Consider the following 51,975-nt stretch of genomic DNA (forward strand, 5'->3'; position numbering starts at 1 on the left):
TCTGTAAATCATCAACTCCCCAGGAGGATATGAATAAACCCGCCCCACCCTTTCGGCTGAGAAACGAGAAACCGGGTTTTTTGACCTCCGCCTGAGAAACCCGGTTTCTTTGAGAAACCGGGTTTCTTGACTTCTTGACCTCTGTAAATCATCAACTCCCCAGGAGGATATGAATAAACCCGCCCCACCCTTTCGGCTGAGAAACGAGAAACCGGGTTTTTTGACCTCCGCCTGAGAAACCCGGTTTCTTTGAGAAACCGGGTTTCTTGACCTCGGCGATAATAATTAATTATTAATTATTAATTATTAATTATTAATTGTAGAGGTTGGTCGTGATTGACAGAAATATCGAATTATGTTATGGCTATAGGGAGATAGATGTATAACCTCATAGCAATACCAGCTAAAGACATTCACTTATGTCAAGCCCCACCGTCAGCCGGAACTGGAAACCGATAATCAAAGAATTTGCCGCCGTTGTAGGTAAGCGGGGGGTGATTCAGCGACGGGAAGAACTCCTAGTTTATGAATGTGATGGACTAACCAGTTATCGCCAACGTCCCGCTTTGGTGGTCCTTCCCCGCACTACAGAAGAAGTCGCAGCAGCAGTGAAAATATGCGATCGCCATAATATACCCTGGGTAGCGCGAGGGGCGGGAACTGGACTATCAGGAGGTGCATTACCTGTAACTGATTGCGTGATGATTGTCACCGCCTTAATGCGCCAAATTCTGAAAGTAGACCTGGAAAACCAGCAGGTCGTCGTACAACCTGGCGTGATTAATAACTGGGTAACTCAAACCGTCAGCGGTTCAGGATTTTACTACGCCCCCGACCCCTCCAGCCAGATTATCTGTTCCATTGGTGGTAATGTCGCTGAAAATTCCGGTGGTGTTCACTGCTTGAAATATGGAGTCACCACTAACCACGTCCTCGGCTTAAAAATCGTTACCCCTGACGGGTCTATCGTCGATATAGGCGGTTCAATTCCCGAAATGCCAGGATATGACCTGACGGGTTTATTTGTGGGGTCAGAAGGGACCCTAGGCGTGGCTACCGAAATCACCCTCAGAATTCTTAAAGCCCCCGAATCGATTTGTGTGCTGTTGGCAGACTTTGCTACCATTGAAGAAGCTGGGCAATCGGTATCTGATATTATCGGGGCGGGGATTATTCCTGGTGGTATGGAAATTATGGATAATCTCAGTATTAATGCCGTGGAAGATGTCGTTAATACCGGATTATATCCCCGAGATGCTGGGGCGATTTTATTGGTGGAATTAGATGGTTTGCAGGTGGAGGTAGACCGCAATAAACAGCGGGTGGCAGAGATTTGTAAACAAAATGGCGCGCGGAATATTACTACCGCCAATGAACCCGAAAAACGCTTGAAAATGTGGAAGGGTCGGAAGGCGGCATTTGCGGCGGCGGGTCATATTAGCCCCGATTATTATGTCCAAGATGGGGTGATTCCTCGGACTCAGATGGCTTATGTATTGAAAGAAATTGCCGCTTTGAGCGAAAAGTATGGCTATCGCATTGCCAATGTCTTTCATGCGGGAGATGGGAATTTACATCCTTTGATTCTCTATGATAATTCGGTGGAAGGTGCGTTAGAAACCGTCGAAGAAATTGGCGGCGAAATTTTGAAAATCTGTGTTGATGTGGGGGGGAGTTTGTCCGGGGAACACGGTATTGGGGAAGATAAAAAGTGTTATATGAATCAGATGTTTAATGAACAGGATTTGGAAACTATGCAATGGGTGCGATCGGTTTTTAATTCTAAGGGTTTGGCTAATCCTGGTAAAATGTTCCCTACACCTCGCACCTGTGGAGAATCCGCTAAAGTTCAGAATGTTAAGAAGTTTGATGGGGCTGAGGTTTTTTAAGACCTAACACAATTTGGTTACTGTGTCAAGGCAACTTAACAAATCTTAACTATCGGCAAGGGTGGGACTCAACCGACCCGGATAATCATCTTCCCACCTATAGCTAATCTGGGAGGTTGCGCGATCGCCTGATCTGACCTAGGATAAAATCAGAATGCCCAACCTAGATAATCTCAATTAATTGCCTTTACCATGACTCATTCTGCCCCTGATGCTGATATCTGGCCGCAACTTCTCCAACAACTCCTAGATCATCAGTCCCTTTCCACCGACCAAGCCTCAATGTTAATGGAAGGATGGCTGAGTGAGTCTATCCCCCCTGTCTTATCCGGGGCGATTTTAGTGGCTCTGCAAACCAAAGGAGTATCTGGGGAAGAATTGGCGGGAATGGCGAAAGTATTACAAGCGCAGTCCCAATCAGGAAATTTACCCACCCCCAGCGCAGATGGTTTGAAATCTAAATTTTCCCTAATCGATACCTGTGGAACCGGGGGAGATGGGGCATCGACGTTTAATATTTCTACTGCTGTGGCGTTTGTGTGCGCCGCCGCTGGGGTTCCGGTAGCTAAACATGGGAATCGTTCGGCTTCGAGTAAAGTTGGCTCTGCGGACGTATTAGAGGGGTTAGGAGTGAATTTAGGAGCGCCCCTAGAAAAGGTGAGGGCGGCGGTTGAACAGGTGGGGATTACTTTCCTATTTGCACCGGGTTGGCATCCGGCTATGAAGGCGGTAGCGCCGTTACGTCGAACTCTGAAGGTGCGGACGGTATTTAATCTTTTGGGACCTTTGGTTAATCCTCTGCGTCCGGTAGGGCAAGTTATTGGGGTGTTTGATCCGAGTGTTTTGGATGCGATCGCCCAAGCCCTAGGACATCTTAACATAGAAAGGGCTATTGTCCTCCATGGACGGGAGGGTTTAGACGAGGCGGGTTTAGCGGATGGTACGGATTTAGCTATTCTATCTGAGGGTAAGGTAATGCGATCGCTCCTGAACCCAGAAGATTTAGGCATCAACGCCGCCCCTATTAGCGCCCTGAAGGGGGGAGAACTTGCCGACAATATGGAAATTTTAACCCAGGTGCTACAAGGGAAAGGAACGACCCCCCAACAAGATGCTGTGGCGCTCAATAGTTCCCTAGCTTTACAGGTGGCTGGAGTAGTTCCACTCCAGGAACATCACCAAGGCTATAGCCTGGCGCTGGATATCCTCCAAAGTGGGGCGGCGTGGTCGAAATTACAGGAGTTGATCAAGTTCCTGAACTAGCTTTAAATAAGGCGATCGCTCCTAAATGGTAGGTTTAAATGGTGCGATCGCTCCTAAATGGTAGGTTTAAATGGTGCGATCGCTTTGGGCAGGTTATCACCGAGAATTATCAGGATCCGACAGGCGTTTATAGACCTCCGACAGTAACCATTCCGAAACGACATTTTGAAAAGCATTGTCATTCATATAACGAGCGAAAATATTTTCATTTTGATCTACACGCTCCACAAAAAGAGACTCCACAATTTTCTCAAACAGTAAACCAAATTTATTCACCGAATTGACTTGGGCTGCTTGTTGCAGTGCTTCCGTGTTGACAGCCGCTTCAACAATTTGGTCAAAGAATAGTTGGTCAGCTTGATTAAAGTCAGTACCAAAGCGGTTATTCAAAACATCAATTAACTGTGACAGCTTCACAGAATTTTCCCGCAAAATTCCTGTGCCAACTGCTGGGTAGCCATCTTGAGGAATTGTCTCTCCTTTTTTTAGTTGAATTGAGCCTTCACTGTCATCCAGACTTCTTCCGTATAAACCGTAAAATGAACCAAAGTTCTCCGTTTAAACTCAAAAATAATCTCGTGAGGATCGCGATCTTGGCGATATTGTTGTTTCCCCTGTTCTACCGTTTGTCCGGTTAGGGGATTTTTCAGTTCTATGGTGACAATGGGGATACCATTGAGACTGAGGGTAATATCGAGTTTATTTCGATTTCTCGTGCTATATTGAAGTTGACGGGTAATCCCAAGTTGATTGGCTTGGTAGCAGCGTTCTAAGTCAGAATTGAGGCTGTGGGCAGCTTTAAAATAGGCAATTCGCAGCGTGCGACCATAGCATTTAAAACCGTGACGCAGGGTGTGCAGTGAACCGTAGGTATCCATCCATTTACACAGGTCGGTAATGATTTGATTACCCGTGTTTTCTCCGTGTAACGCTTCTAATTTTGCCCATGCTTTCGGTTGGGTTTGACGGATAAAGTTAAGGGCAATATCTGGGAAAATGGCTAGATTTTTGTCAAATGGGGTTATGGGTTTGATATAACCGTATGTTAGAAAATAGTCTTCTATCACTTCCTCGAAGGCTAGTTCTTTTTTTGGATCAACAAAATTGCTAGAGTTCATAGGTGAATTGCCTTTTAGATATAGGGCAAGATTTTTTGAACTTAATTGATTAAAAGATAAACGGGTTATACCAGTTGTTTGGCAATTTGTTCAATCACGAAGCAAAACTGAGCAAATTTTCCCTCTGCATTCTTTTGGGAATATAAGCCATTAGCAATTTCCTTGATGTCTGATTCATCTAATTCAGTATCGGGAGGGAATATGGCTTCATCAATAGCTGCCCTTCTTAAATCTATCAATCGCTCATGATTTAACACTAATTTTTCAATCGTTATTTGTGCCGCCGTGTCTTGATGATTTGTAGCTTCGACTTTCCCAGAATTATCAAACTTGAATCTGTCTTCACAATCCGACTCTAACGGTGTTACAAAATTGTCCAGTTCATACCAATTGTCTTTAGCGTGCGCTCCAAAAGGACATTTCTTGCTATTCTTCTTGCTTTTTTTGCTAGGTTGATTAACTTCATCATCTTGAGACTTATAATTTCTACCGGGATAAGCCGTTACAAGATTCAAATAGTTGACATCTTCATAATTTTTCTCGTCCCGACATATAGAATAAGGCTTGAGGTGTTCAATGTGGGAAGTATCTGTATCAATCAAGATACCTGTATAACAACATAGAAAGCCTTGCTCTCCCAGTAGATGATCTTTTAAATCCCTTTTGACATCGCTTGGCACGTCATTATAGTAGTCGCAACCCAGGCGATTTCCTTCTTGATCATATTGATTGTTAAACCAGGAACGTAATTTTTCAGGTTCTTGTTCTTTTTTGATGTATTTCATCTATTTACCTAATCGGCTGATCCGATCAATGCGAGTTTGCAGGCGTACCAATTCGGGAAATTCTCCTAATTGGCGGAGACTATTTATTTTTTCAGTTGCTTCTGAAAAATTCTTGTCAGCAATCAATGATTCAACGTCCTCTAATTTTTTCTGGGTGTCCATATCACGCTCAGGAGTTTCCATAAGAAAGCGTAAAATCCAATTACTATCCATACCCAAGGATTGGTCGGGAATATAGGGTTGTTTATCTTGGTCTAAAATAATAATATTTTCTGGTTTGACTTCTCCAATCATTTGCGGTGAATGAGTGGTGGCAATAAATTGGCAGTTGGGAAAGATTTCTGTCAGCTTATGGACAACCATGCGTTGCCACTGTGGATGTAAATGCAAGTCCAATTCGTCAATTAAGACAACGGCTTTTCCATCCTGTACAGGATTTTCGAGTTCGGGATTTGCCTGCAACAGCCGTTGTACTAGGTCAAGTATCAATGCTAAAATACCCCGTTCGCCGTCTGAAAGCTGATTAATATTTAGTGTTACCCCGTTTTTGTCAAGTAGCAAGGTTGGTTTTTTGTAGGTGTCCGAGGCTGGAACAGCACGAACATTATTACACCAATCTAAAAAGCAGGTGACGGCATCGTTTAAAGCATCAATGCGACCCTGGGTTAACTGAGGTTTTTCGTCTAAAAGTTCCTCTTGGACTAACCACCAATCTATAAATTCCCGAAGACGTAGCATTCTAGGAATGAGTGCGTCAACAAAAGCCGCAGATTGATTACCTAAACTTCGATTAGGATTTAAGTCTTGTTCTGTAACTATTGAGCGCCGGGTTGCACAATATACAACGAGGGGTTGATTTGGATCATCTTTTATAAGTCCTAAAATTTGGTAACCGTCAGGTTTAAGTTCCTGTTCATGGCGTTTTCCCCGGCTAACTTTACATCGAAAAGGGATTCCTGATATATCCACATTTATTTCAACCTTTAATTCAGTTTTGCCAATCATAATATCATCGATATTAAAATTAATCCGTCTCTCTTGACAATCTGTCAATTCAGGGAGGATTCTTGAGAAGGCAATCCGCAAGGCATCCAAGACACTAGATTTGCCGACTCCATTAATACCAACAATCAAGTTCATTCCTGGCTGAAATTCAAATTCTGCCTGTTCAAAGCCCCGAAAATTAGTGATTTTAAGATGGTTGATTTGCATAAGTTACTCCTTGAGTTTAACTAATTTTAAGTTGTCCGGTGACTGCTGCTGTTATCAATGAGGTGCGACGTTCTTGCAACAAATCCATCGTTTTTTTTGTAGCTATGCTAAGATTATCTAATTTTTTAGTTTTTTCCATCAAGTATTTACCGATTTTGTATTGTTCTTCTAATGGAGGAACAGGCAATAAAATTTGGAAAAATTCTTCAGGGTAAAGGCGTAAACGAGATATCCAAACACCTTTTGAATAACGAATTGCTTCTTCAGCAAAAATAGGAATCCTTACTAAATAATCTAAATAAACTGGATGATATTCTCCCTGTGGGCGATAAACATGATAAGAAGGACTGACAATACCAGGTTGAAAAGATACTCCCATTGCACCCATCCACGCCCACAGAGTATTAATTATTAAATCACCTGATTGGCAGACCTTATACCCTTCCATACTTTCAGCCTTAAACATATTTACATCTTTTTCTGACCGAGGTGTGATACCTGTTATATGAGAAACTGTTAGTAATTCTTCTTGTCCTGTAGTTGAACGATCATCTATTTCTTTAAATAACCATTTAGCAAACTCTACTTTCCAATGTTTAGGAATTTCTCCTATCCACTCAACACCAGAATCACGCATCGGAACATCAGGATTTAACCCACGAGTGACAGCATGGGTGATGAGGGCGCGACGTTTTTCGTCTAATAATTCCAATAATCGTTTTTTGGCTTCAATGAGTTGGTCGATTTTAGCCGTTTCTTTATCGAGATAATGTGCGATCGCTTTTTGTTCAGGCATGGGTGGAAGTAGAACAGGAAAATTGCCAAAAGCATTCCATGTAAGATGTTGCATGGTCGAGCCATGAGCTTTGTGTTCTAACTCTTTAATAAACCAACTAGCTAACCATACGAAATATTCCTCAAATACTAACTTTGTATTAATTTCTACCTTAAAAATATGTTGATTCAGCCAAGCATCTTCGCCCAACCATTTATAGACTCCTAGGGAAGCAGACCAAGAAATCAAAATATCTCCTTTATGAACTAAATATGCTTCTGAAATTTCTCCTTCATAGCGATTAAAATCAGCATTAGGATTAGATAAATTTTGAATTCTTAAAATAGGTTTTCCTTGAAAACTCCAATTATCAGGCTTAAAGGGATAACCATTAATATAATTACCTAAATATTTTACATAGCTCTTTTTCCATCCTAATGGCATAGAGCTGAGATCATGATAGTTAGTTGCAGTTTTAATAAAATTCATTTTTATACAGTAACCTCTCTCAACAACTTAATAATCTCCTGTTCCATCTGTTTAATGTCTGCATCGATTTCGGCTAATGGACGAGGCGGCGTGTACTTGTAAAAATAGCGATTGAAATTAATTTCATAAGCACTTTTAATTTTAGTGCCATCTGCCCAAGCATCAGAAACATGGGGTTCAACTTCCTCCAGAAAATAACGGGTCACTTCATCTTGTAGATTAACATTTTCAAAATCCCGCAGCGTTGAGTCTGGCTCATACATCCGTTCAATTTTTTTACCAGCCACTGGGAACCAACCCCAAACCCGGGCATAAGGTTCATCCTTAGCCTTCTGCTCTTTTAAAATCACGGGTTCTGCCTCCGGTTCTCGTTCCGTAAAAACATCTCGAAATAGCTTTTTTTCCGCCTTTTTCCAACGACTACCCCGCTGTTTTAATAAATCCTTCATTAACCGATCAAACTCATTCCAATCAGGACGAGGTTCGCGCCCTAATTGTTTGTCTATCGCTTTTACATCATCTAATAAATGGGGAACCGCATCGAGAAAACGAAGTTTCCGGTCTACATCCATTTGATACAGTAAACGCAGGGGGCGCTCAATGGGAACTCGGTGATAACCAAAATCCTCATTGGCAAAAATTTTGCTGGTTTCTGTCTCTATAAAATGCCCATATTCCTGCACGACAATGGCGATATCTTCCTCACCCATATAACGGCGTTTATCCCCTAAACTCCGTCGCATCGGTTGCCAGCGTTGACGGGCATCAATCAGTTGAATTTTGCCTTTACGGTGTTTCTGCTTTCGGTTGGTGACAATCCAAAGATAAGTTCCAATACCCGTATTATAAAACATCTGTTCCGGTAAGGCGACGATCGCCTCTAACCAATCGCTTTCAATAATCCATTTGCGGATTTCACTTTCACCGCTTCCCGCACCCCCGGTAAATAAAGGAGAACCATTAAAGACGATCGCCAGACGAGAACCCTTTTTATCACTGTCTGGTTGATAGGGTTCAAATTTGCTAATCTGATGCTGTAAAAACAACAGGGAACCGTCATTAACCCTGGGCAAACCGGCCCCAAAACGTCCCGCAAAACCTAACTTTTCATGCTCTCGTTTTACCTCCTTTTGCTGTTTCTTCCAATACACACGAAAGGGAGGATTTGCCAAAAAATAATCAAAGGTTTCGCCGGAGTATTGATCGTCAGTTAGGGAGTCTCCAAACTGAATCGCGCTTTGTTCGTTGTCTTTGATCAATAAATCCGAAGCGGCGATCGCATAGGCACGGGGATTAAAATCCTGCCCAAAAACATAGAGTTGTGCATCTTTGTTATTTTTTCGTAGGTAGTTTTGGGCTTCCGATAACATCCCCCCCGTACCACAAGCGGGGTCGAGCAATTTACGAATAACGGGTTGGGTCAAAATATCATCATCCGGGTCGAATAAAATATCAACCATTAAGCCGATGACTTCCCGTGGCGTAAAGTGATCTCCTGCGGTTTCATTGGCCAGTTCATTGAAACGGCGGATTAAATCTTCAAAAATCGACCCCATTGCAATGTTATCCACCTGGTTCGGGTGTAAATTAACATCACAAAACTTGGAGACGACTAAATAAAGGATATTCGCCTCATTCATTTTTTCAATTTCGGCGGTGAACTCGAAGCGTTCAAAAATCTCCCGGATATTTTGGGAAAAACTATTGATATAGCTCACCAAATGTTGATCAAGGTTATTAGGATCGCCCTTGAGCTTTTCAAAGGTAAATTCAGAACGATTGTGAAAGCGTTGCCCTGCTGCTGTATCAAGCATGGAGTCAAGGGCTTTATCTTGGAGTCGATCCTTATATTGCTGATATTTATCTAAAACATTCTGTTTGGTGGGTGCAAGTACACAGTCAAAACGACGCAAAACTGTCATGGGTAACATGACCCGCTCATATTGTGGCGGTCGATAGGGTCCCCGCAACAGATCGGCAATTTGCCAAATGAAGTTAGAAAGTTGGTGATGATCTACGGTTGTGTTTTTGGGCTGGATCATCACTGTCTCCTCTGCGATCTTATGAATAACTCAATCTCTAATCTTTAAATAAAATTCAAACTCTAAACCTTAAAATTGTATAAAGGACATTTTATAAAACCCAGAGGGCGATTAACTCGGGCAGCGGGCCACCCATTGAGTCCGCCAGACTGAGAGCGATCGCCTTGAGTTTTTAGATATGATGATGGCAGATCACATAATCTGAAAAGCAATAGGGGATATCCTGAACTAGGTTAAATAGTAGCTTTAAATGGTGCGATCGCTCCAATTTACCGACTAACAGTTTATCATCGCATCCCTCTCCCCCCCTGAGATTCGGATTTAGGGAGAGGGTAATGTTTTAAGTCACTTCCCGGCTGTATCTACCACAGCAAATTATTATTATTAGAAAGCGATTCAACCTCCCGTTGAAGTTCATCAACAGATTGCTGAAGAAAATCAAAATTTTCTAGAGATATACCTCCTCCAGTCAGACTTTTAGAAGCCACTTCTTTTAAGCCATTCATACAGCGATTGATATCCACGACAAATTCACCACGAGTAGCCACACGACGGGGTCTAAAGGTGCCGTCCTGAAAGGCTCCCATGCAGCCATATTGACTCACGAATTGAATAGCTTTATAAGCTGGGTCATTAGGGCTAATCTCAAAGAATTGTTGATAGTCTACTCCTCTCAAAGTATCAGCATTTGGATAAGTAACCGCACTGGCAAATTCTGAGGGGTTGGCGGGAGGAAAACGCAGGTCATTTTTTAATCTATATTGTCCTTTCTGTTCCTGTGCATCGATAAAATCATTGATTTTAATTCCCAAACGTACATCAAAACATTGAGGGCGCTGATTATCCTTGCCTTCTCCATGCACGCCGATCACTTCTCCGCGATCATTGAAGACAGGACCACCACTCATACCCCTGGCTGTCTCAGCCGTATAACATAAATTATAATTGCCATTCGGATCAGCAGGGTCAAGAATTTGTTGAAGTTCTCCAGCTCTCAAAACACGGGTTCGATCTTGGGATGGGTTGCTTGGTAAAGGCCAACCTGAAACAAACACAGGTGTTCCAACTTTAGTTGTGTTGGCATCTCCAACTACTGCAACGGGATAATTTGTATTGCTTTCAAAACTCATTAAAGCTAAATCATAACCATCCACCGTTTGTTTCTGATGATTATATTTCCCAAAGTGGGTTACTGCATCCTTTGTGGTATCCTGTTGACCCAAATCAAGATAGGGGGGCAGCATATTTTCAACTTGATGTAAATCGCCATCGTGAGTCCGAATAAAATAATTATTACGATCTCGCACAACATGTTCATTGGTCAAAACATAGTAAGTTGCATTTCTGCGGGCTACAATTACGCCGGAACCAGCATACCTGAACTGTGCACCCTCTGCAGCACGTTGTTCCAATTTTTGACGATTTTCGATTTGCCCACCCACAAAAACTGTGACCGCCCTAGCAATTGAGTTAATGTCATTTTCGGAATAATTAGCTGCTAGGATTATCGGTTCTCTCTGGTTTTCCAAGATAGGGGAAGGGGTACTGGCATCGCTGCGAATGGTACTGATAGCAAGACAAATACAGAGGCTGGCGATCGCAGCTATTACCATGGTTGGCAAATTTTTTAGATTCAGTTTAAACATGATGTTTTCCGTAATGTTTAAATCAGTTTATCCCCAGCAAATATTAAAAAACGTCTGGCTAATTAACTGGGGTAGAGCTTCGCCGTTGATTGACTTGTTGTTGTAAGGCATCAATCCTATTTTGCAAAGCAGCCACTTGGGATTTAGTTATCCCATGCGTTCCGCTGGTTGTTAGATTTTGCTCCAATGAATTCATGCAGGAACTCAGATAGACTGCTAGTTCAAAGCGAGTTAAGGCTCTATTGCCTCTAAAGGTTCCATCCGGGAAGGTGCTAAAGCAATCATAACGCTCAATTAGAGATTGTAAGGATTGAAAGAAGAAATCCGTAGGTTGAACATCAACAGGCAAATTTTGAGCCTGGGCTGGGGGGTTTGATGGTACAATTAGCAGCCCAAATACCGCTAGTACAACTACAAAAATTGCACCAAAGACAGCTAGTTTAAACTTGGATAATTGCGATCGCAGCATAATAGACAAGCCAAATAAGAACAGCAAAAAATCTGGATCAGCTCACATGGGAGCAAGATTCGGTTAAGGACTTCCCTGCTGTAATTCTCGTATAGACTCTTGGAGAGCTCTAACAGATTGTGCAAGTCGGTCTAAATCCTCTGGTGTGGCTAAATCGGACTGTGTACTATCTAGCTCTGATGTTTCTAATACCCTTTTGATAAAGCCTTCAAACCATTGAGCTACTTCACCTCGTCTGATTGCTCGATTACCACGAAATGTCAAATCAGGATAAGCGATCGGCATTCCTCGATCCGCTAAAGATTGAATCGCCATAAATGCCGAATCCGTGGGCTGAACATCCGATAATTGACTCACCGATGTAACATAAATTTGATCAGTGGTATGAAATTGAGTGTCCGGCTCGACCTCAGACTGTAGAGCTGAGATTGGGGCTATTGTGGCGAGAATAATTACCAACAAACTGGTCAGAACCGCTAAAAGTCCCAACCTAATATTCCAGTTGTTTTTAACCATAATTCCTGGGATGATGAATGGCTAACAGAAACTTAAATTTTCTCTGGTCATTGATTCTGAGGCATGGGTGTCGCAGGTAAAGAGGGCTGAGTCGGATCGGTGGAAAAGGGGCGACCAGTCGGCCTAGGTTCCAAGGGTCTCTGAAAGGCAGAAATTGGCACAGCCCAGCTCAAGGGCGACATATACTCATAGAGTTCCAGTGAGGGCAAAGTTCCATCGGTGAAACGAAATGTCTCAATTCCATGAATCGTGACCCTCCCACGTCCGTGAATCCCAATCAGTTCACCATCAGCATTCAAGACCGGCCCACCACTCATGCCTTCACTGGTGGCATTAGTATAGGCAAGCTGATAGCCACGTTGCAAGGTCGGACCCGATAACCGCATGGATAGATTTCCAGTTGTGAATTGAAAAGCTCTTAGTCCCCAATCATGGGTAATATGCAGACCACCATCATCTCGGGGTTGATAGTTGGGGAATCCTGCCACATAAATTGGTTTTCCAATCGAAATCTCTTCAGAATTCCCCAAAACTGCAACTTGATAATGGTTTGAGCTTGTAAACTCCACCACCGCCAAATCTAAGCCCTGCAAACCCGACATTGGCCGACGTCGCCCCAAATGGGTTTTACCATCGGGAGTCAAGATTTGATAGGTCTGATCTTGACTCCCGCTAACAACAACATGGTCGCAGGTGAGAACTTTATAGGTTCCCCCTTGGCGGTCAATGATTACCCCAGACCCACCTCCCTGATTTTTCAAAATTCTGACCGTCACCTGTTTGGCTACCTGGAGGACAGAACTTTCGACAGATGGTGATGCGGGGCGTAAAGGATTTTGAACCATAGACTCAGCTATCTGGTGGTCAAAGGCTCTCAACCCGGAAGTGTTTGCTAGGACCAGTCCTGCTGCAAGCAAGAACCCGACCCAAAATTGCCAAGATTGACGGTTAGATTTAGGCATCACAATCTTAAAAAATTAAGGGGATTTGGAGTTGATAAATTGACTAAAAAACTACGGGCGGATCATTGGGAGGACGCACAGGATCGGGAGTGGTTCCAGGGTTACTATGACCCCCACCTTGCCTTCTGGCTTCCTCTAACTCCCGCTCAACCAGTTCACCAAATCTGACAGTGGTTCGACGCACGCTTTCTTGACCCGGTGTTCCTTCGCCCATAGGATTAGCCCCCATCTTGAGAAAGTTACCCAGAAACTCACCCGCACTGCGACCAGGAGAAATAGTTACTAAGAGGTTATTCGGGTTGCAAATGGAACTGCTATTATTTACCCAACAGACGACATCATAGCCATTAACGTTTCCAGTCGTTAACAACAAATCTCTCAAAAGCCCTCCATTCTGAGCCACAGCACTGGTTAAACGTTGACTGACTATCTCACAGCGATTTTGGGGTGTATAGCCACCTGCTATAAAGGCTTGACTATTCCAGGTGATCAGAGGTTTACTTTCGTGTCCGGTACTAGCTACAGCAATGGTGGCATAACCGTTTCCGACTGGAATACATCGAAAGGTGGTATTGGCAACAGCCGGTTGACTGGTGAGAGCCACGGCTGCTGAGACGGTTACACCAGCCATTGATAAGTTTAGCAATATTTTGGCTTTAGACATTATCGTTTACTCCACAACGCAACTTCCCAATCCGATGGGTTTTCCTTCAGAGTCGGGAATTAATTTTTAGGTAGAATGCAATAGTCTATAAGAATCACACCATGCAAAAAAGTTCGCCTGAATACATAATTGGATTTGGATAGAGTTCCAAATCTCTATACCTGACTACACCTCATATCCTAGCATGACATAGCTTGAATACAATAGTCCTGATCAGTAAATTTATAAAATGTTACAAACCTTCATAGTTCTTGATAAGATTATCACATTCATTAAGAATCGTTGAATCAGCTTGTATGAACAGAAATATATTTAATCACAATTTGTGTTAATGTCTTCAACTGGGTTGTGGAGGTTCCCCCCCCAGTTGATCATCCTTATAAAAATGTCTTTACAGCAGGGAAATCACTTACTTAAAACATTACCCGCACCATAAACCCTTCTTCCCCCCGGGATAGGGACGAGGGAAATTATATTGCATGATGACTGAAAGGGTTGTAAGTTTATAATCATCTGATGTAATCGCTCACATCGACATACTAAAAAATCATAAATTGTAGCTTGGGAAACCCAACCTCAGCCTACAGATAATCACCCCACAGATAATCTGAAAAGCAATAGGGGATGTGTTTAACTAGGTTGAAATGGTGCGATCGCTCAAATTCACCCACTCCCAACTACTCCCCGCCGCCTCCCACCTCAACAACTTAGGCGTATTTACAACTCACCACAGCCAAAGTCGTCACCCTCCCAGACCGCCAAAAAAGTCAGGCGGTATCAGAAGATGCTACCTGAAATCGATAAACAGACAGAACTATTGGGAAAGGTTGGCCATAATCCGGTAAGGGTGTGGGCTTTACAAAATTTTGGATATCATTTTATAAGTTTCTTATATTTTGCTGTTACTATGACACATAGACCCTGATATGCAGCCCAGTCTACCCATATAGAACTGGTATCTATAGTTTAGGGAACCAAAAGCTCTCAAGGGTTCATGCCCTTTCTGGGTGAGTAGGAGACCTAAATATCTAGTCCCTAGTGGGCTGGAAGTGGGGGCTGGGTTTTTCTTTCTGACAATCTCGGTCAGTAGCTGCGGCTATGATGGATAACTCACCTAGACTGTTTTCGGATCTGTTTAACTTTTCTTCTCAGTTGCGATCGCTCAATACGAGCCATAACGCGGGTGACTAATTCCGGGCCAATAATTGGTTTAGTAATAAAATCATCTGCGCCAGCTTCAAAAACCCTTTGGATCATATCAGAACTTTGATGTCCAGTGACCACCAAAATTGGTAACTCTTCCCAAGCCGGGTCTTGTCGGACGACCTGACACAAATCCAAACCCGTATAGGTAGGCATTTGTACGTCTAAAATTAATAAATCCGGGAGAGTTTGGGTTAGGACTTGCCAAAATTGGTTAGGTTCTCTCAAGCAAATCAGATCAAATCCCCAGGGTTTGAGGATATTTCGCAAAACTTGCAAACAGATAGGATCATCTTCTACAATCAGAATCCGAGCATCTCGGCTGGGGGGTTTGGGGAGAACTTGGGCGATCGCTTCAAAAATGTATTGAGGCGTAACGGGTTTGTGCAAAAATCGTCTAGCCCCCAAACGCGCCGACATAATACGTTCCGACAGGTTATCCTCATAAGTAAAAATCAAAATAGGAATTTCCGGGAAACGTTGTCCGATGTTCTTGAGGAAATCAAATCCTGTCAAATCTTCCTCTGACAAATGGGGGTCTAATAAAATCGCATCAGGGAGAGTTTTGGTCAGCCACTGTCTAGCATTAGTCAAAGTGGAAACCGCTTCTATATTTAAGTTCCAAGCGCCAGCTTGACCTTGTAATTGTTCCGCTAAACTTCGATCAGCATCAATCAGCAAAATTTGATTAGATGAAGCACAAATGTGGCAATATATCGGTTGAGGAGACTGGTTAATTTCATTACATAATTCCCGGATTTTGTCTTGAATTATACTGATATTTTTATGTATAAAACATAAGCCATCATCATTTCTCAAGCAGTTTTCGATATCACGGGCTAATTCCGAACCTCGTTGATAGCCAAAAGAACCCAAACTTCCTGCCAAATTATGAGCAATTTCCTGAGCCTTTTTTTGGGAAATTTCCGAGATAGAATCATCCGAATAATTAATTAAAAACAGGTTTTCTAAAAAACTTACCTCTTCGCCAAAAGAATTTTGATATTTAGCCAAAACTTCCTCAAGATTATGGGTGGATTTCGGCATTAAGGATGTTGAATTATCCAGATATTTCCCCGAATAATCTTCCGTTTCTGGGGGGGGATTTAAGCGATATCCCAAGCCATAGACAGTGGCGATAATATCTCCCATCATCCCCGCATCTTTCAGGGTTCGGCGCAGGTCTTTAATTAAATTAGTGACCGCATATTCGCTAGGTTCATTATCAAAAGACCAGAGTTGGTCGATAATATCCTGACGGCTAAAAATCCGCTGTGGATTTTTCAGAAATAGCAAAAGTAAATTATAGGCTTTGGGCTTAATATCAACGGGTTGGTTATCATAATAAACCTGTGCAGAAGTTTCATTTACCTGCAACTTTTCCCAGGTCAATTGTAATGCTGATTGTGGTAAACTTTGCCTTCTTAATAAAGCCCTAATTCTCGCCAAAAGCTGAGACGGACTGCAAGGTTTAGAAACAAAATCATCAGCGCCAGCATCTAATCCGGTAATGATATCCTCATTAAGATTGCGTACAGTTAAAAGCAAAATCGGTTTGAGAAAACCTTGCTCGCGCAATTGACGACAAATTGCTGGTCCATTGATTCCGGGAAGCATCCAGTCAAGGATAATTAAATCATAATTCCATTCTAAAGCGAGTTCCAATCCGGTATGACCATCAACCGCCAAGTCAACAATATAGTGATAGGCTTTTAACTCGTCAATCAGAGGAATAATTGCATTTCTATCATCCTCAACAATTAAAATTTTCATGAACATCTCCTACTGATGCTATCAGAAACTCTCTAACCCTGACTAACAAGATAGGAAACCGGATAGAAAACAGAAATAACTGTCTACTATTAAGTTTCTCAACTCCTGACAAGTTTTACACAACTCGACAGACAAAGTTAAAGGTTCCCCAAGCATTAACATCTAGTGCGAGATTATCAGTAGAAATCCCGGAACGTTCAACTCCTAGTTTACTAGCTTTTGCCAAATCTTCCAAGACAGCGCGGGAAACTTCCAAAGGATTAGATAGCAATTGCAGCCCATTTGGTGAACTTATGGAAGTTGGCTTTAAACCACGACTAATAGCTGGTAAAGTCTGAGTAAAAGGGAAATGACTAATAATTAGATAGGTTTCAATCAATCCAGCCGGACCCCGCACCAGTTCTCCTAGGGTTTCGGTGTTGCTAGTTCCGCCATTAACATTAGCTGGGGGGATACTCATGGTTTTACCAGCCTCTACCCGTAAAACCTGGGGTAAAATCATAGAACTGTCTTCAGTCTCAACTATGGGAGGTCTAGTAGCATCATAAACGTATGTTTGACCACGACTGTCGAACAAAAACATGATGAAATATAGGGGGAGTTCACCATTATTCTGCAATTGCATCTGAATGCGACTTTCCTTTGGTATAGTCGGTATACCAAAAGTTTCGGAACGGTGCGCTAACCCTGGGGTAGAATTACTATGATTCGAGGCATTTAGGATGAGTTGTTCGGTTCCCTGATGGGATAAATCAGGGGTTTCTCGTTTAGCGATCGCCCTTGACTGGGGAGTTAACATAGCCAGGGTAACTTTGGCTTTGAGTAAGTCGGAACGTTCATTTTCGGTCAGACGCAGCAACTTAGCGGCTAATCGAGTTTTCAATTGGGGAACTAATCGCTGTACGGCGACTTTTACGGCTTCTCCTCCTTCTCCGGCCGTATCAGGAAGCACCACTTGACCGGGGGAAAATAGACCATAATGCCCTTGGAATAATGAATTCAGGGGAGCAGTCGAATTTTGAGCAATAGTAGTATCCCGAACGCGACTCAGTAGATAATCCATGGGTTGGTCGTTGCTGGTGATAGAGACATCAGCAACACTAGACAAAGCACTGGTCGCATCGACCCTTTCAATGCGATCGAGTTTAGGGTCAAGACCAATTTTTAAGTCAATGTGGCGAGGTAAAACCCGAATAGTCTCTTTAATAAATTGGCCAGATTCAACGGCAGGTGACTTGATACCACCAACTTCTAATGTGAGTACCTCAGCGGTAGCGTGCAATGAGTTATATCCGCGAATTTGAAGTTTTGGCAGCACCTTAGATTCTGTACTCTCAGTGTTTGGTACAATGGCAAATAGGGAATTAACATCTCCCGATTCCAGTACACAGCCAGGTAAACCCGCTAGTAGCAATTCCGTACTTTTTCCATCCCCCGTCACGGTCGTAACAATTCCATCGACTGGGGGTGATTTTAGTGGTAGCTTAATCATGGGTGAAGGCGAGTCTTCAGTCATTCTCCCTTGACGCTGAAGCTGAGGTTGCTGGTTCGGTCCGGTGATACGTTCTACGGCTCCGGCTACACGACCTAGACTTTCTTTCAGGTCGGAGGTGGCTGTCGCATTCCAGAGAGTTTGAGTCAGGCTATAGGTAAATAATCCGGCCCTGAGTCCAGACCAATTGGTTTCTGTGGCTATTTGGGTGGGTGTGCTGGCTGCTAATACTATACCAGGCAATTCACCGCGACGACGCTGTTCTAGTTCTTTGGGGTCGATTTGGTGGCGCTGTAGTAATTCTTGTTGTCGGGTAATGGTGCGATCGCTAATTTGGCGAGAATTGGGACTGGCGGCTGTCCGGATTCTCAGGACTCCCTGTTGAGAATAACCAGGATAAACATAACTGGTATCCAGAATTGTGACTACTTGTTGAGTCCTCAGCGATCGCAGTAATAACCACAGGGTATCCTCCATAATATCGTTAATTGGTTCCCCCATGCGGTCTTGGGTAACATCAACCGGAATTAGGGAGTGCTTGATAGTCGGTTCATCGGGGTTTTGATTAGTATCAGCTACATGGCTGCCATAGCCGCTATAATGAAAGACTACCAAATCCCCTGGTTGCGCTTGGTTAATCAGATGTTCTATAAAGCTAGTTTCGATATTTTCCCTCGTCGCTTCCTTATCAGTCAAGGCGAGGATATCTGAGGGGTTAAACCCAAATCTACCGATTAATAGTTCCCGCTGTAATTCTACATCCGTGACACATCCCGATAACGGTTCTATATGACGTTGGGAGACTTTCGGATATTGATTGATACCCACTAGCAGAGCCAGTTTCCGATGGTTGGGTTGTGCGATCGCCTGCTGGTAGCGATCGCCTAGTTGCCACCAAGCCACCTCACTTAGTCCCAACCCTGCCAGTAGCATACCCGATCTGTTTAGAAATTGCCGTCGCTTTAATGCCATGATCTATTATTCCTAATCCATCTATACCCTGAAACTTAAATCCATCAAGGCTGACCAAATTCTCTAAATCTAGTCACGCGTTTTTGTTGTAATGGGATTAAATGCCGTAAATTAACTTTTATTCCCATCAACATTATTATCTAAAATAGGATATTTTTTTTCTGAAAATTAGACCCCTGATATTGCAAAACAAAATCTGCCACTAATTACCCTCCTGATAGTCCTTGTGTCTCACTCCTATAACTAGATAATATCGCACCCAACAAAGTGATAATTTCCCAGACACGGGGAGGTGAATGTTTTTTGTGTTCATAACCAGAGAGCTGAGAACCTGCGCCTGAGATAGTTGTACAATAGCCTGGGGGCTTTCCCGCCGATGAAATTCGGTTGAACCCGATCCCTACATTTTTATCCTAGCGCGTACTCTGCCATTGTCGAGAATTTTCTACTCCCCCCTCCCAGAGACGGGGATAGGGGGGTTTGGTGAAATTATGCTTCTGAGGGAACCCTCATGGCCTTAATTAGTTCCGCCGCCACTTCTGGACGAGAAAACTCTGGGGGTGGCATTTCCCCCCGTCGCAGCATTTCCCGAACCTTGGTTCCTGATAAGTGAATCCGTTGTTCTGGGTTACTGGGGCTAGTTTTACTGGTAGCCATACCCTTAGTCAATGTGCAATAGAAGGCGTGTTCAAACTTCATGGGAGTAATACCCAATTCTGCTGGTTCAAACTCATCAAAGATGTGCTGGGCATCATAGGTTCCATAATAGTCCCCCACTCCCGCATGATCACGCCCGACAATAAAGTGGGTACAGCCGTAATTTTTGCGGACCATAGCATGAAAAATCGCTTCCCTCGGTCCAGCATAACGCATAGCAGCCGGATTAATCGCTAAAATCACCCGATTTTGAGGATAGTAGCGTTCCATCAAGATTTCATAACAACGCATCCGCACATCAGCCGGAATATCATCAGACTTAGTAGCGCCAACCAGAGGATGGAGAAATAGACCATCAACAGTTTCTAGGGCGCATTTTTGAATATACTCGTGGGCGCGGTGAATAGGGTTGCGAGTCTGAAACCCGACGATGGTTTTCCATTCCCTTTCTCGGAAGAGTGAACGACTATCAGCGGGGTCAATTTGATAGTTGGGAAACAAAGGGTGCGCTTCTCGTTTGAGTAACCATACAGGACCGGCGAGATTGACCGGACCTTGCTCATAAACTACCTTTACTCCCGGATGTTTGTTATCATTAGTGCGATAGACGTGGATGGCTTCCTGTTCTTTATCATAGGTGTATTTTTGGGTGAGTTCCAGAACTCCTACAAATTTACCCTCTGGTGAGTCCAGACGAATTAGGCTGCCTTCGGACAAATGCGCCGCTTCCTCTTCGGTAACCGATAGGGTGATGGGAACAGACCAGGGTAGTCCGTTACTCAGTCGCATATTATGGACGACATTGGTATAGTCCTCCTGTTCCATAAACCCGGTTAGGGGACTGAAACCACCGATCGCAATTAGTTCTAAATCGGACTGCGATCGCTCGTCAAGTTGTACTCTGGGGAGAGTATCCGCTTTGTCTAGGAGTTCGGCCCGTTGTTCGGCACTAGCCATGCGATTAATTAGCTTTCCACCGTGGGGCGCGATAGCATCTTGATGATGAGCCAAGGTAACCTCTAATAGTTAACTACAGATTGAACTAAATCGATTCATTTTTATTCAATCTCCTATTTTACCCCTTGCTGTGAACTTAAATATGGGGGGCTGTACCTTATACGGCTCATGGTCCTCCCTGGGAACTTGATTGGGAACTTTGTGATCACCAATATCGACTATAAACTTGGTCAATCCTATTGACAAAATGGTAGTATATATGTATGGGTAAATGAACCAGGATTTTCGTTAGTCTGAAACCGTAATCATTTCCCATGGGGCTGTCAATTAATCTGAAAATTATGGAGAATTGAGCAATGAAAGGTATTTTGGTTCTGACAACGTTTCTACTAGCCGGAGGATTACAACTCCCGGCTAACTCTATGATTTCCTATGGTAATTCTACTCAACAAGCTACCAGAGGAGAAGCGGGATTGACGATCGCTAATCGGAATGCTAATCGGAATGCTAATCGGAATGCTAATCGGAATAATGATGATTGGCGGCGACAATTTGAGCGAGATTTTGAAGAATATAGCCGGCGGCGACATGAGCAGCTAGAATCGGAAATGCGAGATGAGATGAACAAGCCCCACAATCAGCGTTTGTCTCAAAGCCAAAAAGAACGGGTGATTAGAGAAGCTCACCAGGAATTAGAACGCACCCTCAGTCGTGAGAAACAGGAATGGGAAAAGCGCTATCGCGACAACTTTGAAAGAATGCGCGATCGCCAAGACCGCTATAATCGCGGTGACCGTCATAATCGCCATGACCGTTATAATCGCTATGACCGTTATAATCGCTAATACCTAGGTAATTGATGGATAATGAAACCCTCTAAATCTGGCTCTCCCGAACTCTGGGAGAGGGCTGGTCCGGGTAGTTGCTGATGTGGTAGCCTTGAAAAAATAGGTCGCCCCTACTGTGGGTGTAGGGCGGGTTGGGCAATCTTTTCTGTGGGAATTGAGGATTGACAGCAGAACCCGCCCCGACATCATGGTTAATGTGATGTTCAATTGTCCATGGTCTAGTATATACTGGGTGGGATGGTGGAAACTTGTAATTGATTGAGAATGGAACGTTCTAAAGTAGTTGCCTATATTACCGGAGCCATTTCGATTATTTTAGCGATCGCTTATTTGTTATTGGTGAGCATCCTAGACTTCCGTGGAGAAATGCTCCCCGCCCCCCAAAGCCAAGTCACCGGGGAGATATCAATAGCCTCCGTTTCGATTTCTGGTGAAGCAATGCACCCAGGGGGCGGAAGTCAAACCGGCTTCTATGGGTAGCCACAAGGCTGGCTGGGGCTTTTTTTGTCAGACCGAGACATTAGGGCGCGGACATTGGGCCTCAATGTAATTCTAAGCATATTCATCGCGCCTCTAGCCGCCGATTCCTTTTGACAGCCCCCTGGGGTGGTTTAGCTGCTGATTGGTTCCCTCTTTGGCGGCGGACTGTTAACCCGTTCAATTTTCTGTTAAGTTTTATAAAGTAGGTGTGAGTTAACCCGAAATTGGGACTTTTTCAGGGCCGAGAATGGATATACAGCAGTTAAAAGACCAGCAGATCTTGATTTTAAACCAGATTGATCAGGCGATCGCCCTATTTGACAGCAGCGATCGCCTAATCCTATTCAATCCCCAACTCGCCGCCATTTGGGGAATTTCTGTTGACCAACTCGCCGCCCAACCCTCCCTCGATGACATTTGTGCTGAAATCACCTCCAAAAAACTTTGGTTAAAGCCAGACTGGGAACACCTGAGACAAACCCTGCGCGACTGCGTGAGAGGCGAAATCTCATTTTGCATCCAACAACATAATCAAATCTATCTCGAAGTCCACAGCCAGACCACAGCATCAGGGGGACGTTTACTCACCTTTAGAGATATCACAGACCATCGCAACACCCAACTGAGCCTCAATACCGAAGTGCGACGACTAAGATTTCTGTTGGGACTAAACGAACGCCTCCAAGACTCCGATAACCTCGATAACATCGCCCAATTTGCGCTCAACTATCTAGTAAACACCACCAATGCAGCCTTTGGGGATGTCAAAGTAATTTTAGGAGAGGGAGAGAATCGCATCACTGGGATGCTAGGAAACCAAATTTCCGGTCATTTTGTGGCCACCTATGGAGAACCCGCCGTCGCCGAAATGAAAGCCGCATTAAGCCAAGGAATCCCCTACGGCGAGGGTCTACTGTGGGATGTAGTTAGAACAGGTGAACCGAGATTTGTCAGAGACTACGCCAACCATCCCAAAGCCTTCTCCCCCTTTCGTCATCCCGGAATTGGTCAACTAGGAATTTTTCCCATTCCCGCTACCAACGGAGAAATCATCGGCGTGTTGACCCTCGAATCACGGGATCTCACCAAAATGCAGGAATATCCGCAATTAGATATGTTATTTGCCGCCTGTCGAACCCTGGGAACCGCCATAGAACGCGCCGAAGCCCAAGAACGCTTGCGTCAAAGCAACGAAAAATTAGAACGCGCCTCTCAACTGAAATCCGAATTTTTAGCCTCCATGTCTCACGAATTACGCACCCCCCTTAACAGCGTTTTAGGCTTTGCGGATTTACTCAAACGCCAAAACTCTGGAACTCTCAACTCTCGCCAGCTTAACCAAGTCCAATTTATCGAAAAAAGTGGTTGGCACTTGTTGCATTTGATCAACGACATTCTGGATCTATCCAAAATAGAATCTGGCAAAACCGAGTTAAATCTGGAATCCGTTGACATCCACGAACTCTGTAGCGAGTGTCTGAAAATGGTTCAACCTCGGGCTGATAAAAAATGTCTAGCCCTGTCTTTAGAATCAGATTACCGCATCACTCAAGTCTGGCTAGATAGGCGACGGGTCAGACAAATTATGATTAATTTGCTCTCCAATGCCATTAAATTTACCCCAGAAGGTGGTAGAGTGCGACTAAGCGGACACCTAGCTTATGGCTCTCAGATAGAAGGAGATTATCGCCCTGACTGTTCTCCCATTAATGACAGTACCCCTTATTTATGTTTGGAAGTACAGGACTCTGGTATTGGCATTCCCCAGGACAGATGGCATTTATTATTTCAGCCTTTCCAACAGATAGATTCTTCCCTAACTCGTCGCCATGAAGGTACGGGATTGGGGTTGCTTCTAACTAAGCGTTTGGCAGAATTGCACGGCGGCACGGTATCTTTGCAGTCTCAGGTTAATCAAGGCAGTCGCTTCCGGGTATGGCTACCCCTAACTGAGATGCGACAGGAATTAGCCAAAAATTATAATCCTGAACCGGAAAGCCGGGAGGTAATTACACCAGAACCGGAAACCCCTAAGTTACATCAGGTAGACTGCCCTCGGATTTTGGTGGTGGAAGACCAGATTTTTAATCAGTTATTAATTACTGAAGTTTTGGAATTGGAAGGGTATGAGGTCGAGTTGATTGCTGATGGTTATACAATGTTGGATATGATTAACTCGACTCTGGCAAAACCCGAACTGCTGCCTGATCTGATTTTAATGGATATTCAACTACCGGAAGTTGATGGCTTTGAACTGATACGCCGACTCAAGCAAAGCAGTTTATGGAAAGTCGTTCCGGTGGTCGCAGTTACGGCTATGGTTATGTCGGGCGATCGTGAACGCTGTCTGGCTGCTGGGGCTGATGGTTATTTGAGTAAACCCCTTGATGTTGACCAGGTATTGGCAACTGTCAAAAAGTTCGTCGAGTCTTAGGACAACAGCCCTAAGTGAGTATAGCTACCTAATGACTTATTTTAATACGGGTTGGTAGGGGCATCTACTGAAAGATACAATTATCAATGTTTATACAGCCATGTTGGCATATCTATCAGTCGATTTTGTGAATTTACTCTGTATTAAACAGTTACCCCCACCGTTTTACCTATGTCTGAAACTAAATTACATATTCTTTGGGTTGATGATGAACCGGCTAACCTGGTTTTATTAGAAGATTTATTGATGGCGGAAGGTTATGACACTACCTTAGCAGAATCGGGACCTAGGGCGATTGAACTAGCTACAAATAACCCGCCAGATTTGGTGCTTTTGGATATTATGATGCCGGATATGAATGGCTTTGAAGTTTGCGATCGCCTCCGAGAACATGACATTTTGCAAACTACTCCTATCATTTTTTTGACAGCCTTAGATGATGAGGAATCCCGCTTAAAAGGTTTGGAAAAAATGGGGGATGATTATATCACTAAACCTATTAATATCAAACTTTTGTTAGCCAAAATTCATAATATCATCAAATTACATAAAATGCGGAATGATACTGCTAAGGTGAAGTTACAGCGACAAGTTCAGGAACAAAATCAACGCCAGTTTTCGGCTGCTTGGCAGATTAATGAAAATTTATCAAACAAATTTCAGCTATTTGTACCCCAACAATTTTTAAAGCGGATTGCTCCCCAGGGGGTGGGATCTATTCAACTGGGAAATGTCACGGAAGAACACTTGACTGTCTTGTTTTGTGATATTCGCGGTTTTACTTCGATCGCTGAATCTCAACAAGCTAGAGAAACCTTTGAGTGGTTAAATGCCTTTTTTAACCAGATGAGTCATTGTATATCCTCCCATAATGGCTTTATTGATAAATATTTGGGTGATGCAATTATGGCGGTTTTTGATATGACAAATTCCCATGCTATTGATGCCTTAAATTCGGCTTTGCTGATGCAGGATAGTTTACGCAAATTTAATCGCGATCGCCATCTTTTTAGTATCAAAGACCCTATCAGAATTGGCATTGGCATTGATACCGGAATCGGCATGATTGGCACTTTGGGGTCAAATAGCCGCATGGATTCTACCGTTATCGGTAATGTGGTTAATACCGCCTCCCGATTAGAAGGATTGACTAAAATTTATGGCTGTCAAATTATTGCCAGCAAATCCGCTATTGATACGGCTGAATTAATGACGCAATCCCCGGAAAATAACGAATCTTTCCAAACTCGCTGGATTGATTGTGTCACCCCCAGAGGCAAAAAAGAACCCTTAGAAATTTATGAGGTTTTAGCTAGTCAAACCTATGCGGTGTCACCCCAAAAAATTCTCACCCGTCCGGTGTTCGATCGCGGTACTCGTTGCTGGAGAAATGGCAACATTCAAGAAGCCTTAAAATGCTTTCAAGCGATTCTCACCCAAGACCCCAGCGATACAGTCGCTCAATACTATCTGGAGAAATGCCAATAAATAATCTTCTCCGACTTCCCACCCGCCGGAATTAGTGTAGATCTGAAGGCGATCGTCTCAATTCCCCCATTCAATCATAGCCTGGGATTTTGGTGGGGCTGCACCTGATCACAAATCCCCATCCTATCTAGGGATTTCACACAGCATAATTTGGGATAAATTGGGTTAAGAAAAGGTTAAATTTTTGCGCCCCCCATCTGTCCAGAATTTATCGCATTTTCAGCCACCCACAGCCATTTATTCCTATTCTCAGAAACCTGGTGAACACCTCGCTACTATACACTGGGGAAATGGGGATATCATCTACACAAATGATTCTGTTATAGTGAAAAGTATCTCAAAATTTTAGTTGGACAGATAAAAATGACTATTGATACCTCACCTCAAACCAACACCCTGGGGGAATGGGCCAGTTTGGGGATTCAGAAATATCTAAACAAAGTCCTCAGCCATGAAGCCGCCGTGTTACAAGATGAAGATCCAGAAGAATTACATCAAATGCGGGTGGGAATGAGAAGACTGCGATCGGCTGTCACTGGTTTTGCACCCGTTTTAGATTTACCCAAAGCCGCCAGCGATGACAACATAGGGAAAATCGCACGTTGTCTGGGAGAACTCCGAGATATTGATGTTATGATCGAAGCCTTGAATAATCAATATTATCCCACCTTAACCGAAGCCGAAAAACCCACCTTAGACAAGGTATTAATTCGCCTAGTTAAGCAACGGGGTAAAGCCTTGAAAAAAGTTCAGGCTACTTTGGCACATCAAACATATAAAAACCTTAAACAAGACCTGCAAAACTGGCTAGATTTTCCCGTTTATACCCCCATAGAAAAGCTGCCGATTATGGGGGTATTACCAGATTTATTACTCCCGCAAGTCAGTCAGCTATTATTACATCAAGGTTGGTTGTTTGGTATTGACAAACTAGAAACCGAGTCCGAGTCCACAGAAAACAGTTCCCAGGAAACTACCCCTAAAAAAACCATTACCAAGAAAAAACTTGAGAAACTCCTGACCACTCACGGGGATGTCTTACACAGTTTACGCAAGCAAGCCAAACGAGTCCGTTACCTCATGGCCCTATTTACCGACTTTTACGGGTCTACCTATCAAGCCTATCTCCAGGATATGAAAGATCTGCAAGAATGCCTGGGTGATATTCAAGATACCATGGTACTCGAAGCCGTTTTGGTGGCGATCGTGCGTTCCGATCTCAAGAAAAGTCTACCCACCCTCTCAAATCAGATGAGCCAAAAGCGCTATGAATCATGGCAGAGCTGGACTCAGCTACAGCGTCGATATCTAAATCCTGTAGTCCGCCAAGATTTTCACTTGACCCTTTTGCGTCCTCCAGTAGACTCTGATTCTTAACCCACAGTTAACCATTATAGCCCTGACAGACCCATTTAAGCTATATTGATCCGAGAAAACCGCAGTACCTTATAAATAGGGGAGGAAAGATAACTCCTCCGTTCCTCCTCTCCATGCTTTGATCATTTTTGGCCTTTTGTATGAATAGATACATTTATTTGGGTCTCATATCCCGATATAATATTTCCTAGACTTATGTATGGTGGAAATCTCACTGTTTAAGAGCCTAACCCAAGAAAGTGAATTTAACCTTTGGTAAATATTTGACTAGGGAAGTAAGTTTCATTTTTTATCAAGATTTAATTAATGGTTAACTGCTATACAATCTTCTGTTAACTTATGAATCATAATCGATAGCGTAAGTTCCCTAGCCAAGTATTGAATTCAACAATTTTTTAAGATTTGCAGTTAGGGTTTGTGAACTATAACTGCTATTCTTGAGAATGAGAGTCTAAGGTTTTCGGTGTTCACTTTGTCATATCTTCAAAAACAGGGTCTGTTAAGTCAATTTTGGTAAATTTAGAATGGAAATCTTAGGCATCTTGGCAAATTTCTTATACATTGTCTGTATAAGTAAGGGGTTCGTGCAAGGGTCTGGTTATATGGCGATCGCTAGAGATGATTCAACCTGTACAAACTAATTGGTCTTTCTGAGATTTCTGGGAAAGTACCAATGTCCATCCCATGAGGCAATTAAAATGGACAGCAACAATTTTTCACACCCTCCAAATAACTGGGGAAACTGGCAAAATTCCCCAGCAGTCTCTATCCCATCAAGTAATTTGCTGTGGGGGGGTGGAAATCGGCAAGTTGAGCCAACGGGAAGAGCATGGCAAGCATTAAGTGCAGTAGCTATAAATGCTCAGGATTTTCTAAGTATTGCCATTTATAATTTCCAGCCAGTCGTACCCAGAATAACATTTGTTAACCCGCTATTTACAGGTAACACCGGGTATACAGCCGATGAATTTTTCAGTAAAAACCCAAGTCTTATGCAAATTACCAAAACTCTTCGTGAAGGCTCTCATCAAGAAAATCCCGCGTTGGTCAATAGATTCAAAGATGTTTCAGAAGACCAACATCTACCCGGTGGATCATCCCTAAATACCTCTGATAACGAAGGTGAATTGTCTGGTATATGGCAGTGCGAGCCATCAAGACATAAGGAAATTGTCAAAAGTCAACGGCCAGTTTTAGACGCTGACAAAAAACGACGGAGACGTGAGGAAGCTAGATTACTGATATATAAATCAACCCACGACGGGTTAACTGATTTATATAACAGATCCTACTTTATGAGGGAACTGGACGAAGTAGTAGAACGGGCAAAAGAAGATCCCGAATACCAATTTGTGGTACTACTTTTGGATGTAGATCGGTTCAAAATAATTAATGACAGTCTCGGTCATCAAGTCGGGGATCGCCTATTAGAGGGGGTAGGAGAACGATTAAGGGAGTGCATCCCACCTTGGCATACTGTAGCGCGTCTGGGGGGAGATGAATTTGCTATTTTGTTTGATGACCTCAACAATTTAACCCAAATATCCCAGACGGCACAAAACATCCAATATCATCTACAACAACCTATTATTTTAGGGGAACAGGAAGTCTTTAGCACTGTTAGCATTGGTATTGCGATCAGTAATGTCAGCTATAGCAACGGCAAAGAAATTCTCCGAGATGCAGATACGGCGTTATCCCAAGCGAAAAGTAAAGGCAAAGCCTGTCATGTAATATTTAACCCTACGATGCACCGCGAGGCTTGGGATCGTATGCAGCTTGAAAATGATCTGCGTCATGCCATTGAACGTCAGGAATTGCAACTACACTATCAACCGATTATTTCCCTGGAGACCCTAGAGATTATCGGCTGCGAGGCTTTAATACGTTGGGAACATCCCAAACGAGGTTGGGTGTCTCCTAGTCAATTTATCCCCATTGCGGAAGAAACTGGACTGATCCAACCGATTGGAGAGTGGGTGCTGCGGTCCGCGTGCGAAACATTGCACCGTTGGCAGTTAATGTTTCCCCAGGGAAAACAGCCATTTATGAGTGTGAACCTATCGACGTATCAATTAACTAACCCCCAATTAGTTAATAAGGTTCAGACAATTTTGGAAGAAACTGGCTGTGATCCCTGTAGGTTAAAACTGGAATTGACGGAAAGCACTATTGCTGAATATGCAGAGGTGGTGGTTCCCCAAATGAGAGAACTTAGCGAATTGGGGATCAAATTATGTATTGATGACTTTGGAACTGGGTATTCTTCGCTCAGTCGCCTATATCACTTTCCGATTCATACGCTGAAGATTGATCGCTCTTTCATTGAGGGGATCGATGAATCTCAGGATCAACTAAAAATTGCTTATGCCATTGTCAATTTAGCCCATACCCTGGGACTAGAGGTGATTGCAGAGGGTGTGGAAACTCCGGAACAAATGGCTGTATTGCAAGCCTGGGGATGCCAACTGTGCCAGGGATATTTATTCTCTAAGGCTGTTGATGACCAGAAAATGGAACAATTCCTGAGCCAAGGCAGGATCATGCTTTCGGCTACGGAAACCTTACGAGAATGGCAGCGGTTTGCTGAAGAAATTGAAAGGCTCATCAAACCTCTAGAAAAAGGATGCCCCGGAAAAGTCAATCCTAACATTCATATTGCTTGAGGTAGCTAGGCTACAGAAACTTTTGTGAATGTCCTAGCTAACTGAAATCGACTATTGGGAGAATTAATTATGAGTGCAGAACTTTTAGGGATCCTGTTCCCCGAACCTTTGGTAGCAGCTTATCAGAGAGCAGTGGCTGATTTGACGAAAACCAAACAACAATTACATGAAAGTCAACAGGAACTTTGGGATCTTGGTCAGGTGGTCAACCGGACCACCCCAGGAGCATGGGTAGACGAAAATGGCACACTTGTGGAAATTAACGAGGGATTTATTGAGGTTTTCGGTTACGGTGCAGAACAGTTAATCGGTAAACTGCATCCGTTGCTCAATTCTAAATGCTATAATGCGGATTTTTGGGAAGAGAAGGTCTGGTCTGTGGTTAGATCTGGCGGTGTCTGGCGCGGTGAACTGCAAAACTGTACTTTGACGGGACGAGAGGTTTGGCTGGAAACGACTATTGTACCTTTGATGAAAACAGGTGCTACCCCAGATAAGTATTGGGTACTTACCCAGGATATTACGGAACGCAAGGAAATTGAGTTGGAACTGACCCAACTTTCCTGGGTGGCGAGTCAAACTGATAATGCGGTGATTATCTGCGATCGCCATGGGAAGATTGAATGGGTTAATGAGGCATTTACTTGGATTACCGGCTACACTCTCGAAGAGGTGAAAGGTTTAACGCCAGGTTCTTTTCTCCAGGGGCCTTTGAGTGATACGGAAACTATACATCAAATTCGCGCCTGTCTGAAGGAACACAAACCCTATCGTGGGGAGTTGATCAACTATAAACGCCATGGGAGTCCCTACTGGCTGTCTATTAGCATTACTCCGATTTTTGACCATCAGGGGGATCTGACTAAGTTTATTGCGATTGAAACTGATATTAGCGATCGCAAAAAGATGGAGGAAGCCTTACGACAAAGTGAGGTGAGAAATCGCAGCCTGATTGAAGCGATCCCCGATTTAATGTTTCGTCTGAACCGAGATGGGATGTTTCTTGACTATTTCCCGTCTAAGGATGATCGGGTGACAGAATCTAAAGAAGTTCTGGGAAAAACGGTTGAGCAAGTCTTTTCGGAGGACCTAGCCTGGTGGACACGCCACTATTTAGAATTAACTTTAACTAGCGGACAGTCTCAGTCTGGGGAATATATGCTGCCTTTTGAGGAAGGATGGCGCACCTATGAGGCTCGCTATGTTAAAAGTGGGGATGATGTGGTTTTGGCGATCGTGCGCGATATTACGGATCGCAAGGCTATAGAGGCGGCTTTATTAGTTGAACAGCAATTGGAAAAACAAAAAGCGGCTCAACTGGAAAAAGCGTTAGACAAACTACAACGCACCCAAACCCAACTAATTCAAGCTGAAAAGCTATCGAGTTTGGGTCAAATGGTGGCGGGAGTGGCTCATGAGATTAATAATCCTCTGGCTTTCATTCATGGGAACTTAATATATTTGGATACCTGTATTAAGGATATTCAATATATGCTGTGTATGTACCATAAATATTACCCTGAGCCACTGCCAGAACTTAAAGAGGCTGTAGCTGATATTGATGTGGATTTTATGCTATATGACTTACCCAAGGCTTTGGAATCAATGAAGTTGGGAACCCATCGCATTCAGGAAATTGTTACGTCCCTACGCAATTTTTCGCGACTAGATGAGGCGAAAATGAAGGCGGTTGATTTGCATGAGGGAATTGAAAGCACTTTGCTGATTTTACAAAATCGCCTGAAGGCAAAGGCGGAACAAGGGGAGACAAATATTATCCGCGATTATGGGGAACTGCCTAGGGTAGAGTGCCATGCTTCCCAGATTAATCAGGTGTTCATGAATTTAATATCAAATGCGATCGATGCTTTGGGAAATCAACCCGCACCTAGGGAAATCAAGATTAGCACCAGGTTAGAATTGGCTGAATATGAGGAAAACATGGATATGGTTGTTGTGGAGATTTCCGACAACGGCCCCGGAATCCCGGAGTTAGTCAGACAACAGATATTTAACCCATTTTTTACTACTAAACCTGTGGGAAAAGGGACGGGATTAGGTTTGGCTATATCTCATCAAATTGTAGTAGAAAAACATGGGGGAAAAATAGAATGTATTTCTGAACTAGGAGAAGGAACTAAGTTTATCGTTTCTCTGCCTTTGAATTGCACGAAGATTGATAGGGAACAATTAGTCTAATGCTTGCTAAAGCTAAGGCCTCTGTAATCTCAGTCAATCAATTATTGATTATCCAGATGATTCCTAGAGATAGGTAAAGGACGCATCCGACTCAGTTTATCGACGGCCCATTGCGCGGTTTCTCTGACATCGGCTTCGGGATCATCCATTGCTCTTTGGAGAATCTGGCTAGTTTGGTACATTAAATCATAAATTCGGGTTAGATCCCGAATGGCATTTTGTCGTACCTCTGGGTTTTCATCCTGCAAGGAAAAAACCAGGGCCTTACTCATGGGCTTGATACAGCGGGTGCTAATTTCTGCTAAGGCTGCCAATATTTTGCTACGCTGCTTGGAGTCTGATGTAAATAGCAAGTTTACCAGAGGTTCGATCGCTCTGGAATCCCCCTGTTGGGCTAACTCCCAAATGGCTTTGCTGCGATGATTGGGGTTAGGATACTGTAGTTGTAAAATTAGTTCCTCAATGCGATCGATTTTGACAGGCTGGGGACTCTCGGCTACTAAGGTGGGTTCAGTGGGGACTGAAGGGGGAGGCGGCGCTTCTGTAGTAGATTCGGTGACGGGGGTAGGGGGAAGATTAATTAAACCATTCTCGGAAATGGGGGGGTCTGCTTCGGGGGGCGCTTCTATGGCTGGAAACTGTATTAAGGTCTGAGGGGAGGCGGCGGAAATTTCGGGCGCGGGTTGTGGTTGGGTAGTCTGTTGGGTTTCCTGGGACTCTTCCTCTAAGTCGGGGGTAGCCAGAAGCCGAATTAGAATAAATACAGCCCCACCGGTGACAACTACTCCACCAACTCCTAAAAGAATCAGGGCTTTTGGGAAACCTGAAAGGAATTTTACCTGATTGTTGCCATTGCTGTTACTGTTTTCCTGTGCTAAAAGCAGACTTTCAGAAGTTGTAGCGGCTAGGAAGGGAGATGGGGAGATCATCCCAGCAGTTTCCCTCAGCTGTTGCGCTACGGTTAAACTCTGGCTAGGACTAGCGGCAACTAATCCTGACCCAGTTAAACTTAGCCACAAAAATAAAATTAAATGATCCAAAGCCATGAAACTTAAAGGGGGTGATAACTAAGGGCTACTTGAAAACGCGCTTTGGCTGGTTAGAGGAATGCGATCGCCAATCTGGGCTTCATGGTAACATTTTTGTTGCGCCTTGCGGTTGATGCACCCTACGCCATATTAGCGAATTATGGGGGCGATCGCCAATCAATGGGAATCGATAAGGGTCCCCCTGGTATAAGTCGGGTTTAGTCGGGGCTAGTTTTGGGCTATGCTTCCCTAGATCAGACAAATCTACACCAAACCAGGTTATATAATACTAATCTTAAAGCTGCTGATTTAGCGAAAGCCAAGCCAACAGACCTAACACGGCTTTATTTAAGTCAGTCACGCTATCCTAAAGGGGTGTCAACTGCGAGGAGCTAATTGGAATCATGCTAATCTCAAGGGAGTTAATCTCGTGGGTGCTGATTTGACGGAAACTGGGCTGATGATAACTTATCTCAAAAAGGCTATGATGCCCAATAGTGAAATTCCGAGATTACCCACCATAACCTGTAAGTGCTTTTCTGGTCAACTTTCCAGCTTTTCCCATTACCTGAAAGTAGCGGCTATTTTATCGGTTTACTAATTCAGGGTTAAAAGCGATAATAGATATCCTTGTCTATCAAATGGTTATTAATCAACTAGGGAACGGCTTACAGCTTGTTCACCAGTCGCTTAATACATTCCCCTCACCCTAAATCCCTCTCCCCAAGAGGTAGAGGGACTTTGAGAGGTGATCAGATGATTTATGAACAGGCTGTAACGGGGAAAACGGGAAAGATAGCAGCATGAATTTACAGGCTAATTTGCAGGTTGAGATGGTCACTAACTCTACCAGTCGGAAGGTCAGCCTAAATCAGATGGAAGCCTCCAAACCAACAGTCCAAATACCAGGGTATGAAATTCTCGATCTCATCTACAATGGCTCGAGTACGTCTGTTTATCGTGCTTTGAGTAGTAGCGATCGCCAACCTGTGGTAATTAAATTATTACACGATCGCTATCCTACCGCCAATGAATTGGAGAAATTTCGCCACCAATATACTATCGCCGAATACCTCAAAGGACTACCAGGAATTGTTAATATATTAACTCTGCAACCATATAGTAATGGGTTAGCCTTAATTATGGTTGATGATGGGTTGATATCTTTGGCTGAATATATCTATGAGTATCCCCTTGATGTTCCCAAATTTTTGACGGTCGCCACCGCTATTGTTCAAATTATTGACGGTCTACACCGTCGCCAAATTATTCACCGGGATATTAAGCCTCAAAATTTGCTGATTGAGCCAATTACTTTAGCTATTCAGTTGATTGACTTTAGCATTTCTGTGAGACTCTCAGATCAGGTAATTTTACACCATCAGAATAAAGGATTAGAAGGGACTCCGGCTTATATTGCGCCAGAACAAACGGGACGCATTAATCGAGGGGTTGATCACCGGACAGATTTTTATTCTCTGGGGGTAACTTTCTATCAGTTATTAACGGGAAAATTACCTTTTAAATACAATAACCCCATGTCGTTTATTCACGCTCATATTGCCAAAAAACCTCAGCCTCCCCATGTCATTAAGCCAGAAATTCCGTTAATTATTAGCGATATAATTATGAAATTGATGGCTAAAAATCCTGAAGATAGATATCAAAATGCTTGGGGTATCTATATGGATTTGGTCGCCGCCAAAACACAATGGGAAATCGACTACCAACAGACGATTAAGCTGGGTGTTCCCTATTCAAATTCGCCGTATAATTTGATAAAATTTAGGTCAGTAGAACTGACAGAAAACCTATCTTTAGACCCTCAAATGCAGTCGGAGGTTGACCAAAAATTACAACGGTTAAATCCCTTGACTCAAAGGCTACTACAACAGGCGGCTTGTTTGGGGGATGAATTCGCCTCGGATATTTTATTGAGCGCTTCTCAGCTCTCACCAGGTCAAATGGGAGAGGTTTTAGATGAGGCGATCGCTGCTAATTTAATTGAGTTAGTAACCGCCAACTGCTATGGTTTTGTTAACCCTAGTATCCGCGTGGCTGCTTATCATCAAATTCTCCCTCACCAACGACCTGCTATCCATCTGGAATTGGGAAGACGGCTTTACCCATATCTAACCGCACAACCCTCTGATTCTCAGGAAAAAATATTACATTTTCTGGTAGTCAATCAGTTGAATTTGGGTGTAGAATTGATGGGGGAACAGTGGGAAAGGGATAGATTAGCAGAACTGAATTTAACCGCTGGATTTTGGGCTGTAGAAAAGCAAAATTACCCTCATGCGATCGGATATTTGATGGTGGGTATCGGTTTAATTGGTGTGGAGGGATGGACAAGACAATATGAACTGACTTTAGCACTTTATACCCAAGCCGCACGGGTGGCTTATCTGGTTGGTAATGGGGAACAGATGAGTCAATGGTGCGATCGCATTTTGGCGGAAGCTAAAACTTTGGCTGATCAGGTAACAGCCTGGGAATTAAAAATATTGGTAGACCTTGCTCAAAATAAATCCCAGACACCGATTATTAATACCCTGAATTTATGTCAACAACTGGGGGTAGAAATTCCCCTGGTTCCCGGGGAGGATATATTACAACAGGCGCGGGTTAAATTCCTGAGTCTATCTAATTTAGAACCTGATAATTATCCGAGGGAATTATCTCCTAATTCTCCAGCTAATCAGACCCGGCGCGCGGCGGTAAATCTACTCTCATTAATTTGGGAAGCCAGTCGCCGTTATTACCCCCAAATGTCGCAGCTTATTGGCTGGGAATTAGTCAACTTATCAGTGGAGTTGGGAATAAGCGATCGCCTAGCTGTAGCCTACGCCGCCACCGGTTTAATCTTGACCGAATCAGGAGATTTAGATAGGGGATATGCTTATGGTAAATTAGCCTTAAAATGGCTGGATAAGTTAGATTTTATTCCCTTAAAGTCCAAGGTGTTAGAATGGGTTAATCAAGGGATTAGACCTCGCTGCGAGTCCCTAGCTAATTGGCGTTCTTCTCTACCTGCTGAACAGTTACCCCGCTTGGCTTATTTAACTGGGGTTGATAATGGTTCTTTGACTCCTACCGAAGCCATTAACACCCTCAAGGGTACTTTGACTTTAGAAGAGTGGTTAGGGAACTCATCACCAGAGAGATTAACCTTTAATGATTATCTCGATCGCTTAATGGTGGCTTATATTTTGAGAGACTTTCCTAGGGGTTGGGAGTATGCACAGTTAGCCAGAAATCATGTGAATAACGTCATTTGTGTGGTGTCAAAGGCGCTATTTTATGCCTATGATTCCTTAATTCAATTAGCCATTAATCCCCCACCGCTAGAAGTTGGGGAAACCGTTAGGAATAATCAGGATATTATCGAATCTTTTTGTGTGTCCGCACCGCAAAATTTTCGGCATTTATGGCAGTTAGTGGAAGCTGAAAAATATCGAGTTTTAGGAAACCGTATTCAGGGGATCGAAGCCTATGACCGCGCCATAGAATTAGCTCAAAAACATGGTCATAAACGCGAGTTGGCGGTAGCTAATGAACGAGCAGCACTGTTTTATTTAGACTGGGAACGGCATAAAATTGCTCGGACTTATTTAATTGATGCCTATTATGGTTATGCAAATTGGCAAGCATCCGCTAAAATAAAACTCCTAGAATCTGGTCATTTTTCATTATTAAAACCCATTTTATATCACCATAAATCAGAGTATTTGGGCGCTACAGAAACGATTATTTCTAGTAGTACAGGCTCCAATGTTTTGGACTTGTCCACCACCATTACAGCAGCTCAAGCCTTATCGGGAGAAATTGATTTAAAAAAGCTGTTATCTAAGTTGATGCAGGTGCTACTAGAGACGGCTGGCGCGCAAAAGTGTTGTATTATTTTAGGCGATCGCCTATCCAATTTGGCTATAGAAGGGGTCGCCATTTGTGATATGATATCTACATCTAATTCCACCAAAAAGACTCCGGGTAAAATTCAAGTTATATCAGTGTTAGAGTCTATTCCTGTCACCATGACCCAACAATTATCTCAGGGGATTATCGAGTTGGTCATGTCTACGGAAAAACCTGTCATTTTTGATAATGTTAGCCGTGATTTTATCAAGCCAGAGGATGAATATTTACAAGATAATCAACTATTATCTCTACTGTGTATGCCGATTCATCATCGCGGCGACTTGGTGGGTGTTTTATATTTAGAAAACAATTTGATTTACGGCGCTTTTACCTCAGAAAGACTACAAATTCTCAATGTTTTATTTTCTCAAGCTGCTATTTCTATTGGTAATGCTCGACTTTACTCGAAAATGCGGGAAGGGGAGCGACGCATGACCCAATTTTTAGAAGGAATGCCAGTGGGTGTGGCGGTAGTTGATAGTGTGGGGAAGTTACAATATATCAATCAACAAGCCAAAAATTTGCTGAATCAAAAGCTAAAATTAGGGGATATTTGTGATGATTTTTTGCCCCTGCTACAGCCATTGGTAGATAGTTCTCCAGACAGTCCCAATGCTGTTGATATAGATCAAGAACAAAGAGCGATCGCCAATTTTCTGGAAATTAATCAAGGCGATAAATTAATCCCTATTGAAAGTTGGGTAACTCCTTATTATGACCAAGAAGGTGATTTAGTCTATGCCATTATTGCCTTTCAAGATATTACCGAGCAACAACAACGAGAAATTGCTCTCCGAGAAGCTGAGGAAAGATATCGCAGTATTTTTGAAAATGCCTTAGATGGTTTATTTCAGAGTACCCCCGATGGCAAATTTATCCGAGCAAATCCCGCCATGGCTAGGATATTAGGCTATAATTCTCCAGAGGATGTCATCAACATTTGTGAGGATATTTCCCAGCAAATATATGTCAATCCCGACGATCGCATAACTTTTGAAAGATTAATCAGAGAACAGGGGGAAGTCTCCAACTTTGAATGTCAGTTTTATCGCCAAGACGGTACCAAAATCTGGATTTCTGAAACCGCGCGAGCCGTCCGAAACCAGTCCGGCGATTTACTCTACTATGAGGGACTATTGGAAGATATTACCTCACGCAAAATCGCCGAAAAAGAGCGATTAGAGTTGTTAAATGAACTCTCCGAATTAAATCAGAATTTAGATAAAGCCTTAGACGCGGAATTTGAAATGACAGACGCTGCGGGTCGGTTTGTACCTCATCAGTTTCTTTCCTGCTTAGGTTATGAAAGTCTAGTCGAAGTTCAACTAGGAACTGCTGTCCAGAAAGAAATGTCAATTTTATTTTCTGATATCCGAGACTTTACCAGTTTATCCGAGGGTATGACACCGGAAGATAGTTTTAAGTTTATCAATGCTTTTTTAAGCCGTATGGAACCAGAAATTTTAGATAATTATGGTTTCATTGATAAATATATTGGCGATGGAATTATGGCTTTATTTGGCGAAAAACCCGACCACGCTGTTCAGGCGGGAATTGCTATGTTAAAACAATTAAGTGAGTATAATTTGACCCGTAGTAGACCCGGAAGGCGACCTATCCGCATTGGGGTAGGCATTCATACAGGAACCCTCATGCTGGGAACTGTTGGTGGTCGCAACCGCATGGATAGTACCGTTATTGGAGATGCGGTTAATTTAGCGGCTCGCATTGAGAGTCTCACCAAAAATTATAGCGTGTCCTTCCTAATTACCCACCAAACCTTTATGGGATTAGATGACCCTAATCAATACGCCTTTAGAATTATTGACCGAGTGAAGGTGAAGGGGAAAACTGATGCGGTAACAGTTTACGAGTTTTTTGATGCTGACCCCCCAGAATTACACGCTAAAAAGTTAGCAACTAAGGTATTATTTGAGCGTTCCCTATTCCTTTATTATCTCAACCATACCTTAGAAGCTAAACAGGGATTTCACGATTGTTTATCTCAAAATCCTAACGATATGGTGGCTAGAATTTATTTAAATCGTTGCTGGGAAAAACTCCGCTTGAGTTAGAATTTACCCCCTTACATAAACTTTTTAACAACCCCACTTAAATCTTGATTGAGGGGAGTACCCAAAGCCGTAAATTTCCATTTACCATTGTCTCGGTAAAGTTCCCCCATCAACATAGAAATTTTTTGGTCGTATGAAGGGTCTGCTGAGAGGTTATATAAAGCCATTTCTTTACCTTTAGCATCTACCACTCTCACAAAAGCATTTTCTACCTGACCAAAATGCTGTTGGCGAGTTTTAGCTTGGTAAATACTTACCCCAAGAATAATGTGGCTGTACCTATCGGAGATAGAATTTAAACGCAGAAAAATACACTCATCATCCCCTTCTCCCTCCCCAGTTAAGTTGTCTCCAGAGTGATAAACTGTGCCATCACTAGACTTTAAATGACCATAATAAATCACATCATCTTTATAATTGCCGATTTTGCCACTATTGGAGAGTAAGATAGCATAAGCATCCAAGTCAAAATCGGCATTGACTCCCAGTAAATTACCGAAAAACCCCTTAGATTCTACTACATCCCATCCTAAACCCATCATCACATTAGATAGGTCATATTGACTTTTATCAAGAACAATACTCTGTCCTTTTTTCAGGTTGATACTCATGGTAAAATCTCCAAATTTTGCATCATAACAATCAGTCAGCAATCGGATTTCTATCATTTATCTGATAGTTAATGGCTTAGTTAACTACTTCTCCCAGAATTTTTATTCTGCTTGAATATTGTTTATATTTCATCAGAATTAATCCAGAAATCCGGTTGCTAATTAGTTAATTTTGACTGCCAATTTCTCACTTTGCGAATGAGATTAAGTCAACGCCAAAGGTACTTTAAACGTACTTATCTACGAAACTTTGTAATCCCTCATTATATCCCTGTCCAACTGCATGAAATCGCCATTCGCCACCTTTCTTATATAACCGACCAAATTCGACGGCGGTTTCCCGAGAAAAGTCTTCTTCTAGGTCATATTTAGCAATCTCGGTATTATTTTGCTGGTCATAAATACGGATATAGGAATTGCGGACTTGACCGAAATTTTGTCGCCGTTGGTCTGCTTCGTGAATTGTGACGACAAAAATCAATTCTTCGATCGCAGAATTAACCAGATTTAGATCAATTTCCACCACCTCATCATCACCAAGTCCCGACCCAGTGCGATTATCTCCTAAATGTCTAACTGAGCTATCAGGGGACTTCAAATTATTGTAGAATACAAAGTATTCATCTTGGGGGATTTTCCCATTGCTGGCTAACATAAACACGGAAGCATCTAAATCAAAATCCACCCCGGTATCAGTAGCATTGATATCCCATCCTAAACCAATTCCCACTTCTTGCAGTCCGGGGGACTCTTTGGAAAGATTAATCCGCTCACCTTTTTTGATATTGACTGACATCTTAGGTTCTCCTTGAACTCAATTTAGCTTTGAAAAACAATGCGTTTCTGATATTCGTCTTCTGTCATCATGCTATGGGAGTCAGCTACCCTATCCAAAAATATGATCCCTTCTAAGTGGTCATATTCATGCTGAAAAATACGAGCGACAAACCCAGTTAGTTCTCGGTGTTGAAGATGACCATCACGGCTGGTATATTCAACTTCGATCGCCTGATAACGGTTAACAATTCCCCGGATTCCCGGAACACTTAAACAGCCTTCCCAGTCAGCCACCATTTCCTCAGATTTACCGATGATTTTGGGGTTAATCATAGCGGTGGGTTCCATTTCGGGCGCTGCTGGATAGCGGATACTAGGACGGGAAGCGATGACTAAGATACGATCGCTATATCCCACCTGTGGCGCAGCGATACCCACGCCATTTTTTTCAATCACCGTTGCCATTAAATCATCAATCAGAGACTGAATACGCGCTTCCCAGATATTAGCAACAGGTTGAGCATGGTCACGCAGCACCGGGTCGCCCAACTGAGTAACCGCGAGTATATCTCCCATAGCAATGCCTCCAAAATTCACAAACCGAGGTAGAACCGTTTAGCCAGTTGTTTGAGATGGCAAATTCCCAGTTTTCACTTGCAATATCTGTGAACTTCCGTTGCGATTCACCTCAATTTCTAGTATACTACCGACCGCCTTACTTTGTACAATCTGCTGGACTCTTTCAGAGGTTGTAATAGTTTGTTGGTCAAGATTCAGAATCACATCTCCCGGTTGCAGTCCGGCTATGTCAGCGGGGGAACCAGATACGACATTCACAATTAATACCCCATCAGTGTCAGGAATAGCAAATGGCAAATCTTGACTATTTTGGAGTTCTTGGCGGAATCTTTTGGTCAGCGTCATCATTTCAATTCCCAAATAGGCGTGTTCAGCGCGACCGGAAGCGATTAGCTGTTGAGCAATTTGTTGAGCATGATTAATGGGGATCGCAAATCCCAAGCCCTGAGCGCCGCTGATGATGGCTGTATTCATCCCAATGACCTCTCCCTTAGCATTCAGCAGGGGACCGCCAGAATTACCAGGGTTAATAGCAGCATCAGTTTGGATGAATCCTATACGCTTATCAGGAACACCGACATCACTGCTAGAACGTCCTGTAGCGCTAATAATTCCGACGGTTACGGAGTTATCAAGTCCGAGGGGGTTTCCAATGGCGATCGCCCATTCTCCGGGGGAGAGTTGTTCAGAATTTCCGATAGTGACAGTGGGTAAATTGGTCGCGTCAATTTTAATCACGGCTACATCTGTGACCGAATCAGTACCCAACACCTGACCATCATAGCGGCGACCATCTTTTAATATAACCTGGACGGTATCGGTACCTTCGACGACATGGCTATTGGTGAGAATGTGACCATCAGGAGATAAAATAAAGCCGGAGCCAGTCCCTTCCTCAAAGCGATCGCCAGGGGGACGCATACCCCTAGGAGGATTAAAGAAGTCCCTAGGGAGAGAATTCTCGAAACGATCGCGACTGACCCGCCGAGAAGCATTAATTCTCACCACCGCCGGACCGACCTTATCGACTGCTTCTACAATAAAGTTAGAGGATCGGTCTGAGGAGGGATTAAAGGGGTGATTAAACCAATTAGGGGCGTTCAGTCTAGGTTGGGGTCTAGTTTCTGTGTTACCGAGAGCGGTGCTATCTGGGGAACTGACCTGAGAGGCTGTCTCGTTAGGATTACCAGCGTCGCCTAATTTGTTCTGTAGCCAGCGATCGCCTATTAATGCTCCGGTTCCGCCAATCAGCAAAAACAGAAAATAGATAACAGGGTGTTTCCAAAAGCCTTTTCCAGTGGTATCAGTCATAATGACTCAAATATAATTTAGTAGGGGGCTGTCCGGGGTTAGCATCTGATACCAACTTCCCGTCATGATCAGGCACTTTGTCCCAATTTAACATGATTCTTGCCGGCTCTGGCAGAATCGCGGGAGCAAATCTTTAATTTTGGTAAGCCGTGGATATTTCTCTTGAACAGTTATGGAATCGAGTCTTGGAACGTCTCCAGCTACAGCTTGGGGAACCGACATATAATACCTGGATTAAGACAGCGATCGCCACTAGCCTAGAAAACGATTGTCTAGTAATTCGCACCGCTAACCCCTTCGCCTGTAATTGGTTACAAAAACACTACCGGGAAATCATCGCCGATGTCGTCCAGGATATTATGGGCGATCGCCTAGAAATTTGTATCACCACCGGAACCGGAGAATTAATGACAACCAATGATCACAGTCCTAGGGTGTCATCGAGCGGGTTAGATACCCCAGGGGAAGTAGTCTCTAGCGTGCATAAACCGCCTAACCTTAATTCTAAATATATGTTTTCCCAGTTTGTGGTGGGGTCGGGGAGTCGCTTGGCTCATGCTGCATCTCTGGCTGTAGCTGAGTCTCCGGGACGTGAATTTAACCCGCTGTTTCTCTGTGGTGGGGTAGGTTTGGGAAAAACTCATTTAATGCAGGCGATCGGTCATTACCGCTTAGAAATTAATCCTTATGCTCGTGTTTTTTATGTATCTACAGAAAAGTTTACCAATGATTTAATTGCCGCGATCCGTCGCGACAGTATGCAGAGTTTCCGGGACCATTACCGAGCCGCTGATGTGTTATTAGTTGATGATATCCAGTTTATTGAGGGGAAGGAGTACACCCAGGAAGAGTTTTTTCATACTTTTAACACTCTCCATGAGGCGGGGAAACAAATTGTCTTAGCCTCGGATCGCCCCCCGTCGAAAATTTCGGGATTGCAAGATCGCCTATGTTCTCGGTTTTCCATGGGGTTAGTAGCGGATATTCAACCTCCTGATTTAGAAACGCGGATGGCTATTCTTCAGAAAAAGGCTGAATATGAAAATATGCGACTCCCCCCAGCGGTGATTGAGTATATTGCGACTAACTACACCTCGAATATTCGGGAGTTGGAAGGAGCCTTAATTCGCGCGGTGGCTTATATTTCTATTTCCAGTCTTCCCATGAATGTGGAGAATATTGCGGCGGTTTTAACCCCGACAGAACCCAAGTCGGAGTCATCCCCAGAAATAGTCATCCAAGCGGTGGCGGACAAGTTTAAGGTATCGGTAGAGGATTTAAAAGGCAATTCTCGCCGTCGCGAAATTAGTTTAGCACGTCAGGTGGGGATGTATTTGATGCGACAGCATACGGATCTGAGTTTACCTAAGATTGGGGAAGTGTTTGGAGGGAAAGATCATACAACGGTTATGTATGGCTGCGAAAAGATTGCCAAACGTCGCGATCGCGATCCGGAACTCCATCAGATTCTACAACAGTTAAGCGATCGTATTAATTTAAACAGTCATTAAGTCCGGTAGGAGTCAACTAGCTTTATAGAGATATTGCTGGAAGCTGATAAAAACTTGCCGGATATCGCCAACCTTCCCCAATTGAGCCACAGCATCCCGGAGTCCGTGATATTTCAGTTCCAGCAGTGACCCTAGCTTATCTTCCCTCAATTCCTGCACCCCCTCTTTCATGTACTGCTCAAGGACAAACTCTAAAAACTCCTGTTGTTTGTCGTCATAGTGGGAAAAAATCAGGCGTTTTTGGGCGAGAACCCTCTGGCTGCGAGTTATCGGAGGCGTAGCATAGGCGATATAAGCCAGCACGTCATAAATATCGCTTTTTTCCGCGTCGATAATGCGGCTAATTTTCAGCAAGTCCTCGCCACTGTAGCCTCTCTCCGTCAGGCTGTCTAACAGGTTCTGGCGGGTATCAGGGCTGCTCCACAGTTCCCGCAGTTGGTTTTCATCTTGGAACAGTTCCGGGAGAGTGCCAAACAGACCCTTGATAAACTCAGCCGCTGATAACGGTTTCCCGTCGGGACTCCAGAAACTGGTCGCTAAGGTGTGCTGGATCTCGCGTTCTTTGCCGTCTGCCAGTTGGATTTTCAGTTTCTGGGGTTGTCTCTTCTCTTCCGTTTCGCCCGGTTCTAGGGGGTCTTGAATCGAGGGCTTTTTGATTCCGGGGGTGATGGGGGTGGGGGTTTCCGGTTCGCCGTCCCATGCTGGGTCGTTAAAATGTTGGTACGCGCCAACAAAATCGTAAATTGTGAAATAGTCTTTCCCTTCATAGAGTCGAGTTCCCCGGCCAATAATCTGCTTAAACTCAATCATGGACTTGATGGGGCGCAGTAGGACAATATTACGGACATTGCGGGCATCAACCCCCGTTGAGAGTTTACGGGAGGTGGTGAGGATGGTGGGGATAGATTTCTCGTTGTCTTGAAAGTGGCTCAGGTGTTGTTCTCCGTCCTTGCCGTCGTTAGCCGTCACCCTAACGCAGTAGTTGGGATCTCGGCTGGTTTTCATCTGGTTGATTAGGTCGCGGATGAATAGGGCGTGGTCTTGGGATGCACAAAAAACGAGGGTTTTTTCCCTTGGGTTCAGGTTATCCATCAACAACCTAACCCGATATCGTTCCCTTTCTTCCATCTCAATAGTACGGTTAAAGTCTGACTCCGTGTAGCGTTTGCCTTCTTCCACCTCCCCCTCTAATACAATGTCATCGGCGGTGTAGATATATTCATCTAGGGTGGTTTCGATTTGCTTGACCTTAAACGGGGTTAAAAACCCGTCATTGATGCCGTCTTTAAGGGCGTAGGTGTAGACGGGTTCGCCAAAGTAGGTGTAAGTGTCCGTGTTTTTGGTGCGTTTGGGTGTGGCGGTGAGTCCCAGTTGCACGGCGGGGGCGAAGTATTCCAGGATACCGCGCCAGGTGCTTTCATCGCTTGCGCCGCCTCGGTGACACTCATCAATGATGATGAAGTCGAAGAAGTCGGGGGGGTAATCGCCAAAGTTGGGGGCGGAGTCGCCTTGGTCATCAGTCCCGGTCATGAAGGTTTGGAAGATGGTGAAGAAGATGCTACCGTTTTTAGGGACTCTGCCTTTTTTGGTGATGATTTCCGGGTCGATGCGGACGAGGGCATCATCAGGAAAGGCGGAAAAGGAGTTAAAGGCTTGGTTTGCCAGAATGTTGCGGTCAGCGAGGAAGAGGATACGGGGGCGGCGGGTGGGTTGTCGGCTGAGGTTCCACCGACTTTGAAAGAGTTTCCAAGCGAGTTGGAAGGCGATAAAGGTTTTGCCTGTTCCCGTTGCCATAGTGAGCAAAATTCGGGTTTTTCCGGTTGCGATCGCCTCTAATACTTGGGTGATGGCGTTATGTTGATAATAGCGGGCTTCCCAGGTGCCGCTTTTGTCCTCGAAGGGAATGGTAGAAAAGCGATCGCGCCACTGGTTCACTTCCGGGAAGGTCGCCGCCCAGAGTTGTTCTGGGGTGGGGTATTGGTCGATATATTGTTCCTGTCCGGTGTGCATATCAATTTGATAGATGCGGCGGCCGTTGGTGGAGTAGGCAAACCGGATTTGCAGTTTTTCGGCGTATTTTTTAGCCTGTCCTACGCCTTCGGTGTCTCGGAGGTCGCGTTTTTTCGCTTCAATGACGGCCAGTTTGTGATTTCGATAAACCAGGACATAATCGGCTTTTTCTGATTTGCCGCGTTTTCCGTTACCCAGTAGGCGGCCAGGGGTGACAAATTCGCGGCGGATTTGGCTTTCGGGGGTAATTCCCCAGCCTGCGGCTTTTAGGGCGGGGTCAATGAGTTCGGCGCGGGTTTCAGCTTCGTTCATGGTGGGAGGGTGGATTTGTGTTCAAGCACTTTTTCTCTATTTTATCTGGTGTTCAGGCGGCCACGTCTTTAGCCTTTTCGTTGGTGAGTTCTCCGGTAAAGGCTTTTTGTAGGATGGATTGTTTGAGTTCTTGCAGGGCTTCTAGTTTACGGCGGTAGATAGTTTCTAGGCGTTGGGTTTCTCGAAAAAGAAAATATAGCTTTTTAATGATCTGTTTCTGGGTATACAGATCGGGGTGGTAGATAGGATAGTTTTTTAACTTCGTTCCATTAATGTTTACTTGATTAACACTTCGACTCATCACTGATTTACCATATTCTCTAGTTTTATAACAGTTTAGGTAAAAGTTTAAAAAATCTGGATCTATCACATCTTTTTTATAATGAACACGGATTAAATAGCCAGCAAAAATGGCTGGCTTTTCACCTTTATATATTGCAGATTTGCCAACATGATCTGCACTATTTGTTCTATTAAATAAGACATCATTATACTGGAGTAAGTATCGATTAATTTCGTCTGGATTTGAAGTATATACTAAATCAGTCCAGTCAATCATGTTGTTTTGAATATTGCCCATTCTAATAACAGGAATATCGCCTTCTGGCTGTGATTTTGAAGATGAACCATACTCTACTTTATGGCAAATCTCCCCTAACTTTTTCTCAACCCACCCATCACCCTTCCGGGTAAAGATGCCGTTGAGATAGCTTTCAAAGAGTTCGCGGGCGTTGGCGAGGTTTTTCTGGGTGTTTGCGATCGCCGCATCAATCCCCTCAAACGCCTCATCCAAAATCGCTACAATCCGCTTTTGTTCTGAAATTGACGGCTTATATATTTTGTGTTTCTTGAGCTTTTCTATAGGAAGAGCTTTATAGGTAGAACCGTGAGAGAGACTATTAATCTCGTCTACAAATGCAATCAAGGCATATTTTAAAAAGTTTGGCTCGATAGCTTTGAAGTCTCTAAGCCAAAGTACATTTCCGTCTTTAAAGTAGAAGTCAGTTCTATCTACAACATAAATTTCACCAACAGTACCTATGGCAGTAATTAGCAAATCTCCTACGCTCGGAGTCCCAAACTTAGCCTTAATTTCATTAAAACTATCTCTTGATATAAAAAGTTCAGTAGAAACTTCTTTGCCATTGGCTAATTCTTTAATTTCCTTAGTTCTATAAAAGGGAATTCCTGAATCAACGTAATCCTTCTTAAATATACGTTTACTCGAAGTAATTTTACCTAAGTCTTCTAGGGCAACAATATCCCAACCCTTCATCCCAACATCCCCCCAATACCTGCTAAAATAAACCCTGCAAATTTAGCCCATCAATCCATAAATAAAACCAGGTAGATTTCTAGGTTTGGTTATATACAGCTAGAAAATCATCCCGTGAAATACCAGATTGAGTACAGATACTTCTCAGCGTAGAACCTTTAATTAGTTTATGATTCGGCAAAGTTAATGGAGTCCTTGTACCATCAGTATTTTGACGAATCATAGAAATATGTTCTTTCTCCCTCACTATTGAAAATCCCAGCATCTCTAGTGCTTTAATAACTTTTGTTTTGGGGGCATTTACCGGAAATTTACTCATTATAAGCTAGTCTCAGCTACAAAAGCCTCTAATATAAAATCCTCCGATTCTAGTACCGATTTCCCAAAGGTTTCCACATGAAATAAAATCGCAGAACGGACATCATTTAAAGCCTCTTCATAACTATCTCCCTCACCCACAATCACCCCCTGTATTCCTAAAGGATAAGCCACATAACCATCAGCGTGTTTTTCTACAATAATTTTGATATTTTTCATAACCTACCTCAGTTCAATTATCTTAAATTCAGTAGCCATAAACCCGGTTTCTGGATTTTAGGGGATATTGGGTTTCGCCCTTGGCTTCATCCAACCTATAGATATTAATTTGAGCTTGAAAATCAATCTACCATTAACATCCCCCCAATTCCTGCTAAAATCTCCACACTCTCCGCATCTAAAGCCGCAATCTCATCTAAAATTTCCTGCGGGTCTCTCAATGCTGTTTCCTCTGCCTTATTGGGATTTTTAACCGATAAATCGCAGGTTTCCCAGTCGATATCCGCCACATCCACAGACCAAGATTTATCCGAGTCTGCAAAAGTCGCCTGCAACTCCACAAACTCCTGTAAATCCTCATCATTAAGCGGATTCGTCTTGCCCAAATTCCGCCCAGGGTCTAGCTGGTAGTACCAAATTTTCCGAGTCGCCATTCCCTCAGCGTGAGATTTCCCCTGAGAAAATAAAGGCATTCCCTGAAGCGAATCAGACGGATTCCCCTTCTCAAAAAATAGCACCACCGTTTTGACTCCAGCCCCGATAAACGTCCCCCCCGGACAATCTAAAATCGTGTGTAGATTACAATCGCTTAAAAGCTGCTGTCGCAAAGCCCGCGACGCATTATCAGAATTCGAGAGGAAGGTATTTTTAATAACAATCCCCGCTCGTCCCCCCACCTTGAGAATCTTGATAAAGTGCTGCAAAAACAGAAACGCCGTCTCTCCGGTTTTAACCGGGAAATTTTGCTGCACCTCCTTCCGTTCATTCCCCCCAAAAGGTGGGTTAGCTAATACCACATTAAAACGGTCTTTCTCCTGAATATCGCTGAGATTTTCCGCCAGAGTATTGGTATGAATAATATTCGGCGCATCAATGCCATGCAGAATCAGGTTCATGATGGCGATGACATAGGCGAGGCTCTTTTTCTCCTTGCCAAATAGTGTCCCGGTTTGGAGTAGCCTAAGCTGCTGGGTGGTGAGCTTGCCTTGGCGCAAATAGTCGTAACTCTCGCATAAGAATCCAGCCGAACCGCAAGCCCCGTCATAGATGCGATCGCCAATCTTGGGTTTAACCACCCGAATCATCGCCCGAATTAACGGCCGTGGCGTGTAATATTCCCCCCCATTCCGGCCAGCATTCCCCATATTTTTGATCTTCGTTTCATAGAGATGGGAAAGCTCATGTTTCTCCTTCTGGGTCTGAAACTTCAACTCATCCACCAACTCCAACGCTTCCCGCAAACCGTAACCACTTTGAAACTTATTCTTAATTTCCCCAAAAATCTCACCGATTTTATATTCGATGGTATCCGCACTGGCGGCGCGTTGTTTGAATCCTTGCAGGTGGGGAAACAGAACATTATTAACATACTCAATCAAATCATCGCCGGTTAAAGCATGGTTGCGGTCAATATCCCCACTCGGTAACTTTGGCGCAGCCCAATAAGACCAGCGATAGGCTTCGTCCAAAATGAACTCGTAAGACTTCCCCAGTAACTCCGCCTCCATCGCCCGTTCCTCTTCCAAATCATCCAGATACTTGAGAAACAGGAGCCAAGAGGTTTGCTCCGTATAATCTAACTCGGTCGTACAACCTGCCTCTTTTCGCAGGACATCATCAATATTTTTGAACGTTTGCTCAAACATTGTCCCTTTTTGCCGTTCTGTCAATAGTCCGGCTTAAAAATATAGCCAGTATCATCAAAATATCACAGAACGATTATCACTGAAACATAAACCGAGCCAACCCATTGACCAACGCTGCATTCGCGGTATGCCGATCACGGTTGATGATGTCCTGTCCTATTTAGGCTCTGGCATGACCTACCAAGACATTTTAGACGACTTTCCCTACCTCACCCGAAAAGATATCTTGGCTTGCCTCAGCTACGCCGCCAATCGTGAACAAACCCTACTGGTGCAAGCATGAAGCTGCTAAAGGTTTCCACATGAAACAAAATCGCCGATCAAGATTAAGTAAATTTCCGTAGCGTCATCGAAGGCTTGACGACGGTTAACCAACATCAATGCAAACGTTGATTAGTCATCTTGGCTTCCTGATCATGCGATCGCCATTCCCCCATAGTACCAATAAGCGATCGTTATTCTGGTGCTGTCCTTACGTCACCGGGCGAGTCCATCCCACTCAAATAACTTCCAGTGTACCCCCCCACCGACCACAAAAACCCCAATTTTTTACAATTCTTATGAATGAGCCAATCCCCATCTAATTAATAGGGAGCAGCCCCACAATCTTACGGACATTTCCGATATCACCCCCCGTCGAGAGTGTCTGCGAGTTATTGTTTTTGGTGGCGATCGGTTTCTCCTCGTGTGGAAAGTGTCTTAGGTATTGTTATTGATTAATAGGCAATTTCCGAGAGGGGGAGAGTTTGTCCGGTCAATGATTGTCGCCCTTCAAAATATAGCCAGTATAATCAAAATATGACTGAACGATGAATCAGAATTGAGCAAGCCCCAACTGAAAAAGGAGCAACAGCCAATGGACTACAGAGAACGAATCACCCTAGAACCGAGCCAACGCAGTGGCAAACCCTGCATTCGCGGTATGCGGATCACCGTTTATGATGTGCTGTCCTATTTAGCCTCTGGCATGACCTACCAAGAAATTTTAGACGACTTTCCCTACCTCACCCAAGAGGATATCTTGGCTTGCCTCAGCTACGCCGCCAATCGGGAACAACAAACCCTACTGGTGCAAGCATGAATCTGCTATTTGACCACAATCTTTCACCTCGGCTAATACAAAGACTTGCGCTACTTGTTTCCCGAATCAACCCACGTTTACCAAATCGGACTCGAGAAATCAGGCGATCGTGAGGTTTGGGATTATGCCAAGCACCATAAATTCATCATCGTCACCAAAGACAGCGACTACAACGAACTCCTCACATTAATGGGCTTTCCCCCAAAAATAATTTGGATTCGTCGAGGCAACTGCTCTACCACAGACATTGAAGCAATCCTGCGAACTCACGCAGCACATATTCAAACCTTAATCAGTGACTCTACCCTAGGCATCTTGACCCTCTACTAGCACCGGATTAGCGTTAAGGTAAGCTAAAATCGACAGCATTAGCTGTAAACTCAACAACAACTATGGCGACACAACTCCCCAGTCGCGATCGAACAGTCCGCCGTTGAGGCGATCGCCTCCCAGAAACTCCGAGGTCGCGTTTAAAGCGGGGAGTCAAGGCGATTTCAATGGGTAATGGTTCACTCGGCATCAATACCTTCCCACATTTCTGACAGGGGGAGGGTTTGTCCCGTGAAGGCTTCCTGTAGTCCTTGTTTAATGCCTTCTATGGCGATTTCGGTAGGTGTTTCGCCGGGGTCTTCTTCGTCTTCTTCCAGCATCAAGACGATGAGGCGGACTCGCTGAGGTTTGGTAATACCTAGGGAGCAATCAAGGGTCAGTTCTCCACTTTCGTTAATGGTGGCTGTGGTTTCAATAGCTTTCATGCTGTTTCGACTTTAGGGGTTTGTAGCTAATTTAGCGCATTTCCCCTTATCGAGTAGGTCGCCGGGGGTGGCGGCGGATTTGGCTGTCGGGTTCCCCAGCCTGTCGCTTTCCTCATGGTAGTGGGGTCGATTGGCGTTAAAGCACTTTTTTCCTGATTTGATAGGGGTT

42 protein-coding genes and 2 pseudogenes are annotated in these 51,975 nt (G+C 43.8%); 18 read left to right on the top strand and 26 right to left on the bottom strand.

Annotated features, from left to right (window positions below; translation table 11 throughout):
* Positions 1-419 precede the first annotated feature (419 nt).
* The gene (gene glcD, locus ACTIE0_RS02860; RefSeq protein WP_006623002.1) at positions 420-1,889 is read left to right on the top strand and encodes a glycolate oxidase subunit GlcD; all 1,470 of its coding nucleotides are present in this window, start codon (positions 420-422) and stop codon (positions 1,887-1,889) included.
* A gap of 192 nt (positions 1,890-2,081) precedes the next feature.
* Positions 2,082-3,152, top strand: a complete 1,071-nt coding sequence (gene trpD / locus ACTIE0_RS02865; protein WP_006668303.1) for an anthranilate phosphoribosyltransferase — start codon at positions 2,082-2,084, stop codon at positions 3,150-3,152.
* Between the two features lie 96 nt (positions 3,153-3,248).
* Here trpD and ACTIE0_RS02870 read toward each other — a convergent pair whose 3' ends face one another.
* The 14 genes and pseudogenes from ACTIE0_RS02870 to sat all read right to left on the bottom strand — a co-directional run bounded on the left by ACTIE0_RS02870 (position 3,249) and on the right by sat (position 20,938).
* Complete coding sequence (locus ACTIE0_RS02870) at positions 3,249-3,569, bottom strand: hypothetical protein (protein WP_006668304.1); 321 nt, start codon at positions 3,567-3,569, stop codon at positions 3,249-3,251.
* A 68-nt stretch (positions 3,570-3,637) separates the two neighbouring features.
* Positions 3,638-4,270 (bottom strand): type I restriction endonuclease, encoded by a 633-nt coding sequence (locus tag ACTIE0_RS02875; protein WP_006668305.1) that lies wholly within the window; start codon positions 4,268-4,270, stop codon positions 3,638-3,640.
* 65 nt (positions 4,271-4,335) lie between these two features.
* Positions 4,336-5,055 (bottom strand): retron system putative HNH endonuclease, encoded by a 720-nt coding sequence (locus tag ACTIE0_RS02880; RefSeq protein WP_006668306.1) that lies wholly within the window; start codon positions 5,053-5,055, stop codon positions 4,336-4,338.
* A complete protein-coding gene (locus tag ACTIE0_RS02885; protein ID WP_006668307.1) occupies positions 5,056-6,267 on the bottom strand; it encodes an AAA family ATPase in 1,212 nt (403 codons plus the stop codon).
* A gap of 16 nt (positions 6,268-6,283) precedes the next feature.
* A complete protein-coding gene (locus ACTIE0_RS02890; RefSeq protein WP_006668308.1) occupies positions 6,284-7,531 on the bottom strand; it encodes a restriction endonuclease subunit S in 1,248 nt (415 codons plus the stop codon).
* Positions 7,532-7,533: 2 nt separating this feature from the next.
* Complete coding sequence (locus ACTIE0_RS02895) at positions 7,534-9,573, bottom strand: type I restriction-modification system subunit M (RefSeq protein WP_006668309.1); 2,040 nt, start codon at positions 9,571-9,573, stop codon at positions 7,534-7,536.
* Between the two features lie 362 nt (positions 9,574-9,935).
* Positions 9,936-11,219, bottom strand: a complete 1,284-nt coding sequence (locus ACTIE0_RS02900) for a S1 family peptidase (RefSeq protein ID WP_006668310.1) — start codon at positions 11,217-11,219, stop codon at positions 9,936-9,938.
* Positions 11,220-11,432: 213 nt separating this feature from the next.
* Positions 11,433-11,559: pseudogene (locus ACTIE0_RS02905) on the bottom strand (S-layer homology domain-containing protein); the annotation flags it as partial.
* A 192-nt stretch (positions 11,560-11,751) separates the two neighbouring features.
* Positions 11,752-12,204 (bottom strand): S-layer homology domain-containing protein, encoded by a 453-nt coding sequence (locus ACTIE0_RS02910; RefSeq protein ID WP_006623011.1) that lies wholly within the window; start codon positions 12,202-12,204, stop codon positions 11,752-11,754.
* Positions 12,205-12,251: 47 nt separating this feature from the next.
* Positions 12,252-13,166: a S1 family peptidase gene (locus ACTIE0_RS02915; protein ID WP_006668311.1), complete on the bottom strand. Its 915-nt coding sequence runs from the start codon at positions 13,164-13,166 to the stop codon at positions 12,252-12,254.
* 43 nt (positions 13,167-13,209) lie between these two features.
* Positions 13,210-13,830, bottom strand: a complete 621-nt coding sequence (locus ACTIE0_RS02920; protein WP_006668312.1) for a COP23 domain-containing protein — start codon at positions 13,828-13,830, stop codon at positions 13,210-13,212.
* Between the two features lie 1,110 nt (positions 13,831-14,940).
* Positions 14,941-16,806, bottom strand: coding sequence for a response regulator (locus ACTIE0_RS02925; RefSeq protein WP_006623015.1), 1,866 nt, complete (start codon positions 16,804-16,806; stop codon positions 14,941-14,943).
* A 115-nt stretch (positions 16,807-16,921) separates the two neighbouring features.
* Entirely contained in the window at positions 16,922-19,270 is a 2,349-nt protein-coding gene (locus ACTIE0_RS02930; RefSeq protein WP_006623016.1) for a caspase family protein, read from the bottom strand.
* A gap of 489 nt (positions 19,271-19,759) precedes the next feature.
* The gene (gene sat / locus ACTIE0_RS02935) at positions 19,760-20,938 is read right to left on the bottom strand and encodes a sulfate adenylyltransferase (RefSeq protein ID WP_006623017.1); all 1,179 of its coding nucleotides are present in this window, start codon (positions 20,936-20,938) and stop codon (positions 19,760-19,762) included.
* A gap of 302 nt (positions 20,939-21,240) precedes the next feature.
* On the opposite strand from sat, the gene ACTIE0_RS02940 reads away from it, so the two are divergent.
* The 8 genes from ACTIE0_RS02940 to ACTIE0_RS02975 all read left to right on the top strand — a co-directional run bounded on the left by ACTIE0_RS02940 (position 21,241) and on the right by ACTIE0_RS02975 (position 32,376).
* A complete protein-coding gene (locus ACTIE0_RS02940; protein WP_006623018.1) occupies positions 21,241-21,729 on the top strand; it encodes a hypothetical protein in 489 nt (162 codons plus the stop codon).
* A 267-nt stretch (positions 21,730-21,996) separates the two neighbouring features.
* Positions 21,997-22,212: a hypothetical protein gene (locus ACTIE0_RS02945; protein ID WP_006668313.1), complete on the top strand. Its 216-nt coding sequence runs from the start codon at positions 21,997-21,999 to the stop codon at positions 22,210-22,212.
* A 247-nt stretch (positions 22,213-22,459) separates the two neighbouring features.
* The gene (locus ACTIE0_RS02950; protein ID WP_006668314.1) at positions 22,460-24,646 is read left to right on the top strand and encodes a hybrid sensor histidine kinase/response regulator; all 2,187 of its coding nucleotides are present in this window, start codon (positions 22,460-22,462) and stop codon (positions 24,644-24,646) included.
* A 171-nt stretch (positions 24,647-24,817) separates the two neighbouring features.
* Entirely contained in the window at positions 24,818-26,134 is a 1,317-nt protein-coding gene (locus ACTIE0_RS02955) for a response regulator (protein WP_006668315.1), read from the top strand.
* Between the two features lie 363 nt (positions 26,135-26,497).
* Positions 26,498-27,511 (top strand): CHAD domain-containing protein, encoded by a 1,014-nt coding sequence (locus ACTIE0_RS02960; protein ID WP_006623022.1) that lies wholly within the window; start codon positions 26,498-26,500, stop codon positions 27,509-27,511.
* A gap of 684 nt (positions 27,512-28,195) precedes the next feature.
* Positions 28,196-28,354 carry a hypothetical protein gene (locus ACTIE0_RS02965; protein ID WP_008054024.1) on the top strand — a complete coding sequence of 53 codons (159 nt, stop codon included), beginning with the start codon at positions 28,196-28,198 and terminating at the stop codon, positions 28,352-28,354.
* 149 nt (positions 28,355-28,503) lie between these two features.
* Entirely contained in the window at positions 28,504-30,177 is a 1,674-nt protein-coding gene (locus ACTIE0_RS02970) for a putative bifunctional diguanylate cyclase/phosphodiesterase (protein WP_235720150.1), read from the top strand.
* Between the two features lie 69 nt (positions 30,178-30,246).
* Entirely contained in the window at positions 30,247-32,376 is a 2,130-nt protein-coding gene (locus tag ACTIE0_RS02975; RefSeq protein WP_006668317.1) for a PAS domain S-box protein, read from the top strand.
* Positions 32,377-32,417: 41 nt separating this feature from the next.
* On the opposite strand, the gene ACTIE0_RS02980 is transcribed toward ACTIE0_RS02975, so the two are convergent.
* Positions 32,418-33,422, bottom strand: coding sequence for a HEAT repeat domain-containing protein (locus ACTIE0_RS02980; RefSeq protein WP_006668318.1), 1,005 nt, complete (start codon positions 33,420-33,422; stop codon positions 32,418-32,420).
* A 216-nt stretch (positions 33,423-33,638) separates the two neighbouring features.
* Between ACTIE0_RS02980 and ACTIE0_RS02985 the strand changes: the two genes are divergently transcribed.
* From ACTIE0_RS02985 to ACTIE0_RS03000, 4 genes and pseudogenes are all read left to right on the top strand, one after another.
* Complete coding sequence (locus ACTIE0_RS02985; RefSeq protein WP_008055799.1) at positions 33,639-33,800, top strand: pentapeptide repeat-containing protein; 162 nt, start codon at positions 33,639-33,641, stop codon at positions 33,798-33,800.
* A pseudogene (locus tag ACTIE0_RS02990) lies at positions 33,769-33,846 on the top strand (pentapeptide repeat-containing protein); the annotation flags it as partial. The gene ACTIE0_RS02985 and the pseudogene ACTIE0_RS02990, both read left to right, overlap by 32 nt.
* An 18-nt stretch (positions 33,847-33,864) precedes the next feature.
* Positions 33,865-34,005, top strand: a complete 141-nt coding sequence (locus ACTIE0_RS02995) for a hypothetical protein (protein WP_228116420.1) — start codon at positions 33,865-33,867, stop codon at positions 34,003-34,005.
* A gap of 202 nt (positions 34,006-34,207) precedes the next feature.
* Entirely contained in the window at positions 34,208-39,400 is a 5,193-nt protein-coding gene (locus ACTIE0_RS03000; protein ID WP_006623029.1) for a protein kinase domain-containing protein, read from the top strand.
* 11 nt (positions 39,401-39,411) lie between these two features.
* Here the strand turns inward: ACTIE0_RS03000 and ACTIE0_RS03005 are convergent, their stop codons facing one another.
* The 4 genes from ACTIE0_RS03005 to ACTIE0_RS03020 all read right to left on the bottom strand — a co-directional run bounded on the left by ACTIE0_RS03005 (position 39,412) and on the right by ACTIE0_RS03020 (position 42,678).
* Positions 39,412-40,011 carry a TerD family protein gene (locus ACTIE0_RS03005; RefSeq protein ID WP_035760030.1) on the bottom strand — a complete coding sequence of 200 codons (600 nt, stop codon included), beginning with the start codon at positions 40,009-40,011 and terminating at the stop codon, positions 39,412-39,414.
* A 226-nt stretch (positions 40,012-40,237) separates the two neighbouring features.
* Complete coding sequence (locus ACTIE0_RS03010; RefSeq protein WP_006623031.1) at positions 40,238-40,807, bottom strand: TerD family protein; 570 nt, start codon at positions 40,805-40,807, stop codon at positions 40,238-40,240.
* Positions 40,808-40,830: 23 nt separating this feature from the next.
* Positions 40,831-41,364 carry a peptide deformylase gene (gene def / locus ACTIE0_RS03015; protein WP_006668319.1) on the bottom strand — a complete coding sequence of 178 codons (534 nt, stop codon included), beginning with the start codon at positions 41,362-41,364 and terminating at the stop codon, positions 40,831-40,833.
* A gap of 39 nt (positions 41,365-41,403) precedes the next feature.
* Complete coding sequence (locus ACTIE0_RS03020) at positions 41,404-42,678, bottom strand: HhoA/HhoB/HtrA family serine endopeptidase (protein WP_006623033.1); 1,275 nt, start codon at positions 42,676-42,678, stop codon at positions 41,404-41,406.
* Positions 42,679-42,827: 149 nt separating this feature from the next.
* Between ACTIE0_RS03020 and dnaA the strand changes: the two genes are divergently transcribed.
* Entirely contained in the window at positions 42,828-44,189 is a 1,362-nt protein-coding gene (dnaA, locus tag ACTIE0_RS03025) for a chromosomal replication initiator protein DnaA (RefSeq protein ID WP_006668320.1), read from the top strand.
* A gap of 12 nt (positions 44,190-44,201) precedes the next feature.
* Here the strand turns inward: dnaA and hsdR are convergent, their stop codons facing one another.
* The 5 genes from hsdR to ACTIE0_RS03050 form a co-directional block, all read right to left on the bottom strand.
* Positions 44,202-46,511 (bottom strand): EcoAI/FtnUII family type I restriction enzme subunit R, encoded by a 2,310-nt coding sequence (gene hsdR, locus ACTIE0_RS03030; protein WP_006668321.1) that lies wholly within the window; start codon positions 46,509-46,511, stop codon positions 44,202-44,204.
* 52 nt (positions 46,512-46,563) lie between these two features.
* Positions 46,564-47,787 (bottom strand): restriction endonuclease subunit S, encoded by a 1,224-nt coding sequence (locus ACTIE0_RS03035; RefSeq protein WP_006668322.1) that lies wholly within the window; start codon positions 47,785-47,787, stop codon positions 46,564-46,566.
* 79 nt (positions 47,788-47,866) lie between these two features.
* Entirely contained in the window at positions 47,867-48,106 is a 240-nt protein-coding gene (locus tag ACTIE0_RS03040) for a type II toxin-antitoxin system HicA family toxin (protein ID WP_439516833.1), read from the bottom strand.
* Positions 48,106-48,324, bottom strand: coding sequence for a type II toxin-antitoxin system HicB family antitoxin (locus tag ACTIE0_RS03045; RefSeq protein WP_006668324.1), 219 nt, complete (start codon positions 48,322-48,324; stop codon positions 48,106-48,108). The genes ACTIE0_RS03040 and ACTIE0_RS03045 overlap by 1 nt, the downstream gene beginning before the upstream one ends.
* Positions 48,325-48,446: 122 nt before the next feature.
* The gene (locus ACTIE0_RS03050) at positions 48,447-49,970 is read right to left on the bottom strand and encodes a class I SAM-dependent DNA methyltransferase (protein ID WP_006668325.1); all 1,524 of its coding nucleotides are present in this window, start codon (positions 49,968-49,970) and stop codon (positions 48,447-48,449) included.
* 127 nt (positions 49,971-50,097) lie between these two features.
* Between ACTIE0_RS03050 and ACTIE0_RS03055 the strand changes: the two genes are divergently transcribed.
* From ACTIE0_RS03055 to ACTIE0_RS03065, 3 genes are all read left to right on the top strand, one after another.
* Positions 50,098-50,253: a DUF433 domain-containing protein gene (locus ACTIE0_RS03055; protein ID WP_006623041.1), complete on the top strand. Its 156-nt coding sequence runs from the start codon at positions 50,098-50,100 to the stop codon at positions 50,251-50,253.
* Between the two features lie 573 nt (positions 50,254-50,826).
* The gene (locus ACTIE0_RS03060; protein WP_006668326.1) at positions 50,827-51,051 is read left to right on the top strand and encodes a DUF433 domain-containing protein; all 225 of its coding nucleotides are present in this window, start codon (positions 50,827-50,829) and stop codon (positions 51,049-51,051) included.
* A 54-nt stretch (positions 51,052-51,105) separates the two neighbouring features.
* On the top strand, positions 51,106-51,381 hold the full coding sequence (locus tag ACTIE0_RS03065) for a DUF5615 family PIN-like protein (RefSeq protein ID WP_006623045.1): 276 nt from the start codon (positions 51,106-51,108) through the stop codon (positions 51,379-51,381).
* A 13-nt stretch (positions 51,382-51,394) separates the two neighbouring features.
* Here ACTIE0_RS03065 and ACTIE0_RS03070 read toward each other — a convergent pair whose 3' ends face one another.
* Together ACTIE0_RS03070 and ACTIE0_RS03075 are read right to left on the bottom strand one after the other, a co-directional pair.
* Positions 51,395-51,571, bottom strand: coding sequence for a hypothetical protein (locus tag ACTIE0_RS03070; RefSeq protein WP_006623046.1), 177 nt, complete (start codon positions 51,569-51,571; stop codon positions 51,395-51,397).
* Positions 51,561-51,806 carry a type II toxin-antitoxin system RelN family antitoxin gene (locus ACTIE0_RS03075; protein WP_006623047.1) on the bottom strand — a complete coding sequence of 82 codons (246 nt, stop codon included), beginning with the start codon at positions 51,804-51,806 and terminating at the stop codon, positions 51,561-51,563. The genes ACTIE0_RS03070 and ACTIE0_RS03075 overlap by 11 nt, the downstream gene beginning before the upstream one ends.
* Between the last annotated feature and the right edge of the window lie 169 nt (positions 51,807-51,975).

Origin of the sequence: Limnospira sp., from assembly GCF_051859755.1 — a bacterium.
In the GTDB taxonomy this organism is placed as follows: domain Bacteria; phylum Cyanobacteriota; class Cyanobacteriia; order Cyanobacteriales; family Microcoleaceae; genus Limnospira; species Limnospira fusiformis.

Excerpts from the sequence above, each read along its gene's own strand:
- glcD (WP_006623002.1), top strand. The coding sequence starts at position 420 with ATGTCAAGCCCCACCGTCAGCCGGAACTGGAAACCGATAATCAAAGAA.
- trpD (WP_006668303.1), top strand. The coding sequence starts at position 2,082 with ATGACTCATTCTGCCCCTGATGCTGATATCTGGCCGCAACTTCTCCAA.
- ACTIE0_RS02875 (WP_006668305.1), bottom strand. The coding sequence starts at position 4,270 with ATGAACTCTAGCAATTTTGTTGATCCAAAAAAAGAACTAGCCTTCGAG.
- ACTIE0_RS02880 (WP_006668306.1), bottom strand. The coding sequence starts at position 5,055 with ATGAAATACATCAAAAAAGAACAAGAACCTGAAAAATTACGTTCCTGG.
- ACTIE0_RS02885 (WP_006668307.1), bottom strand. The coding sequence starts at position 6,267 with ATGCAAATCAACCATCTTAAAATCACTAATTTTCGGGGCTTTGAACAG.
- ACTIE0_RS02890 (WP_006668308.1), bottom strand. The coding sequence starts at position 7,531 with ATGAATTTTATTAAAACTGCAACTAACTATCATGATCTCAGCTCTATG.
- ACTIE0_RS02895 (WP_006668309.1), bottom strand. The coding sequence starts at position 9,573 with ATGATCCAGCCCAAAAACACAACCGTAGATCATCACCAACTTTCTAAC.
- ACTIE0_RS02900 (WP_006668310.1), bottom strand. The coding sequence starts at position 11,219 with ATGTTTAAACTGAATCTAAAAAATTTGCCAACCATGGTAATAGCTGCG.
- ACTIE0_RS02910 (WP_006623011.1), bottom strand. The coding sequence starts at position 12,204 with ATGGTTAAAAACAACTGGAATATTAGGTTGGGACTTTTAGCGGTTCTG.
- ACTIE0_RS02915 (WP_006668311.1), bottom strand. The coding sequence starts at position 13,166 with ATGCCTAAATCTAACCGTCAATCTTGGCAATTTTGGGTCGGGTTCTTG.
- ACTIE0_RS02920 (WP_006668312.1), bottom strand. The coding sequence starts at position 13,830 with ATGTCTAAAGCCAAAATATTGCTAAACTTATCAATGGCTGGTGTAACC.
- ACTIE0_RS02925 (WP_006623015.1), bottom strand. The coding sequence starts at position 16,806 with ATGAAAATTTTAATTGTTGAGGATGATAGAAATGCAATTATTCCTCTG.
- ACTIE0_RS02930 (WP_006623016.1), bottom strand. The coding sequence starts at position 19,270 with ATGGCATTAAAGCGACGGCAATTTCTAAACAGATCGGGTATGCTACTG.
- ACTIE0_RS02940 (WP_006623018.1), top strand. The coding sequence starts at position 21,241 with ATGAAAGGTATTTTGGTTCTGACAACGTTTCTACTAGCCGGAGGATTA.
- ACTIE0_RS02945 (WP_006668313.1), top strand. The coding sequence starts at position 21,997 with ATGGAACGTTCTAAAGTAGTTGCCTATATTACCGGAGCCATTTCGATT.
- ACTIE0_RS02950 (WP_006668314.1), top strand. The coding sequence starts at position 22,460 with ATGGATATACAGCAGTTAAAAGACCAGCAGATCTTGATTTTAAACCAG.
- ACTIE0_RS02955 (WP_006668315.1), top strand. The coding sequence starts at position 24,818 with ATGTCTGAAACTAAATTACATATTCTTTGGGTTGATGATGAACCGGCT.
- ACTIE0_RS02960 (WP_006623022.1), top strand. The coding sequence starts at position 26,498 with ATGACTATTGATACCTCACCTCAAACCAACACCCTGGGGGAATGGGCC.
- ACTIE0_RS02965 (WP_008054024.1), top strand. The coding sequence starts at position 28,196 with ATGAGGCAATTAAAATGGACAGCAACAATTTTTCACACCCTCCAAATA.
- ACTIE0_RS02970 (WP_235720150.1), top strand. The coding sequence starts at position 28,504 with ATGCAAATTACCAAAACTCTTCGTGAAGGCTCTCATCAAGAAAATCCC.
- ACTIE0_RS02975 (WP_006668317.1), top strand. The coding sequence starts at position 30,247 with ATGAGTGCAGAACTTTTAGGGATCCTGTTCCCCGAACCTTTGGTAGCA.
- ACTIE0_RS02980 (WP_006668318.1), bottom strand. The coding sequence starts at position 33,422 with ATGGCTTTGGATCATTTAATTTTATTTTTGTGGCTAAGTTTAACTGGG.
- ACTIE0_RS02995 (WP_228116420.1), top strand. The coding sequence starts at position 33,865 with ATGATAACTTATCTCAAAAAGGCTATGATGCCCAATAGTGAAATTCCG.
- ACTIE0_RS03000 (WP_006623029.1), top strand. The coding sequence starts at position 34,208 with ATGAATTTACAGGCTAATTTGCAGGTTGAGATGGTCACTAACTCTACC.
- ACTIE0_RS03005 (WP_035760030.1), bottom strand. The coding sequence starts at position 40,011 with ATGAGTATCAACCTGAAAAAAGGACAGAGTATTGTTCTTGATAAAAGT.
- ACTIE0_RS03010 (WP_006623031.1), bottom strand. The coding sequence starts at position 40,807 with ATGTCAGTCAATATCAAAAAAGGTGAGCGGATTAATCTTTCCAAAGAG.
- def (WP_006668319.1), bottom strand. The coding sequence starts at position 41,364 with ATGGGAGATATACTCGCGGTTACTCAGTTGGGCGACCCGGTGCTGCGT.
- ACTIE0_RS03020 (WP_006623033.1), bottom strand. The coding sequence starts at position 42,678 with ATGACTGATACCACTGGAAAAGGCTTTTGGAAACACCCTGTTATCTAT.
- hsdR (WP_006668321.1), bottom strand. The coding sequence starts at position 46,511 with ATGAACGAAGCTGAAACCCGCGCCGAACTCATTGACCCCGCCCTAAAA.
- ACTIE0_RS03035 (WP_006668322.1), bottom strand. The coding sequence starts at position 47,787 with ATGAAGGGTTGGGATATTGTTGCCCTAGAAGACTTAGGTAAAATTACT.
- ACTIE0_RS03040 (WP_439516833.1), bottom strand. The coding sequence starts at position 48,106 with ATGAGTAAATTTCCGGTAAATGCCCCCAAAACAAAAGTTATTAAAGCA.
- ACTIE0_RS03045 (WP_006668324.1), bottom strand. The coding sequence starts at position 48,324 with ATGAAAAATATCAAAATTATTGTAGAAAAACACGCTGATGGTTATGTG.
- ACTIE0_RS03050 (WP_006668325.1), bottom strand. The coding sequence starts at position 49,970 with ATGTTTGAGCAAACGTTCAAAAATATTGATGATGTCCTGCGAAAAGAG.
- ACTIE0_RS03055 (WP_006623041.1), top strand. The coding sequence starts at position 50,098 with ATGCCGATCACGGTTGATGATGTCCTGTCCTATTTAGGCTCTGGCATG.
- ACTIE0_RS03060 (WP_006668326.1), top strand. The coding sequence starts at position 50,827 with ATGGACTACAGAGAACGAATCACCCTAGAACCGAGCCAACGCAGTGGC.
- ACTIE0_RS03070 (WP_006623046.1), bottom strand. The coding sequence starts at position 51,571 with ATGCCGAGTGAACCATTACCCATTGAAATCGCCTTGACTCCCCGCTTT.
- ACTIE0_RS03075 (WP_006623047.1), bottom strand. The coding sequence starts at position 51,806 with ATGAAAGCTATTGAAACCACAGCCACCATTAACGAAAGTGGAGAACTG.